Annotated in this window: 52 protein-coding genes and 1 pseudogene (1 of these 53 running past the window's edge); 29 read left to right on the forward strand and 24 right to left on the reverse strand. The window is 70.1% G+C overall.

Annotated elements, in window-relative coordinates:
• Positions 1 to 163: 163 nt before the first annotated feature.
• Positions 164 to 313: a hypothetical protein gene (locus tag IF12_RS25510; RefSeq protein WP_156036815.1), complete on the reverse strand. Its 150-nt coding sequence runs from the start codon at positions 311 to 313 to the stop codon at positions 164 to 166.
• Between the two features lie 314 nt (positions 314 to 627).
• Between IF12_RS25510 and IF12_RS0106370 the strand changes: the two genes are divergently transcribed.
• On the forward strand, positions 628 to 2076 hold the full coding sequence (locus IF12_RS0106370; protein WP_030155880.1) for a sugar porter family MFS transporter: 1449 nt from the start codon (positions 628 to 630) through the stop codon (positions 2074 to 2076).
• 51 nt (positions 2077 to 2127) lie between these two features.
• On the opposite strand, the gene IF12_RS0106375 is transcribed toward IF12_RS0106370, so the two are convergent.
• From IF12_RS0106375 to IF12_RS0106410, 8 genes are all read right to left on the reverse strand, one after another.
• Positions 2128 to 4695 carry an ABC transporter permease gene (locus tag IF12_RS0106375; protein ID WP_030155882.1) on the reverse strand — a complete coding sequence of 856 codons (2568 nt, stop codon included), beginning with the start codon at positions 4693 to 4695 and terminating at the stop codon, positions 2128 to 2130.
• Complete coding sequence (locus IF12_RS0106380) at positions 4692 to 5456, reverse strand: ABC transporter ATP-binding protein (RefSeq protein ID WP_030155884.1); 765 nt, start codon at positions 5454 to 5456, stop codon at positions 4692 to 4694. The genes IF12_RS0106375 and IF12_RS0106380 overlap by 4 nt, the downstream gene beginning before the upstream one ends.
• Positions 5457 to 5741: 285 nt before the next feature.
• Complete coding sequence (locus IF12_RS0106385) at positions 5742 to 8282, reverse strand: ABC transporter permease (RefSeq protein ID WP_030155886.1); 2541 nt, start codon at positions 8280 to 8282, stop codon at positions 5742 to 5744.
• A 2-nt stretch (positions 8283 to 8284) separates the two neighbouring features.
• Positions 8285 to 9061, reverse strand: coding sequence for an ABC transporter ATP-binding protein (locus IF12_RS0106390; RefSeq protein ID WP_051704103.1), 777 nt, complete (start codon positions 9059 to 9061; stop codon positions 8285 to 8287).
• Positions 9062 to 9377: 316 nt separating this feature from the next.
• The gene (locus tag IF12_RS0106395) at positions 9378 to 10064 is read right to left on the reverse strand and encodes a response regulator transcription factor (RefSeq protein ID WP_030155890.1); all 687 of its coding nucleotides are present in this window, start codon (positions 10062 to 10064) and stop codon (positions 9378 to 9380) included.
• Positions 10061 to 11305 carry a sensor histidine kinase gene (locus IF12_RS0106400; RefSeq protein WP_035748566.1) on the reverse strand — a complete coding sequence of 415 codons (1245 nt, stop codon included), beginning with the start codon at positions 11303 to 11305 and terminating at the stop codon, positions 10061 to 10063. The genes IF12_RS0106395 and IF12_RS0106400 overlap by 4 nt, the downstream gene beginning before the upstream one ends.
• Before the next feature lie 65 nt (positions 11306 to 11370).
• Positions 11371 to 12201, reverse strand: a complete 831-nt coding sequence (locus IF12_RS0106405) for a RecB family exonuclease (protein WP_035748568.1) — start codon at positions 12199 to 12201, stop codon at positions 11371 to 11373.
• Positions 12202 to 12251: 50 nt separating this feature from the next.
• Positions 12252 to 13022, reverse strand: coding sequence for a class I SAM-dependent methyltransferase (locus IF12_RS0106410; RefSeq protein ID WP_030155896.1), 771 nt, complete (start codon positions 13020 to 13022; stop codon positions 12252 to 12254).
• A gap of 77 nt (positions 13023 to 13099) precedes the next feature.
• Here IF12_RS0106410 and IF12_RS0106415 point away from each other — a divergent pair, with 77 nt between their 5' ends.
• Complete coding sequence (locus tag IF12_RS0106415) at positions 13100 to 14200, forward strand: site-2 protease family protein (RefSeq protein ID WP_030155898.1); 1101 nt, start codon at positions 13100 to 13102, stop codon at positions 14198 to 14200.
• A 33-nt stretch (positions 14201 to 14233) separates the two neighbouring features.
• Complete coding sequence (locus tag IF12_RS0106420; RefSeq protein WP_051704048.1) at positions 14234 to 15169, forward strand: tRNA (adenine-N1)-methyltransferase; 936 nt, start codon at positions 14234 to 14236, stop codon at positions 15167 to 15169.
• A gap of 96 nt (positions 15170 to 15265) precedes the next feature.
• On the opposite strand, the gene IF12_RS0106425 is transcribed toward IF12_RS0106420, so the two are convergent.
• A complete protein-coding gene (locus IF12_RS0106425; protein ID WP_030155902.1) occupies positions 15266 to 15553 on the reverse strand; it encodes a ferredoxin in 288 nt (95 codons plus the stop codon).
• A gap of 118 nt (positions 15554 to 15671) precedes the next feature.
• Between IF12_RS0106425 and arc the strand changes: the two genes are divergently transcribed.
• The 7 genes from arc (at position 15672) to IF12_RS22745 (ending at position 23211) form a co-directional block, all read left to right on the forward strand.
• The gene (arc, locus tag IF12_RS0106430) at positions 15672 to 17456 is read left to right on the forward strand and encodes a proteasome ATPase (protein WP_030155904.1); all 1785 of its coding nucleotides are present in this window, start codon (positions 15672 to 15674) and stop codon (positions 17454 to 17456) included.
• 247 nt (positions 17457 to 17703) lie between these two features.
• Positions 17704 to 19209, forward strand: a complete 1506-nt coding sequence (dop, locus tag IF12_RS0106435) for a depupylase/deamidase Dop (RefSeq protein ID WP_035748570.1) — start codon at positions 17704 to 17706, stop codon at positions 19207 to 19209.
• Between the two features lie 111 nt (positions 19210 to 19320).
• A complete protein-coding gene (locus IF12_RS0106440) occupies positions 19321 to 19536 on the forward strand; it encodes a ubiquitin-like protein Pup (protein WP_030155908.1) in 216 nt (71 codons plus the stop codon).
• 198 nt (positions 19537 to 19734) lie between these two features.
• Positions 19735 to 20529, forward strand: coding sequence for a proteasome subunit beta (prcB, locus tag IF12_RS0106445; RefSeq protein WP_051704049.1), 795 nt, complete (start codon positions 19735 to 19737; stop codon positions 20527 to 20529).
• A gap of 15 nt (positions 20530 to 20544) precedes the next feature.
• On the forward strand, positions 20545 to 21306 hold the full coding sequence (gene prcA, locus IF12_RS0106450; protein WP_030155912.1) for a proteasome subunit alpha: 762 nt from the start codon (positions 20545 to 20547) through the stop codon (positions 21304 to 21306).
• A gap of 302 nt (positions 21307 to 21608) precedes the next feature.
• Positions 21609 to 22967, forward strand: coding sequence for a Pup--protein ligase (gene pafA / locus IF12_RS0106455; RefSeq protein ID WP_030155914.1), 1359 nt, complete (start codon positions 21609 to 21611; stop codon positions 22965 to 22967).
• A gap of 10 nt (positions 22968 to 22977) precedes the next feature.
• Positions 22978 to 23211: a hypothetical protein gene (locus IF12_RS22745; protein ID WP_035748573.1), complete on the forward strand. Its 234-nt coding sequence runs from the start codon at positions 22978 to 22980 to the stop codon at positions 23209 to 23211.
• A gap of 342 nt (positions 23212 to 23553) precedes the next feature.
• Here IF12_RS22745 and IF12_RS0106465 read toward each other — a convergent pair whose 3' ends face one another.
• A complete protein-coding gene (locus IF12_RS0106465; RefSeq protein WP_030155917.1) occupies positions 23554 to 24645 on the reverse strand; it encodes a DUF3866 family protein in 1092 nt (363 codons plus the stop codon).
• Positions 24646 to 24756: 111 nt separating this feature from the next.
• Between IF12_RS0106465 and IF12_RS0106470 the strand changes: the two genes are divergently transcribed.
• From IF12_RS0106470 to tatC, 5 genes are all read left to right on the forward strand, one after another.
• Positions 24757 to 25734, forward strand: a complete 978-nt coding sequence (locus IF12_RS0106470) for a YafY family protein (RefSeq protein ID WP_030155919.1) — start codon at positions 24757 to 24759, stop codon at positions 25732 to 25734.
• Positions 25735 to 25770: 36 nt separating this feature from the next.
• Positions 25771 to 26703: a YafY family protein gene (locus IF12_RS0106475; RefSeq protein WP_030155921.1), complete on the forward strand. Its 933-nt coding sequence runs from the start codon at positions 25771 to 25773 to the stop codon at positions 26701 to 26703.
• A gap of 32 nt (positions 26704 to 26735) precedes the next feature.
• On the forward strand, positions 26736 to 26945 hold the full coding sequence (locus IF12_RS0106480; RefSeq protein ID WP_030155923.1) for a hypothetical protein: 210 nt from the start codon (positions 26736 to 26738) through the stop codon (positions 26943 to 26945).
• Between the two features lie 226 nt (positions 26946 to 27171).
• Positions 27172 to 27450 carry a Sec-independent protein translocase subunit TatA gene (gene tatA, locus IF12_RS22750; protein WP_035748575.1) on the forward strand — a complete coding sequence of 93 codons (279 nt, stop codon included), beginning with the start codon at positions 27172 to 27174 and terminating at the stop codon, positions 27448 to 27450.
• A gap of 22 nt (positions 27451 to 27472) precedes the next feature.
• Positions 27473 to 28456: a twin-arginine translocase subunit TatC gene (gene tatC / locus IF12_RS0106490; RefSeq protein WP_030155927.1), complete on the forward strand. Its 984-nt coding sequence runs from the start codon at positions 27473 to 27475 to the stop codon at positions 28454 to 28456.
• A gap of 71 nt (positions 28457 to 28527) precedes the next feature.
• Here tatC and IF12_RS0106495 read toward each other — a convergent pair whose 3' ends face one another.
• The gene (locus IF12_RS0106495; protein WP_030155929.1) at positions 28528 to 29265 is read right to left on the reverse strand and encodes an HAD family hydrolase; all 738 of its coding nucleotides are present in this window, start codon (positions 29263 to 29265) and stop codon (positions 28528 to 28530) included.
• A gap of 98 nt (positions 29266 to 29363) precedes the next feature.
• On the opposite strand from IF12_RS0106495, the gene IF12_RS0106500 reads away from it, so the two are divergent.
• The gene (locus IF12_RS0106500) at positions 29364 to 32090 is read left to right on the forward strand and encodes an RNA helicase (protein ID WP_051704050.1); all 2727 of its coding nucleotides are present in this window, start codon (positions 29364 to 29366) and stop codon (positions 32088 to 32090) included.
• Between the two features lie 54 nt (positions 32091 to 32144).
• On the opposite strand, the gene IF12_RS0106505 is transcribed toward IF12_RS0106500, so the two are convergent.
• A complete protein-coding gene (locus IF12_RS0106505; protein ID WP_197034631.1) occupies positions 32145 to 33050 on the reverse strand; it encodes a 5'-3' exonuclease in 906 nt (301 codons plus the stop codon).
• A gap of 200 nt (positions 33051 to 33250) precedes the next feature.
• Here IF12_RS0106505 and IF12_RS0106510 point away from each other — a divergent pair, with 200 nt between their 5' ends.
• From IF12_RS0106510 to IF12_RS0106540, 7 genes are all read left to right on the forward strand, one after another.
• Positions 33251 to 34033: a transporter substrate-binding domain-containing protein gene (locus IF12_RS0106510; RefSeq protein ID WP_030155935.1), complete on the forward strand. Its 783-nt coding sequence runs from the start codon at positions 33251 to 33253 to the stop codon at positions 34031 to 34033.
• Positions 34034 to 34068: 35 nt separating this feature from the next.
• The gene (locus IF12_RS0106515; protein ID WP_051704104.1) at positions 34069 to 34851 is read left to right on the forward strand and encodes an amino acid ABC transporter permease; all 783 of its coding nucleotides are present in this window, start codon (positions 34069 to 34071) and stop codon (positions 34849 to 34851) included.
• A complete protein-coding gene (locus IF12_RS0106520; protein ID WP_051704051.1) occupies positions 34848 to 35633 on the forward strand; it encodes an amino acid ABC transporter ATP-binding protein in 786 nt (261 codons plus the stop codon). The genes IF12_RS0106515 and IF12_RS0106520 overlap by 4 nt, the downstream gene beginning before the upstream one ends.
• A gap of 13 nt (positions 35634 to 35646) precedes the next feature.
• Complete coding sequence (locus IF12_RS0106525) at positions 35647 to 37200, forward strand: amidohydrolase (protein ID WP_035748578.1); 1554 nt, start codon at positions 35647 to 35649, stop codon at positions 37198 to 37200.
• A gap of 577 nt (positions 37201 to 37777) precedes the next feature.
• Positions 37778 to 39484, forward strand: coding sequence for an apolipoprotein N-acyltransferase (gene lnt, locus IF12_RS0106530; protein WP_231492436.1), 1707 nt, complete (start codon positions 37778 to 37780; stop codon positions 39482 to 39484).
• A 12-nt stretch (positions 39485 to 39496) separates the two neighbouring features.
• Complete coding sequence (locus IF12_RS0106535; protein WP_030155944.1) at positions 39497 to 40288, forward strand: polyprenol monophosphomannose synthase; 792 nt, start codon at positions 39497 to 39499, stop codon at positions 40286 to 40288.
• Complete coding sequence (locus tag IF12_RS0106540) at positions 40285 to 40803, forward strand: FxsA family protein (protein WP_051704052.1); 519 nt, start codon at positions 40285 to 40287, stop codon at positions 40801 to 40803. The genes IF12_RS0106535 and IF12_RS0106540 overlap by 4 nt, the downstream gene beginning before the upstream one ends.
• 30 nt (positions 40804 to 40833) lie before the next feature.
• On the opposite strand, the gene IF12_RS0106545 is transcribed toward IF12_RS0106540, so the two are convergent.
• Both IF12_RS0106545 and IF12_RS0106550 read right to left on the reverse strand, forming a co-directional pair.
• Positions 40834 to 41175: an RNA polymerase-binding protein RbpA gene (locus IF12_RS0106545; protein WP_030155948.1), complete on the reverse strand. Its 342-nt coding sequence runs from the start codon at positions 41173 to 41175 to the stop codon at positions 40834 to 40836.
• A 279-nt stretch (positions 41176 to 41454) separates the two neighbouring features.
• The gene (locus IF12_RS0106550; RefSeq protein WP_030155950.1) at positions 41455 to 42804 is read right to left on the reverse strand and encodes an MFS transporter; all 1350 of its coding nucleotides are present in this window, start codon (positions 42802 to 42804) and stop codon (positions 41455 to 41457) included.
• A gap of 198 nt (positions 42805 to 43002) precedes the next feature.
• Here IF12_RS0106550 and IF12_RS0106555 point away from each other — a divergent pair, with 198 nt between their 5' ends.
• A complete protein-coding gene (locus IF12_RS0106555) occupies positions 43003 to 44352 on the forward strand; it encodes an Hsp70 family protein (protein WP_051704053.1) in 1350 nt (449 codons plus the stop codon).
• A 3-nt stretch (positions 44353 to 44355) separates the two neighbouring features.
• On the opposite strand, the gene IF12_RS0106560 is transcribed toward IF12_RS0106555, so the two are convergent.
• The 5 genes from IF12_RS0106560 to IF12_RS0106580 all read right to left on the reverse strand — a co-directional run bounded on the left by IF12_RS0106560 (position 44356) and on the right by IF12_RS0106580 (position 49401).
• The gene (locus IF12_RS0106560; protein ID WP_030155954.1) at positions 44356 to 44919 is read right to left on the reverse strand and encodes a PadR family transcriptional regulator; all 564 of its coding nucleotides are present in this window, start codon (positions 44917 to 44919) and stop codon (positions 44356 to 44358) included.
• 203 nt (positions 44920 to 45122) lie between these two features.
• Positions 45123 to 46226, reverse strand: a complete 1104-nt coding sequence (locus IF12_RS0106565) for a type I restriction endonuclease (RefSeq protein WP_030155957.1) — start codon at positions 46224 to 46226, stop codon at positions 45123 to 45125.
• Between the two features lie 200 nt (positions 46227 to 46426).
• A complete protein-coding gene (locus IF12_RS0106570; protein ID WP_133884290.1) occupies positions 46427 to 46990 on the reverse strand; it encodes a hypothetical protein in 564 nt (187 codons plus the stop codon).
• Between the two features lie 47 nt (positions 46991 to 47037).
• Positions 47038 to 48387, reverse strand: coding sequence for a UDP-N-acetylglucosamine 1-carboxyvinyltransferase (locus IF12_RS0106575; protein ID WP_081913308.1), 1350 nt, complete (start codon positions 48385 to 48387; stop codon positions 47038 to 47040).
• 75 nt (positions 48388 to 48462) lie between these two features.
• Positions 48463 to 49401: a LysR family transcriptional regulator gene (locus tag IF12_RS0106580; RefSeq protein ID WP_051704054.1), complete on the reverse strand. Its 939-nt coding sequence runs from the start codon at positions 49399 to 49401 to the stop codon at positions 48463 to 48465.
• Positions 49402 to 49878: 477 nt separating this feature from the next.
• Here IF12_RS0106580 and IF12_RS0106585 point away from each other — a divergent pair, with 477 nt between their 5' ends.
• From IF12_RS0106585 to IF12_RS0106600, 4 genes are all read left to right on the forward strand, one after another.
• Complete coding sequence (locus tag IF12_RS0106585; protein ID WP_030155965.1) at positions 49879 to 50259, forward strand: hypothetical protein; 381 nt, start codon at positions 49879 to 49881, stop codon at positions 50257 to 50259.
• 49 nt (positions 50260 to 50308) lie between these two features.
• Entirely contained in the window at positions 50309 to 50956 is a 648-nt protein-coding gene (locus tag IF12_RS0106590) for a response regulator transcription factor (protein WP_030155967.1), read from the forward strand.
• Between the two features lie 63 nt (positions 50957 to 51019).
• Positions 51020 to 51571, forward strand: coding sequence for a YigZ family protein (locus IF12_RS0106595; RefSeq protein ID WP_231492405.1), 552 nt, complete (start codon positions 51020 to 51022; stop codon positions 51569 to 51571).
• A 52-nt stretch (positions 51572 to 51623) separates the two neighbouring features.
• Positions 51624 to 52583 (forward strand): family 43 glycosylhydrolase, encoded by a 960-nt coding sequence (locus IF12_RS0106600; protein ID WP_197034633.1) that lies wholly within the window; start codon positions 51624 to 51626, stop codon positions 52581 to 52583.
• 12 nt (positions 52584 to 52595) lie between these two features.
• Here IF12_RS0106600 and arfB read toward each other — a convergent pair.
• The 4 genes and pseudogenes from arfB to IF12_RS0106620 all read right to left on the reverse strand — a co-directional run.
• Positions 52596 to 53000, reverse strand: a pseudogene (arfB, locus tag IF12_RS24775) (alternative ribosome rescue aminoacyl-tRNA hydrolase ArfB); the annotation flags it as partial.
• Positions 53001 to 53024: 24 nt separating this feature from the next.
• On the reverse strand, positions 53025 to 54077 hold the full coding sequence (locus IF12_RS0106610) for a hypothetical protein (protein ID WP_030155977.1): 1053 nt from the start codon (positions 54075 to 54077) through the stop codon (positions 53025 to 53027).
• Positions 54078 to 54155: 78 nt separating this feature from the next.
• Positions 54156 to 56654, reverse strand: a complete 2499-nt coding sequence (locus IF12_RS0106615) for a DEAD/DEAH box helicase (protein ID WP_035748580.1) — start codon at positions 56652 to 56654, stop codon at positions 54156 to 54158.
• 58 nt (positions 56655 to 56712) lie between these two features.
• Positions 56713 to 57543, reverse strand: a complete 831-nt coding sequence (locus IF12_RS0106620) for an exodeoxyribonuclease III (RefSeq protein ID WP_030155987.1) — start codon at positions 57541 to 57543, stop codon at positions 56713 to 56715.
• A gap of 90 nt (positions 57544 to 57633) precedes the next feature.
• On the opposite strand from IF12_RS0106620, the gene IF12_RS0106625 reads away from it, so the two are divergent.
• A protein-coding gene (locus IF12_RS0106625) for a hypothetical protein (RefSeq protein ID WP_133884291.1) crosses the window boundary here: on the forward strand, positions 57634 to 57671 show its start. Its footprint extends 2230 nt past the window's final position; the window shows 38 of its 2268 coding nt (coding positions 1-38); it begins with the start codon at positions 57634 to 57636; the stop codon falls past the right edge of the window.

Below are 57671 nucleotides of genomic sequence, written 5' to 3' on the forward strand. Positions count from 1 at the left end.
CCGGTCGTTACGGCTTCCAGCGCCGATGGTACTGCACCCGAGGGGGTGTGGGAGAGCAGGACACCGCCAAACATGTTCTTGAAGGAAAGGCCCGACACATCGTGTCGGGCCTTTCCTGTACGCGAAGGGGCCCCCGCCTGCCGGCGGGGGCCCCTTCGTATGCCTAGGACGACGTCGAGAGCGCATCCCTGAGCTTGGACACACCGACTCCGATCCCGAAGATCGCGCCTGTCACCAGGAAAGTCAGCAGCGACACGGTCACGAGTACGAACGCGATCCCGATAGCTCCAACGACACTGAAGAATGTGCTCACGTGGCCTCCTCCGTTGCAGGCTCGTTTACTGGGTTATGCCCTCCCAATATTGTTTCACATCGATGGAACGTACGTATCATGCGTCACAGGTTAAGTAAGTCACATTCGATGGACCCGGCTTCGATTTTCAGCTTTCTCTTGCGCCCCTTGGGAGTTCGAGCGGGCCTGCGGAGTACGCCGGGGTGATTTCCGGTTCGCTTCGGCGACTTCGGGGTAGTGCTACGGATTGCGGCGATTCGCGATGATCGCGTCGATTGCGGCTTAGGATTTCCACACGTGTGCTACCGGCGCCGAGTCGCCTACGGGAGTGAGTGATGACTTCAGACAACGATGGTCTGCTGCGGGGCGAGACGCACAAGGGCACTTCCTCGGCAGTGTTCGTGTCGATCGCCGCCGCTCTGGGCGGGTTCCTGTTCGGGTACGACACGGCCGTCATCAACGGGACCGTGGGCGCACTGGAGAACCAGTGGGGGATCAACTCGTTCCAGACCGGCGTGGTGGTGTCCTCGGCCCTGCTCGGCTGCGTCGTCGGCGCCTGGTTCGCCGGTTCGCTCGCCAACCGGATCGGCCGCCCGAAGGTCATGATGATCGCGGCGGTCCTCTTCTTCGTCACCTCACTGGGCAGCGCCCTCGCGACCGGCCCGGTGGACCTGACCGCCTGGCGGGTCAGCGGCGGTCTGGCGATCGGCGCCGCCAGCGTCATCGCCCCCGCCTACATCGCCGAGATCGCGCCGGCGCACCTGCGCGGCCGTCTCGGTTCGTTGCAGCAGTTCGCGATCGTGCTCGGCATCTTCGCGGCACTCGTGGTGAACTACGGGATCCAGGCCGCGGCCGGCGGCGCGAGCGGCGAGGTCCCCTGGGGCGGCACGGCCTGGCGGTGGATGTTCGCCGCAGAGGCTATTCCGGCGTTCGTCTACTTCATGTTCTCGCTGAACATCCCCGAATCGCCCCGCTACCTCGTCGCGAAGAACCAGGTCGACAAGGCCAGGAGCGTGCTGGCGAAGTACGTCGGCGGCGACGTGGACAACCGGATCTCCGAGATCCAGCGGACCCTCAGCAGCGACCACCCGCCGCGGATCTCCGATGTGCGCGGGCCGCGCTTCGGCCTCCTGCCGATCGTCTGGGTCGGCATCTTCCTGTCGATGTTCCAGCAGTTCGTGGGCATCAACGTGATCTTCTACTACTCGACCTCGCTGTGGCAGTCGGTCGGGTTCAGCGAGAACGACGCGTTCTTGACCTCCGTGATCAACTCGGTGGTGAACATCGCCGGTACGATCCTCGCGATCTTCCTCGTCGACCGCGCCGGGCGCAAGAAGCTGCTGCTGTGCGGTTCGGCGATCATGTTCGTCGCCCTCGGGACCATGGCCGCGATCTTCGCCTCCTCGCCCGTCGACGCCGAGAACAACCCGCTGCTCAGCGATGCCGCCGGCGTGATCGCGCTCCTGGCCGCGAACGTGTTCGTGTTCGGGTTCGCCTTCACCTGGGGCCCGGTCGTCTGGGTGCTGCTGGGGGAGATGTTCTCCAACCGCATCCGCGCCTCCGCGCTCGGCGTCGCGGCCGCGGCCCAGTGGACCAGCAACTGGCTCATCACCGTCACGTTCCCGCAGCTGGCCAGCACGGGCCTGTTCCTGGCGTACGGGCTCTACGCCATGTTCGCGCTCATCTCGTTCTTCTTCGTGCTCAAGATGGTCAAGGAGACCAAGGGCGTCGAACTGGAGGACATGGAGAGCCTCAAGAGCGGCAAGCTCGGCACCGCGAGCTGAACGAGCGGAGCGGGGGCGGACCGATACGGTCCGCCCCCGCTCCGCTGCGTGCTACTCGTAGGCGATCGCGGCGAGGATGTCGACCTTCGAGGCGCGCACCGCCGGGGCGATGGCCGCGAGGAGCCCGACGAGGACCGCCGCGCCGAGGTAGCCGGCGATGAGCGCGGTCGGGACGGCGAAGACCTCGATGCCGGTCTCGACCAGGGCGCTCTGGATCGCCCACCCCAGCGCCACGCCCACGGCGATGCCGAGGATCGCTCCGAACAGGGCGATGGTGACGCTCTCGACGGTGACCATCCTGGTGGTCTGGCCCCGGGTCATGCCGATCGCGCGGAGCATCCCGAGCTCCCGGGTGCGCTCCAGGACCGACAGGACCAGCGTGTTGACCACGCCGATGACGGCCACGACCATCGCCAGGCCCAGCAGGAGCTGGATCGCGATGATGGCGAAGTCGTAGAAGACCGTCATCTCCGCGACGAAGTCCTCGTGGTTCTGGACGCTGACTTCTGGTTCGTTGGCGAGGAGGCCGTCGACGGCGGCGGTCACGGCCGCGACGTCGCCGCCGTCGGCCACGTCGATCAGGGCCATGGTCGGCTTGGTCGTGTAGAACTCGTCGGTGTAGGTCGCGGCGACGTACCAGCCGTCGGTGTTCTCGTTGTCGTCCAGGATCGCGGCCACGGTGAACTCGCGGGCCTCGGTGCCGCGGCTGAACGTCGCGGTCACAGTGTCGCCCATGCCGACGCCGAGGTCCTCGGCGGCCCAGGCGTTGACGGCGATCTCGTCGTCGGCCAGGGCGCCGTCGTCGCCTTCGGCGACCGTGCCGCCGAACAGCCCGACGATGCCGGCGAAGTCGGTCGTGGCATTGACGTACTGCTCGGTGCCGTCGATGTCGGCGAGGTCGTAGTACATCTCCACAGCGTGGTCGACGCCTTCGACCTCGCGGATGCCGTCCATGACCGCGGGGTCGAACGACGGGGACACGGCGGCGGTGAGCGGGCCGGTCACGAACAGCTCGGCCTTCACGTTGTCCTGGAAGTAGTCCGTGAGGCTCGCTTTGACGCTGGTCAGCAACGTGGCGGTCGCGGTCACCAGAGTCACGCCGATCATGAGCGCGGCCGCGGTGCCCGCGGTGCGCCTGGGGTTGCGGGCGGCGTTGCGGCGCCCGAGCTTCCCGGCGAAGCTCCACGACCACAGCGCGCCCAGAGCCGCCACGAGCGGCCGGGACAGCCACGCGGTCAGGAGCGTGACGCCGACGAAGACCAGGCCCGCGCCGATCCCCACGCCCGCGAGGTCGGCCCTGTCGCCGAGGCTTCCGGTGAGGCCCAAGGCCATTGCCGCGGCCCCGGCGGCGGTCACGACCGCTCCGGTGACGGTGACGCCCGTGATCGGCTTGTCGGCCTTGACGGCCGCGCGCATCGCCTCGACCGGCGGGGTCTTGGAGGCCCTGAGGGCCGGGACGAGCGCGGACACGACGGTGACGCCGATGCCGACCGCGAGGGCGGCGATCACCGCCGACGGCGGGATCGCGACGCTCACCTGCGCCGAGTCCAGGAGCCTCCCCGCGACCGCCGAGGTCAGGCCGGCGCCGCCGGCGACGCCGACGATCGTGCCGGCGAGCGCGGCCAGCGCGCCGAGGATGAGCGCCTCGGCGAGGACCGAGCGGACGATCTGCCCGCGTCCGGCGCCGATGGCGCGCATCATCGCGATCTCCTTGAGGCGCCCGGCGATGACGATCGAGAACGTGTTGGCGATGAGGAAGACCGACACGAACACCGCGACCAGGCCGAACCCGAGGAGGAAGTTCCCGATGACGCCCGTGATCTCGGCGGTCTCGGCGCTCATCTCGGCGCTGTAGTCCTCGATGGTCACCGTCTCGGCCTCGGCGCCGACCGCCGGCGCGAGCGCGTCGAGCAGCTCGGCGCCGCTCGTGCCGTCCGCGGCGTGCACGGCGACCATCGAGTAGACGTCTCGGCCGTCGAAGACCAGGTACTGGGCCTCCTCGGTCGTGAAAGCGAGTTCGGTGCCGCCCGAGAGCGAGTCGCGCCCGCCCGGATAGCCGTAGACGCCGACGATCGCGTACTCGGTCTTGTCCGAGGTCATCGAGTAGGCGGTGACGGTGTCGCCGAGCCCGAGCCCGGAATCGGTCGCGAACTTGGCCGAGACCGCGACCTCGCCGTCGGTCTCGGGCGCCCGCCCTTCGCGCAGTTCGCGGTCGGTCGACTCGTCGCCCCAGTTGACGGCGCTGGTCGGGGCGAAGCCGCCGACGACCTTGCCGTTGTCGTCGAGCGCGTTGATCATCCACGAGACGGTGGTGGAGACCCGTTCGACGCCGTCGCTCGCCTCGACCGCGGCCAGCGTCTCGGCCGAGACGCCCTCGCGGACGAGCCGCTCGCCGTAGGTCTCGGGTTCGACGGGCCTGACGAGGAGGTCGACGCCCGCGTAGGCGGCGCCGTTGAGGTCGTCGACGGTGGACCGGATGGAGGCGGTCAGGACCAGCGCGGCGGCGATGAACGCCGCGCCGAGGACGACGGCGAGGCCGGTGAGCGCCAGGCGGGCCTTGCGGGCGGCCATGCCCTTCACGGTGGTGCGCAGGAGGCTCTGGGGGCGAAGGCGGGTCATCGGGCGGTCCGCTCGGCGATCGGGGCGCGCTGCTCGAAGCCGCGCATCTTGTCGATGACCGAGTCGGCGGTGGGTCGGCGCAGCTCGTCCACGATCTGGCCGTCGGCGAGGAAGACCACCCGGTCGGCGTAGGCGGCGGCGCTCGGGTCGTGGGTGACCATGACGATGGTCTGTCCGAAGTCGTCAACGGACCTGCGCAGGAACCGCAGCACCTCGGTGCCCGCGCGGGTGTCGAGGTTGCCGGTCGGCTCGTCGGCGAACACCACCTCGGGCCGGGTCGCGAGCGCCCGGGCGCAGGCGACGCGCTGCTGCTGGCCGCCCGACAGCTCGGTCGGCTTGTGCGAGAGCCGGTCGCGCAGGTCGAGCGTGTCGATGACCCGGCGGAGCCAGTCGGGGTCGGTCCTGGCCCCGGCGATCGAGGCCGGCAGCAGGATGTTCTCCTCGGCCGTGAGGGTCGGCAGGAGGTTGAACTGCTGGAAGATGAAGCCGATCTTGTCGCGGCGCAGCCGCGTCAAGGCCTTGTCGCCCAGGCCCGTCAGGACCGTCTCGCCGATGTTCACGGTGCCGCGGTCGGTGGTGTCGAGCCCGGCGAGGCAGTGCATGAGCGTCGACTTGCCCGAGCCCGAGGGGCCCATGATGGCGGTGAACGCACCGGCGGTGAACTGGACCGAGACGTCGCGCAGGGCCACGACCTGGGCCTCGCCGGAGCCGTAGGCCCGCCACAGGCCGGTGGCGGTGACCGCGGCGCGGGTGCGCGTCAGGACGCCGGTGGGAGCGGGGGGATTCGCGAGTGGCACGGGAACGCCTTTCGTTCGAGCTGTTTTCCTGTTGCCGCAACGCTATTGAGAAATACGCCCGCCGGCTTCGGTCCGCGGACCGGACTTGCGGCCCGCGCCTCGGTCGAACGGCCGAGGGCCGCAGCGGCGCGGGTGGGCCTTCAGGACAGTCGCGTTCGCGGCCGCTCACGCAGACGGGAGGGGCGGCGCCTTCGGGCGCCGCCCCTCAACCTGGTTTCCTTTCAGGAGTGAAGTCTTTCAGGAGAAAAGCTATTCGTAGGCGATGGCTCCGAGCACGTTGAGCTTCGCGGCCCGGGCGGCCGGGGCGAGCGCCGCCAGCAGTCCGACGACGACCGACACGAGCAGGTAGGTCACGATCAGGCCCCACGGCAGGGCGAAGTTCGTCAGCCCCTCCGATTCGAGCGCCTGCTGCACCGTCCAGCCCAGGCCGATGCCCACGCCGATGCCGAGCACCGCGCCGAACAGGCAGATGATGATGCTCTCGACGGTGATCATCCGCCAGGCCTGCCCCCGTGTCATGCCGACCGCCCGCAGCAGCCCCAGCTCCCTGGTGCGTTCGAGGACCGACAGGACCAGGGTGTTGACCACGCCGATGATGGCGATGATGATCGCCAGCGCGAGCAGGATCTGCACGGCGTTGACGAGCGTGTCGAGTCCGCTGGTCTGCTGCTCGACGAACTCGGCGTTGTTGGTGACCCCGACCTCGGGCTCGTCGGCGAGGACGTCCTCGACGTCGGCTTGGACCGCGAGGAGGTCGGCGCCGTCGGTGACGGCGATGTAGGCCTGCATCGGTTTGGGGATCGCGAAGTGCTCGATCTGCTCGGGCGAGACCCACCAGCCGTCGGTGAGGTCGTAGCCGTCGAGGATCGCGGTGATCCGCAGCGGCGTCGTGGTGCCGTCGCTGAAGGTCACCTCGACCGTGTCGCCCAGGGCGAGGTCGTTCTTCTCGGCGGTGCCCTCGTCGATGACGACCGAGTCCGCCGCGAGGTCGGTGACCGAGCCTTCGGAGACGGTGCCGCCGAAGACCTTCAGGGTCGCATCCAGGTCCTGGCTGGAGGACAGGATCTCGCCTTCGCCGTCGACCTCGGCGCCCATGAAGTCGACGTAGACGTCGCCGACGCTCTCGACGCCGTCGAGGGCCTTGAGCTCGTCGATCCGCTCGGACGCGAACGTCGGGATGTTCGCGCCGGTCTGGAGGCCGCTGACGATGAGGTCGGAGTCGAGGTTCAGTTCGAGCGCTTCGGCCGTGGTCGCCTTGAGGCTCGAGACGATCGTGGCGATGCCGGTGATGAGGGCGACGGCGATCATCAAGGCCGAGGCGGTGATGGCGGTCCGGCGCGGGTTGCGCCCGGCGTTGAGCTTGCCGAGCTTGCCGGTGAACGACCACGACATCAGCAGGCCGAGGAACGAGACCAGCGGCTTGGAGATGATCGGGGTGAGCAGGGTGATGCCGACGAAGGCGATGCCGACCCCGGACAGGATCCCGAGGAGCTCCTCGCCGCCGAGGTTGTCGCTGAGTCCGAGGGCGATGAGGGCGGTGCCGACGAGCGTCACCACCGCGCCCGCGATGGTGATGGTGCGCAGCGGTTTCGGCGGGTTGGCCGCTTCGCGCATCGCCGCGACCGGCGGCACGCGCGAGGCCCGGACCGCCGGCACGACCGCCGACAGGATCGTGACGCCGATGCCGACGACGAGCGCCCACAGCGTGGTGGCCGGGACGGTGAACTGGACGGCGAGGCCGCTGAACATGAACTCGCCGACCGCGAGCGACAGGCCCCAGCCGAGCAAGAGGCCCAGGCCGAGTCCGAGGATCGAGGCGATGGTGCCGACGATGAGCGCTTCGGCGAGGACCGACCGGACCACCTGGTCGCGTCCGGCGCCCATGGCGCGCAGGACGGCCAGTTCGCGTTGGCGCTGGGCCACGATGATGGTGAAGGTGTTGATGATGAGGAAGACCGACACGAACACGGCGATGAGGCCGAAGCCGAGGAAGATGTAGCCCATGACGCTGGAGATGACCGACAGGCCCTGGGCGAGCTCGTCGCTGGCCTCCTGGCCGGTCTGGACCTTGTACTCGCCGGCGCCGAGGGCCTGGTCGACCTCGTCGGTGGAGAAGTCGCCGTAGAGGTAGACGGCCGAGTAGACGTCCTCGCCCTTGGTCATGAGCTGCTGGGCCGCCGGCGTGGTGAAGGCGATCATGGTCTCGCCGGCCATCGAGTCGCGGTCGCCGGGGAGGTTGAAGACGCCGACGATGGTGAACTCGGCGCGGTCGGCGGTGTAGGAGTACACCGTGACCCGGTCGCCGATGTCGAACCCGGAGTCGGCGAGGAACTTCGTGGAGACGGCGATCTCGTCGTCGGCCGCGGGCTCGGTGCCCTCCTGGAATCCGTAGAACTCCTGGTTGGCGTTCGACTCCCAGTTGAATCCGATGGTGGGCGCGAAGGTGCCGACGAGTTTGCCGTTGGGGCCGATGGCGTTGATCTGGCCTTCGACGGCGCCGTCGGCCGCGTCGACGCCGTCGACGGCGGTGATGGTGTCGAGGGCCTCGGCCGGGATCAGGTTCGAGGCGGAGCCGAAGCCCTCTTCGAACTGGGCGTCGGCCGAGGTGGGCGTCACGACCCCGTCGACGCCCTCGTAGGCGTCGGCGACGAGGCCGCTCAGAGACTTGTCCATGGTGGAGGTGAGCACCATCGCGGCGGCGACGAACATCGTGCCGAGGACGATGGCGAGACTGGTGAGGACGAGGCGGGCCTTGCGGCTGGCCATGCCCTTGAGGGTGGCGCGCAGCATGGCTATGCGGCCTCTTCCTGTGCGGCCGCGACCAGTTCCTCGAAGTGCTTCATCTTGTCGATGACCGAGTCGGCGGTCGGGTCGGCCATGTCCTCGACGATCTGGCCGTCGGCGAGGAAGACGACGCGGTCGGCGTAGGCGGCGGCGGTCGGGTCGTGGGTGACCATGACGATGGTCTGCCCGAAGTCGTCGACGCTGGTGCGCAGGAAGTTGAGGACTTCGGTGCCCGAGCGGGTGTCGAGGTTGCCGGTCGGCTCGTCGGCGAAGACCACGTCGGGCCTGGTGGCGAGGGCCCGGGCGCAGGCGACGCGCTGCTGTTGGCCGCCCGACAGCTCGGTCGGCTTGTGCGAGAGCCGGTCGGTGAGGTCGAGGGTGTGGATGATCCGCTTGACCCAGTCGGGGTCGGCCTTGGTGCCGGCGATGGCCGCCGGGAGGGTGATGTTCTCTTCGGCCGTGAGGGTCGGCAGGAGGTTGAACTGCTGGAAGATGAAGCCGATCTTGTCGCGGCGCAGTTTCGTGAGGGCCTTGTCGCCGAGGCCGGTGACGGTGCTGTCGCCGATGATGACGGTGCCGCGGTCGGTGGTGTCGAGCCCGGCGAGGCAGTGCATGAGGGTGGACTTGCCCGAGCCCGAGGGGCCCATGATGGCGGTGAAGGCGCCGGAGGCGAACTCGACGGAGACGTCGCGCAGGGCCACGACTTGGGCCTCACCCGAGCCGTACGCCTTCCATACGCCTTGGGCCGCTACGGCAGTGGTCTTGACGGGGGATGCGGTGGACACGACGCTCTCGCTTTCGATGAAGGTGTCGGTGTGCCGAGGGTTTCGGTGTTCCGGATTCCGCGGGACGGCGCCCGCGGAACGCTGGTGGTCGGTGTGGTGCACAATCTGACGTCGGGACGCCCGATTGTGACATCATACATGATGTCACATGACGTCGTGGGCCGCAGCACCTTATTCGACGATATTGTCGCCCGAGTCGGGGCGCATCCGCTTGGAGAACGGTCTTCTTCTACGTCCCAAGGCGGAGAAGGCGGTACCGGGGTACTACCTTCTGGTGGATCGGGCCCTACCCGGGCAGGAGTCCCGCACGCCTTCGCTATTGGCCCGCGTCGCCGCCGGGCTTGACCAGGCCGCTCTCGTAGGCCAGGACCACGGCCTGGACCCGGTCGCGCACGCCGAGCTTGGTGAGCAGGTGCCCGACGTGGGTTTTGACGGTGGTCTCGCCGACGGTGAGCGAGTCGGCGATCTCGGCGTTCGTCAGCCCCTTGGCCAGCAGCAGCAGCACTTCGCGCTCGCGGGCGGTGAGGACGTCGAGGATGACCGCTCTGCCCTCGCCGTCGGCGGCGCGGTTGGCCGCGAAGCGCCCCAGTAGGGTCGAGAGGATGTGCGGGGCGACGACCGCGCCGCCGCCGTGGACGGTGCGGATCGCCTCGACCAGGTCGGCGGCTGGCGCGTCCTTGGTGAGGAACCCGGCCGCGCCGGCGCGCAGTGCGCCGACCACGTACTCGTCCAGGTCGAAGGTGGTCAGCACGAGCACCCGGCTCGGCAGCGAGGCGCCGACGATGTCGGCGGTGGCCGCGACGCCGTCGCGGCGGGGCATGCGGATGTCCATGAGGACCACGTCGGGCACGAGGCGGCGGGTGAGTTCGAAGGCCTCGACGCCGTCGCTCGCCTCGCCGACGATGTCGATGTCGGTCTCGGCGCCGAGGACCATCTTGAATCCCGCGCGCAGCAGTTGCTGGTCGTCGGCGAGGAGCAGCCGGATCGGGCGTTCGGTGGTCATCGGTCGACTCCTTGGAGGTGCGCGTTCTTGGGGAAGCGGGCCTCGACGAGGTAGCCGCCGCCGGGCCGCGGCCCGGCCTCGAGTGTGCCGCCGTAGAGCGTCGCGCGCTCGCGCATGCCGATGAGGCCGTGCCCGCCGGAGAACCCGGCGACGATCGGCGCGCCGTGGCCCGAGTCGCCGACGGAGATGCGGAACTCGGTCTCGCCGTAGTCGACCACGACTCCGGCCCTGGCCTGCGGTCCGGCGTGCTTGATGGTGTTCGTCAGCGCCTCCTGGGCGATGCGGAAGACCGCCAGGCTCACGCCCGTCGGCAGCGGGTACTCCTCGCCGCGGACGGTGTAGCGCACCGGCAGCCCGGCGTCCTTGGTCTGCGCCACCAGCGCCCGCAGCGAGTCCACTGTAGGCTGCGGCTCGAGGTCGGCGGCGCCGACGTCGTCGCCGCCGTGGCGCAGCACCGTGAGGATGTCGCGCATCTCCCGCAGCGCGGTGCGCGCGGTCTGGTTCACCGTCGTCAGCGCCTCCTCGGCCGCGTCCGGGTCGGACCGCAGCACCCGCTTGGCGCCCTCGGACATGACCCCGATGACCGAGATGTGGTGGGCGACCACGTCGTGCAGCTCCCGGGCGATGCGCCGCTGCTCGTCGGCGACCGCCTGCGCCGCGAGGGCGTCCTGGCGCTCCTCGGCGAACCGGGCCCGGTCCGACAATTCCTCGACCTTCTCGCGCCGGTTGCGCACGACCCAACCGATCCAGAACACCGTCACCGCCAGGACCAGGTTGAGCATGGCCACCAGCGAGGAGGCCGAATGGTCCACCTCGGTGTCGGTGATCAGCGGGATCAAATACACCGCGATCGTCACCGGGACCCAGATCGCCGTCGCCGCCACGAGCGCCCGCGTCAGCGGCAGGTACGCCGCCGCGGTGTAGGTCAGCACGTAGAAGCCGACGCCGCCGTCGGCGGTCATCGTCTGCACCGGCGGGGTGAAGAGCGCGACGGTGAAGATCGCCAGCCCCAGGACGATGCCGCCCCACAGCAGGACCCGGCGCAGGCAGATGACCGTGTACGGCACCGCCATCAGGCCCACTTCGGACCAGGAGAGGCTGAACTCGGGGATCAGCTGGATCGTCGCGGCGAAGAACCCGACGAAGGCGACCGCCAAAGCGACCGCCAACACGCAGTCGGACTGGAACGGGCGATCATGGAACCAGCGGCGGAGACGCTGGAGCGAAGAGGCGGCTTGCACGCTCTACACCGTAACCGGGGCCCCCACCCGATTCATCGAGCGCGAGAATGATCCGCGCGTCCGCCTCAGGTAGGAGGCATCTCAAGTCCTGGAAGGACCGTCGGCAGCGGATACGCCGGCGGCTCGCCCCCGAACTCCGGGCAGTGCCGCTGATGCGCGCACCAGCCGCACAGCTTCGACTTCTGCGGCCGGAACTCGCCGGTGGCGATCGCCTCGCGCATCGTCGCCCACAGCGCCTTCAGCGTGCGCTCGAAGCCCTCCAGCTCCCGCTCGTCGGGGGAGTAGTCCAGGACCTGGCCGTCGCCGAGGTACATCAGCCGCAGCAGCGTCGGCACCTTCCCGCGGGTGCGCCACCACACCAGGGCGTAGAACTTCATCTGGAACAGCGCCTTGTCGGCGAAGCGGTCCGGCGGGCGCTTCCCGGTCTTGTAGTCCACCAGCCGCACCAGCCCGTCGGCGTTCACGTCGGCGCGGTCGATGAAGCCCTTGAGCTGCGTCCCGTCGTCGAGCGTGGTCGTCACCAGGCACTCGGTGCGGTGCGGCTGGAGGCGCTGGGGGTCCTCCATCGCGAAGTAGGTCTCGACCAGCCGCCGCACCCCCCGCAGCCAGCCCGACTCGTCCTCGAGGTCGTCGAACAGCGACGAGTACTCCTGCGAGGACTGGAGCTTCGTCCACTCCGGCTCGATCAGGGCGAGCGCCTCGGTCGGCGTGCGCCTGCCCGCGTCCAGCTCGTAGAGCCGTTCGAGCACCGAGTGCACCAGCGTGCCCTGCACCTGCGCGCGCGAGGACGGCTCGGGCAGGCGGTCGACCGCCCGGAAGCGGTACAGCAGCGGGCACTGCTTGAAATCCCCCGCGCGCGAAGGGGAGAGCTGGGTCGGACGGGTGGCGTGCGGCATCCCCCGAGCATAGGACGGGGCACCGACAACGGCTCCGGGCCTCCCCGCCCTCAGTCCCGGCGGACCCTGAACGCGTAGGTGTTGTACGGCATCGCGAAGGTCTCCTCGCCGCGCAGGTCGGGATGCGTGTCGACCACGTCGTTGACGACGGCGACGATCTGCGAGCGCCGCGCCTCGTCGGCGGTGAGGTAATAGGAGCGCGACTGCACCAGGCGCACGAGGCGGGCGCGGTCCATGGGCCACGTGTGGCGGAAGACGCGGTGCTCCGCCTCTGCGAACTCGGAGCCGAAGTAGCCCGGCGCGGCTGCGGCGAGCGCGTCCCGCTCGCCCTGGGAGACGCCGATGGCCTCGGTGAGCGCGTGGACCCAGTCCACCGATTCGTCGCGGACGTTCCAGATCGGCGCGAGCACGCCCCCGGGGCGCAGGACGCGGCGGATCTCGGGCAGGGCCCGGCCGCGGTCGAACCAGTGGAAGGCCTGGCCGGCGGTGACCACGTCGGCGCTCGCGTCAGGGAGCGGCAGGGCCTCCGCGGCCCCGACCTGCGATGCGGTGAGACCGGGACTGGAGGCGGTGAGCTTCGCGAGCATCCGCTCGTCGGGTTCGACGGCGGTCACGCGGTGGCCCAGGGCGATGAGCCCGCGGGTGAGCAGTCCGGTGCCGGCGCCGAGGTCGACGACGTCCTTGGCGGCGTCGGCGGCGTCGTCAGCCGGTCCGTCACCGGTCAGCCAGCGCAGGGCCTCGGCCGGATAGGTGGGGCGGATGGAGTCGTAGAGGTCGGCGGCGGGGCCGAAGGAGCGGGCGGCGTTCGCGTCGATGGTCATTCCTAAACAGTACACGCGTTATGTTTGATCGTCACCGCTCGGCCACCGATCCCGGCGGGCGCGTAGCATTGCCGCCGATGTCGACCACAAACGTCCAGGCCTTCCGCCGCAGCGGCTTCACCCTCGCGCGCTTCAAGGGCATCCCCATCACCCTCGGCTACACCTGGCTCCTGCTCGCGGCCGTCGTCGTGGCCGTCTACGCCCCGATCGTGCAGCGCTCGGTCCCCGGCATCGGCGCCGGCGCCTCCCTCGCCGTCGCCGCCCTGTTCGCCCTCACCCTCCTGCTCTCGGTCTTCCTCCACGAACTCGGCCACGCCCTGGTGAGCCTGCGCGCCGGCATCGGCGTCCGCCGCATCAACCTCGACGCCCTCGGCGGCTTCACCGAGATGGACCGCGAGGCCCCCAAACCCGGGACCGCCGCCGCGATCGCGCTCGCGGGACCGGCCGTCTCGGCGGCCCTCGGCGCCCTCGGCCTCGCCGGCCTCTTCGTGACCGACCCCGGCTCCCTGCCCTGGCAGCTGTCCTTCCAGATCTGCGTCGCGAACCTCCTCGTCGCCGTCTACAACCTCCTGCCGGGACTGCCGCTCGACGGCGGCAAGGCCCTCCAGGCGGGCATCTGGGCCGTCACCGGCGACCGGTGGACCGGCTACCGCCTCGCCGGCTGGGCCGGCCGCGCGGTCGCCGTCGCGACCCTCGCCGGCGGCCTGTGGCTGTTCGCCGCCGACTGGTTCTCCCCGTTCGGGCTCATCCTGCTCATCTTCGTCGCGTTCGAACTGTGGCGCGGCGCCACCTCCGCCATCCGCGCCGCCCGCATGGGACCGAAGATCAAGGCCCTCGACGCCGCCGCGCTGGCCCGCCCGTTCGTGTTCGCGCAGCGCACCGAGCGCCTCGGCGAGGCCCTGGCGCGCGCCGAGGGCCGCGAGGTCGTGGTGCGCGAGGAGGACCCGGTCGGTGTGCTCGACCGGGAGGCCGTCGCCGCGGTGCCGCCCGAGCGGATCGAGGCGATGCCGCTGTCGGGGCTCGTGCGCGGCCGGATCGCCCAGATCCCCGCCGACCTCCGCGGGCAGGCGCTCATCGACGCGATCGGCCGCGTCGGCGCCGACTACTTCCTGCTGGGGGACGAGCGCCACCCGACAGGGCTGCTCTACACCGCCGACGTGGTCAAGGCCCTCCGTTAAGATGCTTCGGACCTATCGAAGGAGTGCACCGAAGTGGCATCTGACCTGCTGGAGCCGGGCGATCGCGTCCAGTTGACCGACGCGAAGGGCCGCAAGGCCACCGTCACGCTCGCCGAGGGCGGCGCGTTCCACACGCACCGCGGCAGGCTCTTCCACGACGACCTCATCGGCCGGCCCGACGGCGTCACCGTCACCACCGAGGGCGGCACGGCCTATCTGGCGCTGCGCCCGCTCCTGCCCGACTACGGGCTGTCGATGCGCCGCGGCGCCCAGGTCATCTACCCCAAGGACATCGCGCAGATCCTCACCTTCGGTGACATCTACCCCGGCTCGCGGGTCGTGGAGGCCGGGGCCGGGTCGGGCGCGCTGACGAACTGGCTGCTGCGCGCCACCGGCTCGACCGGGCACGTCCACTCCTGGGAGCTGCGCGAGGACTTCGCCCAGATCGCCCGGGAGAACGTCGCCGGCTACTACGGCGAGGTCCCCGACAACTGGACCCTCACCGTCGGGGACGTGGCCGAGGCCGACCTCGAGCCGGTCGACCGGGTCGTGCTCGACATGCTTTCGCCGTGGGAGGTGCTCGACACCGTCGAGCGGATCCTTCGCCCCGGCGGGGTCTTCATCGGCTACGTCGCCACCACCACGCAGATGTCGGAACTGGTCGAGGCCCTGCGCGAGCGCCGGACCTTCACCGAGCCCGAGGCCTGGGAGTCGCTCATCCGCGGCTGGCACCTGGAGGGCCTGGCGGTGCGTCCCGACCACCGCATGATCGCCCACACCGCGTTCCTCATCACCGCCCGCAAGCTCGCCCCCGGCACGGTGGCGCCGATGCGCAAGCTCAAGCCGTCCAAGGGCCAGCAGGCACTGCGCGAGCGCAAGGAGCGGATCGCCGCCGAAGCGGAGGCGACGGTCGAGGCCCGGCGCGCCGAGGAGGCCGCGTCCACTCCGAACGGCGACGGCGAAGCGTAACAGTTCGGTCACATACTGAGTCGGATTCACGACTTTCCAAGCGCAGAAACGAGACAGGGCGGGGCGCGTCACAGCGCCCCGCCCCGTCTCCTCGCGTCAGTCGTCCGCTCCGGGGCCGGCGACGGGCGCCTTGTCGGCGCGGTCGCGGACGTAGATGCACTCGCCGGGGCAGTCGTGAGCGGCGTTCACAATGTCCAGTCGCAGGTGTGCGGGCACGTTCACTTGCGAACCGGCCGTAGTCAACAGCTCGCCTTCCGTGTCCTTGACGTAGGCAAGACCGTCGATGTCGAACTCGAAAATCGTAGGCGCGTACTGCACGCACAGCCCGTCCCCGGTGCAGGCGTCCTGGTCGATCGACACTTCCAGTTCACGTTCCTCAGCCATGCCCCCCAGATTAATTGCCGCGAAGAAGCTGGCGCAATGTCGGTGTCGAGTCTTACTATTGGCCTCCCCAGCCAGCTACGGTTGGAGTAGGACAACCCTCACTCGGGAGGTGTGACCCGTGGCACGTAGCAACGATGACCGTCGACAGGGTCTGGGCCAGGGCCCAGAAGACGACGAACTGTCAGGACAGGTCGAAGAGCTTCAGGAAGAACTGGCCGCTGCCAGGCGCCGTCTCACCGAAACGCCCCGACACATGCACATTCTGGAAGAGCGGCTCGCCGCCGCCCAATCCCAGGTCGATCGCCTGTCGGAGCAGAACGAGCGGCTCGTGGCCACCTTGAAGGAGGCCCGCGAGCAGATCGTCTCGCTGAAAGAGGAGATCGACCGGCTCGCACAACCGCCGTCCGGATACGGCGTGTTCCTGGGGGCCCGTGAGGACGGCACCGTCGACGTCTTCACCTCTGGTAGGAAGTTCCGCGTCTCGCTCGCGCCGTCCATCGACGCCGAAGAGCTCGAACGCGGTCAGGAGGTCCTGCTCAACGACGCGATGAACGTGGTCGAGGTGCTCGACTACGAGCGCATCGGGGAGGTGGTGACGCTCAAGGAGCTCATCGAGAATCCTCCCGGTGGCGGTCCGCCCGACCGGGCGCTGGTGACCAGCCACGCCGACGAGGAGCGGGTCGTGCTGCTCTCGGACGCGCTCATCAACGGCCCGCTGCGGGCCGGCGACTCGGTCATGATCGAGCCGCGCGCCGGCTACGCCTACGAGCGGATCCAGAAGAGCGAGGTCGAAGAGCTCGTCCTCGAAGAGGTCCCTGACGTCGACTACTACGACATCGGCGGGCTCGACGGCCAGATCGAGATGATCCGCGACGCCGTGGAGCTGCCGTTCCTGCACGCGGACCTCTTCCGCGAGCACGAGCTGCGCCCGCCCAAGGGCATCCTGCTCTACGGCCCTCCCGGCTGCGGCAAGACGCTCATCGCCAAGGCGGTCGCCAACTCGCTGGCCAAGAAGGTCGCCGAGATGCGCGGCGAGGAGGCCTCCGGCCGGAGCTACTTCCTCAACATCAAGGGTCCCGAGCTGCTGAACAAGTACGTCGGCGAGACCGAGCGGCACATCCGCCTGGTCTTCCAGCGGGCCCGTGAGAAGGCCAGCGAGGGCATGCCCGTCATCGTGTTCTTCGACGAGATGGACTCCATCTTCCGCACCCGCGGGTCGGGCGTCTCCTCGGACGTGGAGAACACGATCGTCCCCCAGCTGCTGTCGGAGATCGACGGCGTGGAGGGCCTGGAGAACGTCATCGTCATCGGCGCCTCGAACCGCGAGGACATGATCGACCCGGCGATCCTGCGGCCCGGCCGCCTGGACGTCAAGATCAAGATCGAGCGGCCCGACGCCGAGTCGGCGAAGGACATCTTCTCGAAGTACATCACCACCACGCTGCCGCTGCACGACGACGACCTCCGCGAGCACGACAAGGACCGCGACTCGACCGTGAACTCGATGATCCAGGCGGTCGTCGAGCGCATGTACTCCGAAGTGGACGAGAACCGGTTCCTGGAGGTCACCTACGCCGACGGCGACAAGGAGGTCCTGTACTTCAAGGACTTCAACTCCGGCGCGATGATCGAGAACATCGTCGCCCGGGCGAAGAAGATGGCCATCAAGGACTTCCTGACCCACCAGTCCAAGGGCATCCGGCTGAGCCACCTCATCGACTCCACGGTCGACGAGTTCCGCGAGAACGAGGACCTGCCCAACACCACCAACCCGGACGACTGGGCCCGGATCTCCGGCAAGAAGGGCGAGCGGATCGTCTACATCCGCACGCTCGTCTCCGGCAAGGGCTCCGACTCCGGCCGCAGCATCGACACCGTGTCGAACACCGGCCAGTACCTGTAGCGGAAGGTACCGGAAGCTGAGCCCGTAGCGAAGCTGAAGGCACCGCAAACGCAGCCTGTGGCAATTCGTCGACCGGCCGACGGGGGAGACTTCCCGTCGGCCGGTCCCGTTCCTCCCGGCACGTGTCACCACCGCCCCCGCGGGGTAGCCGGGGCCCATGACGAAACTGCGGACAGTGAGCACGGAAATCCGAACGTCTGCGTTCGGAGGGGGCGGTGCCGCACCTGAAGGGACTAGGCTCGAAACCATGACCGTACGCCGCATCATGGGCACCGAGATCGAATACGGGATCTCCGTGCCCGGCCAGCCGGGGGCCAACCCGATGGTGACCTCCTCGCAGATCGTCAACGCCTACGCCGCCCGCCCCGAGCTCTCCAAGGGCGGCCGCGCCAGGTGGGACTACGAGGAGGAGACCCCCCTTCGCGACGCGCGCGGTTTCACCTACACCGGCGCGCTGTACGACCCCGCCGAGAACCTCGCCGACGAGGACTCCGGGCTCGCCAACGTCATCCTCACCAACGGCGCGCGCCTCTACGTCGACCACGCGCACCCCGAGTACTCCACGCCCGAGGTCACCAACCCGCGCGAGATCGTCCTGTTCGACAAGGCCGGCGAGATGACCATGGCCGAGGCCGCCCTCCGCGCGGCCCACACGCCCGGCATCGGACCGATCAACCTGTACAAGAACAACACCGACAACAAGGGCGCCTCCTACGGCGCGCACGAGAACTACCTCATGTCGCGCCAGACCCCCTTCGCCGACATCGTCGCCCACTTCACGCCGTTCCTGGTCACCCGCCAGGTCTTCGCCGGGGCCGGGCGCATAGGCATCGGCCAGGACGCCTCCGAGCACCGCTTCCAGATCTCCCAGCGCGCCGACTTCTTCGAAGTCGAGGTGGGACTGGAGACCACGCTCAAGCGCCCGATCATCAACACCCGCGACGAGCCGCACGCCGACGCCGAGCGCTACCGGCGCCTGCACGTCATCATCGGCGACGCGAACCTCGCCGAGTACGCCACCTTCCTCAAGGTCGGCACCGCCTCGATCGTGCTCGCCATGATCGAGTCCGGGGCCTTCGACGGCTCCCTGGCCATCGCCGAGCCCGTCGCCGAACTGCGCGCCGTCAGCCACGACCCGACCCTCCAGCACAAGATCGAACTGCGCAACGGCAAGCGCCTCACCGCCGTCGAGCTCCAGCAGTCGATTCTGGAGCAGGCCGAGGCCTACTGCGGCGAGGACGCCGACCCCGACACCCGCGAGGTCCTCGACCAGTGGGCCTACGTGCTCGACGCCCTGGCGCGCGACCCGATGGAGCTGGCCGACATGCTCGACTGGCCCGCGAAGCTCTCGCTGCTGGACCGCTACCGCGAACGCGAGAACCTCGACTGGGGCTCGGCCAAGCTCCAGGCGATCGACCTCCAGTACCACGACGTGCGCCCCGAGAAGGGCCTCTACCACCGCCTGGTCGCCCGCGGCAAGATGAAGCGCCTGCTGACCGACACCGAGATCATCGACGCGATGACCGAGCCGCCGGCCGACACGCGCGCGTTCTTCCGCGGGCGGTGCCTGGCCCGCTACCCCTCCGAGGTCGTCGCGGCCTCGTGGGACTCGGTCATCTTCGACGTCGGCGCCGACTCGCTCGTGCGAGTGCCCATGATGGAGCCCGAGAAGGGCACCAAAGCCCATGTGGGGGAGCTGTTCGAACGCTGCGCCGCGGCCAAGGACCTCCTCGACGTCATCACCGCCGACTAGGCGGACCGATTCGGCCGCGGGAATATTACACAGCGGTACAGCGTCGTATCTGGCGTGCTGTCGTACTCTCGCGGTACGGTTTACGCACGATCGAGGTAGAAGGGAACAGCTATGGCAGCGAAGGACTCCGGCGGGCAGTCGCAGTCACAGCGGTCGCGGCAGGAAGCAGACGCCGAGGCCACCGAGGCCGCTGTAGACCCCGAGATTGCCGAACGCCACGAAGCGATCACCGAAGAAGTAGACGACCTGCTCGACGAGATCGACGAGGTCCTGGAGACCAACTCCGAGGAATTCGTCCGCTCGTTCGTGCAAAAGGGCGGCCAGTAGCGCCTCCCTGCCAGTGACAGGGCCACCTGGTGCGACGCGCAGGCGCATCGGGGGCCTTGCCCCATACGTGGCGCCCCCGCACCCCCACCGAGCGGTGCCAGGGCCCCCAGCGGCGAGCCGCGCTTTCTGAATAGTGAGAAATAGGGAGGTCATGTCGTGACAGGTCAAGGATTCCCAGGCAAACTGCCCAACGCGTATATGACGGCCGGAACCTCCTCATTCTCGGAGTTCCTCACGCAGGTGGCACCGGAACTGGTGCCCGGGCGAAGGCCGCTGCCCCCCGGCGACTTCGCCGAGGTCAGCGCCCACGCCACCACGATCGTGGCCCTGCGCACCGCCGAAGGCGTGGTCATGGCCGGCGACAGGCGCGCCACCATGGGCAACTACATCTCCAGCCGCGACATCGAGAAGGTGTTCCCCGCCGACGGCTACTCGCTCGTCGGCATCGCGGGCACCGCCGGTCTCGGCCTCGAACTGGTCAAGCTCTACCAGCTCGAACTCGAGCACTACGAGAAGATCGAGGGCGCCCCGCTCACCTTGAGCGGCAAGGCCAACCGCCTCGCCACCATGCTGCGCGGCAACCTCGGCATCGCCCTCCAGGGCCTCGCGGTCGTGCCCCTGTTCGCCGGATTCGACCTCGACGCGGCCTCGGTCGCCGAAGCCGGCAAGATCTACAGCTTCGACGTCGTCGGCGGCATCTACGCCGAACGCGACTTCGACTCGATCGGCTCGGGCTCGATCTTCGCCAAGAGCTCGCTCAAGAAGCGCTACCACCGGGACATCGCCACCGACGACGCGGTCAAGATCGCCGTCGAGTCCCTCTACGACGCCGCCGACGACGACTCCGCCACCGGCGGGCCCGACCCGACCCGCGACCTCTACCCGGTGGTCATGACCGCCACGGTGGACGGTGCCAAGCGGATCGACGAGTCCACCGTGGCCGAAGTCGCCCGAGCGGTGATCGCGGCCCGCACCGAGAACCCCTACGGATAAGGAGAGGAGCCGGACATGGCCATGCAGTTCTACACCAGTCCCGAACAGATCATGCGGGACCGGGCCGAGTTCGCACGCAAGAACATCTCCCGGGGCCGCAACGTCGTGGTGCTCTCCTGCGCCGACGGCGTCCTGCTCGTCGCCGAGAACGTCTCCTCGGCCCTCCACAAGGTCTACGAGCTCTACGACCGCATCGGCTTCGCCGCGGTCGGCAAGTACAACGAGTTCGAGAACCTCCGCACCGCCGGGGTCCGGATGGCCGACCTGCGCGGCTACTCCTACGACCGCCGCGACGTCACCGCCGCCAGCCTCGCCAAGGCCTTCGCGCAGACGCTCGGCGCGATCTTCTCGGAGCAGACCAAGCCCTTCGAGGTCGAGATCTGCGTCGCCGGCGTCGGCACCGCGCCCGAGGCCGACGAGCTCTACCGGCTCACCTTCGACGGATCGATCAACGACGAACCGGGCTACCTCGCCATGGGCGGGGCCGCCGACCAGCTCAAAGAGGTCCTCGCCGAGGGCCACGACTTCGAGGCACCGCTCGCCGACGCGTTCGCGCTGGCGCTGCGGGCGCTCTCCTCGGACGGCGGCAACGGCACCCGCAGGGAGCTGACCACCGACGTCTTGGAGGTCGCGGTCCTGGAGCGGGCCCGGCCCGGCCGGGCCTTCAGGCGCATCGAGGGCCTCGCCCTCGACGCGCTCATGCCGGCCGCCGAGACCGAAGAAGCCGAAGCGGACGACGAGGCCGAGGGCGAGACGCCCGAGGCCGACGAGTCCTGACGACCAGTCCGCAGCGGCGGCGCCATCGCCGCCGCTGCGGAACCCGCGGCCCCGCGCCGCGGACGAGCACCGAACCGAACTTCGCCGACCGACGAGAGCGACCGTCCAGCAGATGCGCGGACACCGAAGGCGGCAGCCGGCCGCCGACACCGCGAACGCGCATTCGTACCACGCAAATGGACGGTCACCGGGGCCCCGCGGCCCCGGTGCGAACGCCAAGACATCCACAACGCCCGTAGCGGTACGGAACCGTTCGACCGCGAGGGGTGTTCTCCTCAATCGAATCGGGGTAGGGTTTCGACATGGACAGGCGCATTTTCGGACTGGAGACCGAATACGGGGTCACTTGCACCTTCAGGGGACAGCGCCGCCTGTCTCCGGACGAAGTGGCCCGATACCTCTTCAGGCGAGTGGTCTCCTGGGGCCGCTCCTCCAACGTGTTCCTCCGCAACGGCGCCCGCCTCTACCTCGACGTGGGCTCCCACCCCGAGTACGCCACCCCCGAATGCGACTCGGTCGAGGACCTCGTCAAGCACGACCGGGCCGGTGAGCGCATCCTCGAAGGCCTCATGATCGACGCCGAGAAGCGCCTCCACGACGAGGGCATCGCCGGGGACATCTACCTGTTCAAGAACAACACCGACTCGGCCGGGAACTCCTACGGCTGCCACGAGAACTACCTCGTCAGCCGCCACGGCGAATTCGGGCGCCTCGCCGAGGTCCTCATCCCGTTCCTGGTCACCCGCCAGCTCATCTGCGGGGCCGGCAAGGTCCTCCAGACCCCCCGCGGGGCCCGATTCTGCCTCTCCCAGCGCGCCGAGCACATCTGGGAGGGCGTCTCCTCGGCCACCACCCGCTCGCGCCCGATCATCAACACCCGCGACGAGCCGCACGCCGACGCCGAGCGCTACCGGCGCCTGCACGTCATCGTCGGCGACTCCAACATCAACGAGGTCACCACCATGCTCAAGGTCGGCTCGGCCGACCTGGTGCTGCGGATGATCGAGACCGGCGTGACCATGCGCGACCTGACCCTGGAGAACCCCATCCGGGCCATCCGCGAGATCAGCCACGACACGACCGGCAAGCGCCTGGTGCGCCTGGCGAGCGGCCGCGAAGCCTCCGCATTGGACATCCAGCGCGAATACCTCGAGAAGGCCATCGACTTCGTCGACCAGCGCGGCGCCGACGCGAACACCAAGCGCGTCATCGACCTGTGGGGCCGGGTCCTCCAGGCCGTCGAGTCCGACGACCTCGACTCGGTCTCGCGCGAGATCGACTGGGTCGCCAAGCACAAGCTCATCGAGCGCTACCGCGAGAAGCGCGGCCTGGCGCTGTCGAGCCCGCGCGTCGCCCAGCTCGACCTCGCCTACCACGACATCCGCCGCGGCCGCGGCCTGCACCACCTCATGGAGAAGCGCGGCGAGGCCGAGCGGATCACCCACGACGTCGAGGTCTTCGAGGCCAAGGAGGTCCCGCCGCAGACCACCCGGGCGCGGCTGCGCGGCGAGTTCATCCGCAAGGCCCAGGAGAAGCGCCGCGACTTCACCGTCGACTGGGTCCACCTGAAGCTCAACGACCAGGCCCAGCGCACCGTCCTGTGCAAGGACCCGTTCCGCTCCAGGGACGAGCGCGTCGACAAGCTCATCGCCAGCATGTGAGAATGCGGTGATGACCGAGACGCAGCGCGAACCAGGCGACGAACGGACTCGTGAGGCGCGGACCGCCCGCTCCGGCGGGCTCGGCGCCCTCGACCCGGTCGCGGCCTACGAGCGGCGCACCGCCCGCATCCGCGAGGAGATCGCCCGCAACCGCCGCGGCGAGTACACGGTCCCGACCTGGGTCCTGGCACTCGCGCTGGCGGCCGTGGTCGGCGTCTGGGTCCTGATCCTGTTCGTGCTCTAGCGAACCGCGAGAACACAGCAAGCGACGCCCCGCCCGCGCGAAAGCGCCGGCGGGGCGCTTCGCGTCGGCAATCGTGCGGCAGGGCCGCCGCGAGGCCGCCGGCGTGCCCGGGCAGTGCGTGAACTGGAAGCCTCGAATCCCGCAGGCGCGCCCCGCTTGCGCTGGCAAGTGTGCGGCGGCAGCGCATGTGCAGTGCGCGAACTGGAAGCTTCAAATCTCGCGGGCGCGCCCTGCCCGAGCGACATGACGTCGGGGTCGGACCGCGCCGAACCGTGTCTTGCGCGAAAGGAGGAGTCACCGAATGCGGCCCCTCCGCAGCGTCCGCCTTCCGGCGCGCCCGCTTCAGGCCGCGAGCTTCGCGATCTGCGCCGCGTGGCGGCCCGCTGCCGCCGCGGCCACGAAGTACACCCGGTCGCGATCGAGCCCCCGGCCCATCGTCGACAGCTTCACCGGCAGGGCCTCCATCGCCTCGACCAGGCCCGAACCGTCGACCTCGATCTGCCGGTGCCGCTCGGGCAGGGCCGCGAGCTGCTCGCGGATCTTGCCTTCGAGGTCGGCCGGCAGCTCGTCGGGCACCGGCACGTCCGCCGCCGCCAGAGCGACCTTGCCGTACGCGGTCATCGAGTGGTGCGAGATCCCGCGGTGGCGCTCGCGCGCGTCGCCCTCGGAGATCCGCAGCGACGCCACCGGCCGCCCGCCGAGCACCGAGGCGGCGTTGACCGCCTCGCCCGCGGCCGTCCCCGAGAAGCCCCACACCGTGCCCGTCCCCAGGTTCCCCGGGCCCTGCGCGACGATCGCGATGTCGGCGCCGCCGACCACCCGCGCCGCGATGAGCGCGTTGTGCACGTTCGTGGCCTCCAGGTCCCCGCCGAAGCACTGCCCGGCCGTCACCACCGTGCACAGCCGGTCCGACAACTGGTCGAGCTGGCGCGAGAACCACGACGGCAGCGCCCCGCCGTCGGTCATCACATAGGCGACCTTCGCGCCCGGCGCCGTCGCGTGGATCCCGGCGAGCACCGGCGCCAGCGCCGAGTGCAGGTCTGCCACGACCACCGGCATCCCGCCGAGGTCCTCGCAGGCCTCCACGGCCGCCCGGTGCGGCGAGTCGTCCTCGTCCACGGCCAGGCGCATCGCCTGCATCGGCGTGTAGCGGGCCTTGACGATGTGCCCAGGCCCCTCCACGTCCGCCGGGAGCCGCTCGGGCACCGCCACGACCAGCGCGTACCCGCCCGTGCCCAGGCCCTTCGCGATGGCGTTGCAGTTGAGGAGCACCCGGTCGCCGACTTCGGGGACGCCGACCAGCTCGTCGTAGGCCAGGCCCCGGCACGCGAACGCGTCCTCGCCCTCGCGGGCCTCGACGTCGACCTCGAGCTCGGTGCATCCGCGCCAGCCGCCGCGCACCCCGGTGACGGTCCCGTATCGCCATCTGATCACGCCCGGACAGTATCAAAGCGGCCCACCCGGATCCGTGGACGCCTCGCGAGGACGCGCGCCACGCGGCGGACGTGATGGCGGCCCCCGGGCGACAGGGCATAGGCTGGGCGGGTGTCCAACGATCGCACTGAACGACTGGTGAACCTGGTGCTCTGCCTGCTGTCCACGCGGCGTTTCCAGACCGCCGGGCGGATCGCCCGGATCGTCCCCGGATACGAGCACGACTACGAGGACAAGAAGTCCCACGACGCCTTCCAGCGCAAGTTCGAACGCGACAAGGCCGAACTGCGGCGCATCGGCATCCCGCTCCAGTCCGGCACCGACCTCCTCGGCGACGCCGAGCCGGGCTACCGGATCGCCCGCTCCGACTTCGAGCTGCCGCAGATCGAGTTCACCGACGCCGAGGCCGCCGCCGTGGCAGCCGCCGCGCGCCTGTGGCAGCAGCCCGAACTCCAGTCCGGGTCCGCCGAGGCGCTGCGCAAGCTCCGCGCCGCCGGGATCGACGTCGAGTCCCACGCCGCCGCCTCCCCGGTCAAGGCCCTGCCTGGCGCCGAGTCCGCGCTCGCGCCGTTCCTCGAGGCGGTCGCCTCCCGCCGCGCGGTCGTCTTCGACTACCTCGGCGCCCGCGACGAGTCCCCCCAGCAGCGGCGCCTCCAGCCGTGGGGCTGCGCGGCCTGGCGCGGGCGCTGGTACGTCGCCGGATACGACCTCGACCGCGGCGCCCAACGCTGCTTCCGGCTCTCGCGCATCCCCGGGAAGGTTCGCCTCACCGGACCCGAAGGCGCCTACACGATCCCCGACGGGGTCGACGTGCTCGCCTTCGCCTCCGCCTCCGAGGCCCACCAGCCGCCCTCCCGGGCCCGCATCGTCGTGCGCCCGCGCCGCGCCTGGGGCGTGCGCCGCCGCGTCGACCAGATCGGCCCCCGCACCCCTGAAGGCGACGAGGCCCGCTTCTCCTACACCGACACGACCCAGACCGCCGCCTGGCTCGCCTCCTTCGGACCCGACGTGCTCGTGCTGGAGCCGCCCGAACTGGTCAAGGAGACCGTCGCCTGCCTCCAGGCCCTCGCCGACGAGGAGCGCCCGTGACCGCGGCCCACCCGCACCAGGACCGGAGGCACCGCCGTGACCAGTAGACTCGCCCGCCTGCTCAACCTCGTCCCGTACCTCGTCTCGCGGCCCGAGGGCGTCCCCCTCGCCGAACTCGCGGCCGACTTCGGCGTCTCGGTCGAGCAGATCCAGGACGACCTGACCATGCTGTGGATGTGCGGCCTGCCCGGCTACGGCCCCGGCGACCTCATCGACCTCGCCTTCGACGCCGACACCGTCCGCGTCCTCTTCGCCGCCGGCATGGACCGCCCCGTCCGCCTCGCCGCCCACGAGGCCCTCGCCCTCTCGGTCGCCCTGCGCGTCCTCGCCGACACCCCCGGCGTCGGCGACCGGGCCGCGATCGCCTCCGCGCTCGACAAGCTCGCCGCCGCCGCGGGCGAGGCCCCCGCCGACGTCACCGTCCGCGACTCCGTCGCCGACCCCGGCGCCGAGCGCTACGCCGACCTCGTCGCCTCCGGCCACGCCGCCCGCATCACCTACTACTCCGCCAGCCGCGACACCACCTCCGAACGCGTCGTCGACCCCATCGAGGTCGTCGCCGCCGACGGCCACGCCTACCTGCGCGCCTGGTGCCGCACCGCCGGGGAGATCCGCCAGTTCCGCATCGACCGCATCGACGCCTGCGCCGAACTCGACGAACCCTCCGAACCCCTGCGCCTGACCAACCAGCCCGCGCCGACCGCGTTCCTCGAATCCGAACTGCCCCGCATCGAACTGCTCCTCGGCCCCGGCGCCAAGAGCGTCACCGACTCCTACCCGTGCGAAAGCGTCACCGGCGAACCCGACGGGCGCCGCCGCGTCACCATGCGCGTGCGGGACCTCGACTGGGCCCGCCGGTTCGTCCTCGGCCTCGGCGGCGAAGCCGAAGTCCTCGCCCCCGCCGAACTGCGCGAATCGGTCCGACAGAGCGCCCGCGCCGCGCTGGCGCGCTACGCCGCGGCCGCCTGACCCCAGGGCGCTCGCACCGCTACACTGAAGCGATGATCTGGGCGATATCGGTCGTGCTGGCACTCGCCGGGCTGGTGCTCCTGGCCGTGGCGGCCACAAGGCTCCGCGGCGGCATCGCCACCCTCAAATCCGGGCTCGACCGTGTCCAAGAACGCACCGCCGAGCTTCAGGAACTGCAAGAACGCCTGAACGCGACCCTCGCCGAGGCCCAGAAGAGCGCCGCCGCGCTCGAAAAGCGGTGACGCACCCCGCCCCCGCCGCCACATTCTGATAAAGATCGGCGTTCCCGAAGGCTCCAGTGTTGACGGAAGTGTCGAACGTCGGTCATGCTTGTCCGGCTCGACCAAGTCGTAGCCACGCCTACCGCAGGCGACCTCGGGGTGAATCAGTCCCAGGCTCCGTGGCAGCCGCCTTCGGCACGGCATACGATGGTTAACGTCACCGACATATATCCGGAGGGACCGAACAATGGGTGCATTGAAGCCCTGGCACATCATCGTCCTCGTCATTGTCATCTTGCTGGTGTTCGGCTCCCGGAAGCTTCCGGACATGGCCCGCGGTCTGGGTCGCTCCATGCGCATCCTCAAGTCCGAGACCGAGGCCATGAAGGCCGAGTCGAACAAGCCGGACACCGAGACCGACGCGCACGCCGAACCCAAGCACTCCCGCGAACCGCTCGAACCGCCCACGCCGGTCAACGAGACCGTGATCGACGGCGAATCGGTCGACCACAAGAAGACCCACTGACCCGGACTCGGCCGTTACGCACATGGCTGACAAACCTTCGTGGCGCGCCAGGAAGAAACGCAAGACCAAGTTCCAGCGCGCCGCCGACGGCTCCATGACGCTCATGGAGCACTTGCAGGACCTGCGATCGAGGCTGCTCATCGCCGTGGTCGTGATCCTCGTGGGCACCGCGGTCTCGCTCGTGGTCTCCAAACAGGTCATCGTCTTCCTGACCGAGCCCTACTGCGCCTCGGCGCACGCGGTCACCGAGACCAGCGGCGAACAGGTCGGCTGCAACTTCACGTTGCAGTCGCCGATCTCCCACGTCGGCCTCTACCTGAAGATCTCGCTGTACATGGGACTGGTCGCCACCGCGCCGGTCTGGCTCTACCAGCTGTGGGCCTTCATCGCCCCCGGCCTGCACCGCAGTGAGCGGCGCTACGCCTACATGTTCATCGGGATCGCCGCGCCGCTGTTCCTCGGCGGCGCGACCCTCGCGTACTTCGTGGTCAGCCACGGCCTCGAATTCATCATGCTGCTGCAAGAGGGCACCGGGCTGGACATCGCCCTCGACCTCGAGCAGTACATCAACTTCTACATAGCCGTGATGATGGTCTTCGGGATCGGCTTCGAGTTCCCGCTGATCATGCTCATGCTCAACGTGATGGGCATCGTCTCGGCGAAGCGGATGCGCGGCTGGTGGCGAATCGTGGTCCTCGTCAGCTTCACCTTCACCGCGATCTTCACCCCCACGCCCGACCCGTTCGGCATGACCGCGCTGGCGATCTGCATGCTGCTGCTGTACGGGGTGGCGCTCATCGTCGCCACCCTCAACGACAAGCGGCGCGGCGTCCACGAAACCGACGAATGGGACGACGAGGAGGCCAGCGACATCGGCGCCTCCGACGACGTGGCCACGGCCTCCGCGGTCGCCTCCAGCCGTCTCGAGGACGAGGACTACCCGAGCGAGCCCGAGCGGCGCAACCGCCTCGGCCGCCGCGTCGACGGCTTCGACGACGTGACCTGAGTCCGGCGAACACGCAGTCCATGAGGAAGGGCCCCACCGCAAAGGTGGGGCCCTTTCGCTTTGCCTTCGTGTCAGCAGCCGGCGCGCACCAGCCGCAGCACCGCGTCGAGGCCGACCGAGCGGCCCGCCTCGGCGTGGGGGACCAGGTAGCAGCGGGCGCCCACGCGCGCGGCGCCGGCGTCGGCCATCGTGTCGCCGACCATGAGCACCCGGCTCGGCTCGACGTCGAGCGCGTGGCAGGCGGCGTAGAAGATCTTCTCGTCGGGCTTGGTGTAGCCGACCTCGTAGGACAGGACCCACGCGTCGATGAACCGGTCGATGCCCAGGCTCCGCAGGATCGGGCGCGCGTCGAAACCGATGTTCGACACCAGCGCGATCGGATACCCCTGCGCCTTGAGCGAGACGAGCGTGGCGATGGTGTCGGCGAACGCGACCCAGCCCTCGGGCGAGGCCATGCGGTCGTACAGCGCCTCGGCGAGACCCTCGAACACCCCGTGGGCCTGCGCCGCCAGAGCGGTGAACGCCTCGCGGTGGGCGTCCTCGTCGAGGTCGCGGTCGGCCCAGGCGTCGGCGAAGTCGGGGCGCACCCGCGGCTCCATGCCCGAACCGAGCCAGCCCTGCGCGCCGATGGCGTCGGCCAGGGCCGTCACCGCGAGCGGCGCCAGCGGCCTGCCGCAGGCCTCGGCCGCGAGCGAGACCGACCGGGTCAGCGGTTCGAGCTGCGCCAAGGTGCCGTGGAAGTCGAACAGGACCGCGTCGACCCCTCCGCGTCCCGCATCGTCATCTCCTGGTGAGGAATCCCGGTGCACATCCGGACGATACCCGGCCGTGTAGGCGTCGTCACAGCCGGGTGCGGACGCGTGTAACCGGAGTGCTCTCGTCGGTGGGGCGGACTAGTGTTGGGGCCATGGTCAACACCGACGTGCCTGACGCCGACGACCGCTCCCCGGCCCAACGCCACGCCGCCGCAACGGCGCGTCGGCAATGGCCCCAGTTGGCGGCATTCGCAGGGGACTACCCGTTCGAACTGGACGACTTCCAAGTCCAGGCCTGCCGCATCCTCGAAGGCGGACAAGGCGTGCTCGTGTGCGCGCCCACCGGCGCCGGCAAGACCGTCGTGGGGGAGTTCGCCGTGCACCTGGCCCTGGCCGAGGGCGCGAAGTGCTTCTACACCACCCCGATCAAGGCACTGTCGAACCAGAAGTTCAACGACCTCGCCGCCGCCCACGGCGCCGAGAACGTCGGCCTCCTGACCGGCGACACCGTGATCAACGGCGAGGCCCCGATCGTGGTCATGACCACCGAGGTCCTGCGGAACATGATCTACGCGGGCTCCTCCACCCTCGGCGGCCTGCGCTACGTGGTCATGGACGAGGTCCACTACCTCGCCGACCGCTTCCGCGGCGCGGTGTGGGAGGAGATCATCATCGAACTCCCCCAAGAGGTCCACGTCGTCTCCCTCTCCGCGACCGTCTCCAACGCCGAGGAGTTCGGCGACTGGCTCAAGAGCGTCCGCGGCTCCACCGAGGTCGTGGTCTCCGAGACCCGCCCGGTCCCGCTGTGGCAGCACATGATGATCGGCGGGACCCTCCTCGACCTGTTCGAACCCGACGGCGACTACGTCTCCAAGGAACTGCTCAAAAAGGACGCCCGCGCCCGCGAGCGCGGCGAGAGCCGCGCCGGCGGGCGCCGCCGCGGCAGGCCCTACGTCGACCGCGGCAAGGTCGTCTCCCGCCTCGACCAGGCCGCGCTGCTCCCGGCCATCTACTTCATCTTCTCCCGCGCCGGCTGCGATGCGGCCGTCGACGAATGCGTCCGCGCCGGCCTGCGCCTGACCGGCGGCGCCGAACGCGACCAGATCATCGACTACGCCACCGCCGCCGTCGCCCACATCGACGCCGCCGACCTCGACGCGGTCGGCTTCGAGCGGTGGCTCGCCGGCCTGGCCGCCGGCATCGCCGCCCACCATGCCGGACTCCTTCCGGTGTTCAAGGAGGTCGTCGAGAAGCTCTTCGAACGCGGCCTGCTCAAAGCCGTCTTCGCCACCGAGACCCTCGCGCTCGGCATCAACATGCCCGCCCGCTCGGTCGTCCTCGAACGGCTCATCAAATACGACGGCTCTGACCACGTCATGCTCACCCCCGGCCAGTACACCCAGCTCACCGGCCGGGCCGGGCGGCGCGGCATCGACGTCGAGGGCCACGCGGTCACCGTCTGGGCCGAGGACGTGCGCCCCAAGGAGCTCGCCGGCCTCGCCTCCAAGCGCACCTACCCGCTCAACTCGAGCTTCGCGCCCTCCTACAACATGGCCGTGAACCTCATCGGCGCCGCCGGAGTCGAACGCGCCCAAGAGGTCCTGGCCTCCTCCTTCGCCCAGTTCCAATCCGACTCCGAAGCGGTGCACATCGCCGAGCAGGCCCGCTCGCTCGGCCGCCGCGCCGCCGAGTCGGCCAAGGGCGCCGCCTGCGACAAGGGCGACTTCCTCGCCTACTACGACCTCACCCAGCAACTCGCCCACGCCGAGCGCGGCGCCCAGAAGCGCCGCCGCGGGACCCTGCGCGACGAGGCCCGCACCAACCTGGAGAAGCTGCGCGGCGGCGACGTCATCTGGATCTCCCGCGGCAAACGCACCGGCTGGGCCGTGTTCCTGCGCCCCACCGGCGGCTCGCGCCACCACGACTCGCGCTGGTCGGTGCTCACCGCCGACGGCTGGGCCGGCACGCTGGAGACCAACGCCTTCGACGGCGGCGTCGAGGTCGTCGACCGCATCCGCATGCCCAAGCGCTTCGACCGCCGGGACTCCAAAGCGCGAGGCGACCTCGCCTCGAGCCTGCGCGAGGCGACCCGGAACCGCTCCAGGCCCACCCGCCGCGGCGGCGCCGCCGAGACCCCCGAGATCGCGCGCCTGCGCGAGGAGGTCAAGGCCCACCCGTGCCGGCAGTGCCCCGACGCCGGGCAGCACACCGTGCACGCCTCGCGCTGGTCGCGGCTCAAACGCGAGGAGGAGCTGCTGCGCAGCCGATCCGAGCGCCGCGAGCACTCGCTGGCCCGCCAGTTCACCGCCGTGCGGGAGGTCCTCACCGAGTTCGGCTACCTCGAAGGCGAGACCGTCACCAGCGACGGGCGCCTGCTGCGCAACCTCTTCGTCGAGACCGACCTCCTGGTGGCCCAGTGCCTGCGCGACGGGATCTGGGAGGGCCTGGAGGCGCCCGCGCTGGCGGCGATCGCCTCGACGGTGATCTACGAGTCGCGGTTCGAGGAGGACGAGTTCTTCGTGGCGGTGCCGGGGCAGATCACCGAGGCGGTCGCGAAGACCGGGCGGCGCTGGGAGGCGATCCGGCGCGCGGAGAACCAGCGGGGCCTGTCGCTGATCTCGCGCCCGCAGCAGGGTCTGGCGTGGCCGATCTACCGGTGGACGAACGGCGAGGAGCTGTCGAAGGCGCTCGCGGCGGCCGACGGCCCGTGGCCGATGCCCGGCGGCGACTTCGTGCGGTGGGCTCGGCGCACCGCGGACCTGTTGCACCAGATGGGAACCGCTGCGCGATATCTCGACACCGAGTCATCCCATAAGCTCGCCGACGCCGCCTTCAACGCGGTCGACGCCATTCGCCGAGGCGTCGTCGCCGACGTGTAGACGAACAAGGATTCGCGGCCGGCTTCGCCAGCCGCGAATGCGACTGGGCGTGACTTATGTCGCTTTTGGTGCTATCGCCTCGTGGAAGCGTTGGATCGCCGAGGCCACGCCCCATTCGGTCGCGAGGGCCTCGACCGCCTCGGGGTCCTTCGGTGCCGCCGGCAGCGTCGCGTCCACCACCGGGACCTCCACGTCCGCGACCACCGTCGAGACCTTCACCGCCCGGTCGAGGTAGTCGCCCGCCTCGCCGATCGCCCGCTTCTGGCGCTCGGGCAGATCCGACTCCGCATCCGCCGCCGCGGCCCGCAGCCCCGCGACGCCCCCGTACGTGTTCACCAGCGTCACCGCGGTCTTCGCGCCGATGCCCTTGACCCCGGCCAACCCGTCCGAAGGATCGCCGCGCAGCACCGCGAAATCCACATAGTGCTCCGGACCGACGCCGAACTTCGCCACCACCGCCGCACCGTCGAACAATTCCGCTTTAGATATCCCGCGCGCGAGGTATACGACCTTCCGGTCCCGCTCGTCGTCGACGAGCTGGAACAGGTCCCGGTCGCCGGTGACCACCAGCACCGGCTCGGCCGTGCGCGCCGCGAGCGTCGCGATCACGTCGTCGGCCTCGAACCGCGGGTGCGCCGCCGTCGCGACCCCCAGCGCCGGCAGCAGCGCCTCGATGGCCGCCACCTGCGCCTCCAGGCCCTCCGGAGCGTCCTCCGACCCGTCCGGCAGCGCCCGCGCGCTCTTGTACTGCTCCAGCAGGTCCAAGCGCCACTGCGGGCGCCAGTTCCCCTCCAGGCAGCACACCAGCCCGGTGGGGGAGAAGCGCCGCGCCAGCACCGCCAGGCCGTCGAAGAACCCCCGCACCGCCCCCGCCCGCCTGCCGTCCGGGGCCTTGATCGAGGAGGGCAGACCGTAATACGCGCGGTACCACAGCGAAGCGGCATCGATGAGCATCAGCATGGCGACCACTCTCTCACGCAGCGCCGACAAACGGCCCCCAAGCGCCGCACGCGAAGCCCACGAGTCCGCCCCCGCGCGAGGCGACCGGATTTCACCCGTCCCATAGTGCGAAACCTGCCACATTGACGACCAGGTGCCACAACGATGAGAAGGTCCGACCGGAATGATCGGGCCGTCCGCTACGTACGAGGAGCCCTCAGGTGAACACCAACGTCCGCCGCGCCGTCGCCGCACTGGCCCTGATCGGGATCGGGACGGGCGCCGCAGCATGCTCGTCCGGCGACGACGAGGCCACCCTGACCGTCTGCACCAACATCCCCTTCGAACCCTTCGAGTTCCAGCGCGACGGCGAGTACGTCGGCTTCGACATCGACCTCATGCACCAACTGGCCGAGCGCCTCGACCAGACCGTCGAGGTCGTCGAGATCGACTTCGACTCCATCAGCTCGGGCTCGGCCCTGAACGCCGGCACCTGCGACATCGCCGCGGCCGGCCTCAGCATCACCGAGGAGCGCCAGGCGGCCATGGGCATGTCCCAGGCCTACTACCGCGCCGACCAGGCCCTCGTCGTCGCCGCCGACGCCGACGCCGCCTCCCTCGACGACCTCGACGGCCTGCGCGTGGCCGTCCAGTCCGGCAGCACCGGCGAGTCCTTCGCCAAGGACAACGCCGCCGAGTACGGCTACGAGGTCGTCGCCTTCGAGTCCATGGGCGACATCGCCTCCGCGCTCACCGCCGGGACCGTCGACGCCTCCATCGCCGACCTCGCCACCTGGAGCCACATGGTCGAGTCCGCCACCGACCTCCGGCTCGTGCAGACCATCGAGACCGAGGAGCACTACGGCTTCGCCGTCCAGAAGGACGACACCGAGCTGCTCGACGAGGTCAACGCCATGCTCGACGCCGCGTTCGAGGACGGCACCTACGCCGAACTCTACGAAGAGTGGATCGGCGAGCCCTACACCGGCGAACCCGGCCAGTAGTGGACGCCCCGACCGCCGCCCCGGCGCGGCCCAGGATGACGCCGCGCCGGCGGCGCGGGCTCTCGCGCGCCCTCCAGTACGCCGTCCTCGCCGCCGTCGCGACCGCCCTCGCGGTGGTCGCCGACTGGGGCCGGATCGCCGACTCCTTCTTCCGGTTCGACATCGCCGCCGCGATGTTCCCCGACGTGTGGACCGCCTTCGCGAACACCATCGTCTACACCCTCCTCGCGTTCGCCTTCGGCATGGTCGTCGGCGTCCTCATCGCACTGATGCGTGTCTCCGAGTTCGGCCCCTACCGCTGGTTCGCCACCGCCTACGTCGAGATCTTCCGCGGCCTGCCCGCCCTGCTCGTGCTCTTCCTCGTCGGCTTCGGCGTCCCCCAGGCCTTCCCCGGCATCCAGTACCCCGGCGGCGTCTACGGCCAGGTCGCCCTCGGCCTGGGCCTGACCTCCTCGGCCTACATCGCCGAAAGCGTCCGCGCCGGCATCCAAGCCGTCCCCAAAGGACAGATCGAGGCGGCCCGGTCCCTCGGCATGAGCCCCACCCGCACCATGATCACCGTCGTCCTGCCCCAGGCGCTGCGCATCGTCATCCCCCCGCTCACGAACGAACTGGTCATGCTCACCAAGGACTCCAGCCTCGTGTTCGTCCTCGGCGTCACCACCGCCACCATGGAACTGTCCAAGTTCGCCCGCAACGAGCTCACCTCCACCGCCAACGCCACCCCGCTCCTGCTCGGCGGCCTGCTCTACCTGCTGCTGACCGTGCCGCTCTCGGCGCTGGCCCGCCGCCTCGAACACCGAGGAGAAGCCCGATGACCGAACCCCCGACGACCGAACCGACGCCGCCCGCCGAGGCACCGCCGCTGGTGCGCATCAGGGACCTGCACAAGCGCTTCGGCGACAACGAGGTCCTGCGCGGCATCGACCTCGACATCACCGAAGGCGAGGTCGTGTGCCTCATCGGCCCCTCCGGCTCGGGCAAGTCCACCCTCCTGCGCTGCGTCAACCTCTTGGAGACCCCCACCGAAGGGACCATCACCGCCGCCGGGCACGACATGACCGGCCCCGACGCCGACCTCGACGCCGCCCGCCGCGACATCGGCATGGTCTTCCAGCAGTTCAACCTCTTCAGCCACCTGTCCATCCTCGACAACGTCGCCATCGCCCCGCGCCGCGTCTGCAAGACCCCCAGGGCCGAAGCCGAAGCCGAGGCCCGCAGACGCCTGGCCGAAGTCGGCATCGAAGGCAAGGAACGCGCCCGGCCCGCCCAGCTCTCCGGCGGCCAGCAGCAGCGCGTCGCCATCGCCCGGGCGCTGGCGATGAAACCCCGCCTCATGCTCTTCGACGAACCCACCAGCGCCCTCGACCCCGAACTCGTCGGCGAGGTCCTCGCCGTCATGAAAGGCCTTGCCGCCGAGGGCATGACGATGCTCGTGGTCACCCACGAGATGGGTTTCGCCCGCGAAGTCGCCGACCGGGTCCTCTTCCTCGACGGCGGCGTCATCGTCGAGTCCGGGCCGCCCGCCGAAGTCCTCGCCAACCCCCGGACCGAACGGGCCCGCGAATTCCTCCACCGCGTCCTCCACCCCGCCGACTGACATCATTGGGGGCATGAGCCACCACCAAGAGTCTCCGGGCCCGCGCACACTGTGGCGCGGCGGGCACGTCCTGAGCCCCTCCAGCCCGGCCGCCACCGCCCTGCTCACCGAGGGCGACCGCATCGCCTGGGTCGGCCGCGACGCCGACGCCCCCGCCGCCGACCGGACCGTCGACCTCGGCGGACGCCTCACCACCCCCGCGTTCGTCGACTCCCACCTCCACCTCACCGGCACCGGCACCGCCCTCACCGAACTCGACCTCGCCGGGACGGTCTCCGCGACCGACCTCCTCGACCGCGTCGCCGCCTACGCCGCGACCCTCCCCGACGACGCGGTCGTCCTCGCCGGCGGCTGGGACGAGACCACCTGGCACGACCCGACCCTCCCGACGTTCGACGAGGTCGACCGCGCCGCCGGCGGGCGCCTCGCCTACCTCTCGCGCGCCTGCGGACACGCCGGCATTCCCGGCACCCGGCTCGAACGCGACCACCCCGAGGTCGGCCTCCTCGAACACGGGCTCCACAAGCCCCCCTACCGGCGCATGGCCCACCGCGGCGCCCGCGCCGCTGTCGCCCGCTCCATCCCCGTCCACCTGCGCCTCGACCGGGCCCGCGCCGCCCTCGCCCGCGCCGCCGCACTCGGGATCACCGCCCTGGTCGAGCACTCGATCCCCAACCGGTTCGACGACCGCATCGAACCCGAGTTCCAAGGCCTGATCGCCCTCGGCGACGAACCGGGCAACCCCGCCGTCTTCGGCTGGTGGGGCGAGCTGACCGCCGCCGAGAAGGCCCGCGACCTCGGCGCCCACGGCTGCGGCGGCGACCTCTCCGTCGACGGCTCCCTCGGCTCCCGGACCGCCTACCTGCGCACCCCCTACAAAGGCACCGACGGCACCGGCTCCCAGTACCTCACCGCCGACCAGATCGCCGCCCACCTCCTCGACTGCCACGACCACGGCCTGCCCGCGGCCTTCCACGCCATCGGCGACGGCGCCATCGAAGCCGTCCTCGACGGCCTCGACCTCGTCGAACCCCGCCTGGGCCTCGACGCGATCCGCCACGCCCGCCACCGCATCGAGCACGCCGAACTGCTCGACGCCGCCCTCATCGCCCGCATGGTCCACCACGGCGTCCACGCCTCCGTCCAACCCGCCTTCGACGCCGCCTGGGGCGGGCGCGACCGCATGTACGCCGACCGCCTCGGCCGCGAACGCGCCCTCGCGGCCAACCCCTTCTCGAAACTCGCCGGCGTCGGCGTCCCGCTCGCCTTCGGCTCCGACGCCCCGGTCACCCCGATCGACCCCTGGGGCGGCGTCAGAGCCGCCGTGGCGCACCGCAACCCCTTCTCCAGCCTCTCGACGGCCGCCGCCTTCTCGGCGGCCACCAGAGGCGGCTGGAGGGCCCTGGGCATCGACGACGCCGGCGCGCTCGCCCCCGGCCACCGCGCCGACTTCACCGTGTGGGACCTCACCGCCCCCGGGCTCCCCGACCTGAGTGATCCCCGCACACCCGATCCGAAGGCCGCCATGACCATCGCCCGCGGACACCGCATCTACGAAGCCCCCTGACCAGGCACGCCGCCCGAGCCCGCGCCCGAAGCGGCCCTGACGCGAGAAAAATTGCTGGGCCAAAATTCCGACCCGGTCGACACCCCCGCCGCTGATTGGCTTACGGTGGTCTGGTCCTCGGCGGACGACCGGAAACGGAAGACCGCCGAACGTCGGGGGCGACTCGACTTGCTTTGCTCCCACGCAGACTGGACAAGGTGGCGGCGCGGCCGCACCGCTACCGGCGGCCAGGTCCAGATCGCGGGGGTCGGCGGAGGAAGGCGAGCCGGTCGCCGGTGGTGGACCCGCGGCGGACGCCAGTGATCCCTAGACAACAACTCGTAGTCGCTCAGCCAGACGGGTGCGAGTTGGTCCGAAGATCACCAGCGGACGCGGCAGGGGACACCGGCCGTACAGGGACTGGGAGAAACCCGTGCGAGGGGCGTAGCCGGACACAGCTACGCCCCTTTGCCGTACCCCGCAGTACGCTAGAGCCCCACCCGCGACGGCGAGCCGCACTCGCCCCGGGAGGCACCTCGGCGGGATCGCACCCCGAGCGTGCACCGCGTACCAGCGAGGAGCACCCTTCTTGAGCACCGTGACCGACGACGGCGCAATGACCGACGGCACCGCACCGATCGACGACGCGATCGACGACACGGCGACCGAGACCCCGCCCGCCCGCCGCGGCCTCCTCGTCCCCGGCCCCCTCGGCCGCCGACTCAGCCTGCCCGCCGCGCTCCTCCTCGCCGCCGCCTCCGGCCTCCTCGCCGTCCTCGCCTTCCCGCCCTACGGCATCTGGCCCCTCGCCGCCGTCTCCGTCGCCGGACTCGGCGCCGCCGTCCACCGCCGCCGCCCCCGCGGCGGCCTGGGCATCGGCTTCGTCTACGGCGCCGCGTTCTTCCTGCCGCTCCTCGCCTGGTCCTCCACCCAGGTCGGCCAATGGCCCTGGCTGTTCCTGTGCGCCCTCGAAGCCCTCGCCACCGGCCTCCTCGGCGCCGCCCTCGCCGCCTCCTCCCGCCTCATCGACGCCCACCGCTGGACCTGGGCCCCCCTCACCGCCCTCGCCTGGGTCGCCCAAGAAGCCCTGCGCTCACGCCAGCCCTTCGGCGGCTTCCCCTGGGGCCGCCTCGCCTTCAGCCAGGCCGACGCCCCCACCGCCGCCGCCGCCTGGCTCGGCGGCGCCCCCCTCGTCAGCTTCCTCGTCGCCCTCACCGGCGGCCTCCTCCTCGCCGCCGCAGCGCACCTTCGCGGCCCGCGGACGCCGCCGACGGGCACCCCCGCCACCCCCAAGACCGCGAGCCTGCGCAAGGCCGCCGCCCTCACCGCCGCGGCCGCTCTCTGCGCCCTCGCCCCGCTCGCCGTCCCCCTCGGCGCCACCGCGCCCGCCGGCGCCACCGTCAACGTCGCCGTCGTCCAAGGCAACGTCCCCCGCCTCGGCCTCGACTTCAACGAGCAGCGCCGCGCCGTCCTCGACAACCACGTCCAGGCCACCCTCGACCTCGCCGACGCCGTCGCCGCCGGCCAAGCCGAACGACCCGACCTCGTCGTCTGGCCCGAGAACGCCTCCGACATCGACCCCATCCAGAACCAGGACGCCTACGACCGCATCACCCTCGCCGCCGACGCCATCGGCGCCCCCATCGTCCTCGGCGGCATCGTCCGAGGCGACGACGGCACCGTCGCCAACATGAGCATCGTCTGGGAACCGCACACCGGACCGGTCCACATGTACTCCAAGCGCCACCCCGTGCCCTTCGCCGAATACGTCCCCTACAAGGACTTCTTCCGCACCGTCGCCGGATGGATCGACCCGCGCATGGCCGAGGGCATCGACAACGTCGCCGGATTCGAATTCGGCACCGGCCCCGGCGTCGTCCCCGTCGGCGACATCGAGATCACCGGCCTCATCTGCTTCGAGATCGCCTTCGACGCCGAGACCGCCGCCTCCGTCCGCGACGGCGCCCAGCTCATGGCCGTCCAGACCAACAACGCCACCTTCGACGTCAACGAAGCCGAGCAGCAGCTCGCCATGGTCAGGATCCGCTCCATCGAGCACGGCCGCGACGGCCTCATGGCCTCCACCGTCGGCGTCTCCGCCTTCACCGACCACACCGGAGCGGTCTCCCAGGCCACCGAGTTCAACACCGCCGCCGTCATCCAGACCGACCTGACACTCTCGGACCGCTCGACTCCCGCGACCGCAGTGGGTATCCTGCCTGAAGCGGTCCTCACCGGCGCGGCACTGGTGGCCCTGGCCTGCGCGATCAGTCTGAATATCCGGCACCGCCGCAGCCAGACCTAGAAAGCCGAACCCATGAGCCCAACCCCGGACCGGCCCGCAACCGGCAGCGAAACGAGTCCGGCCATAGTGGCCATACCCACCTACAACGAACGCGACAACATCGAGGACACCGTCGCCGCCGCCCTGCGCGGCTGCGAGCACATCGACCTCCTCATCGTCGACGACACCTCGCCCGACGGCACCGGCGACCTCGCCGACGCCCTCGCCGAAGCCCACGACCGCGTCCACGTCCTCCACCGACCCGAGAAGCAAGGCCTCGGCGCCGCCTACCTCGCCGCCTTCGCCTGGGCCGCCGAACGCGGCTACCGCACCGTCGTCGAAATGGACGCCGACGGCTCCCACGACCCCGCCGACCTGCCCCGCCTCATCGAAGCCCTCGAAGACGGCGCCGACCTCGCCATCGGCTCCCGATACATCCCCGGCGGCTCGGTCCGCAACTGGCCACTCCACCGCCTCGCCCTCTCCCGAGGCGCCGGCACCTACACCCGCGCCCTCCTCGGCCTCGGCGTCCAGGACGTCACCGCCGGCTACCGCGCCTACCGCCTCGACGCGCTCCAGAAACTCCAGCTCGACACCGTCAACTCCGTCGGCTACTGTTTCCAGATCGACCTCACCTGGCGCGCGGTCAAAGCCGGACTCGACATCCGCGAAGTCCCCATCGTCTTCACCGAGCGCCGCGCCGGCGCCTCCAAGATGAACGGCGCCATCACCGTCGAGGCACTGCGGAACGTGACCAGATGGGGCGTATCCCACCGCCTGCGCCAACTGCGCCGGGCCTTCAAGCGTGGCAGAATCGAACGGTGACCTACCAGCAACCGCCCACGGCCCCCAAACGGGCGCCGTTCGCCCTCCGGCTCGCGCTGGCGGTGTGGGTCGTCAGTGAGGCCGCCGCCTTCTTCGGGCTCGTCTACCTCATCGGCCTGTTCTACACGGTCCTCGTGTTCGTCGGCACGACCGTCCTGGGCGTCCTGCTCGTGCGGTACGTGGGCGCCAAGTCCTTCCGGGCCGCGCGCGACTACCTCAACTCCGGCGGCGACCCCTCGCGGGAGCTGCCGAACGGCTACGCCCTCGCCGGGGCCGCCTGCCTCATCGCCCCGGGGTTCGTGACCGACCTCGTCGGCCTGTTGCTGCTGTTCCCGCCCACCCGGTTCGTCTTCCGGGGCCTGGGCCGGTGGCTCGCCGCGCGGGTGCCCCCGGTCCGCTTCGGCGGCTCGGGCGTCATCGACGGCGAGGTCATCGACGAGCGCGACGCGGACGCGCCCGGGCGCGACGGCTCCGGGAACGGCGACGGACCCCGGTCGATCGACCAGGGTCCGTGAGTTCGTGCCGCTAGCGGCGTCGGTGCGCCGTCAGCGTTCGCCGCGGCGGGCGCGCATCTCCTGAAGGCGCTCGTCGAGGATCTCCTCGAGCTCCTCCATCGAGCGGCGCTCCAGCAGCATGTCCCAGTGGGTGCGCGGCGGCTTGACCTTCTTGGTCTCGGGCTCCTCGCCGTCCACCAGCTTGGCCGTCGTGCCGTCGAGACGGCACTCCCAGGTCAGCGGGATCTCCGCTTCGACCGCGAAGGGCACCTCGAAACGGTGCCCCTGCGGGCACACGTAATCACGGGTCTGGCGGGGGGCCAGCTCCGTGTTGCGGTCCGATTCATAGCTGACGGCGCCGAGACGCGAACCCCTCAGCATTCTGTCGCTCATGTTCCCCTGCACTTCCTTTGAGCACTTGCCCTGAACCACGCCGCCGACCGGGTCAGCCCTGAGGCCGGCCGCGTGCATCCCCAGCCGATCACGCCGATTTCCTGGGTTTCGCTTCGTACAACGCCGGGGCGGGACCGGAACCTTCCCGGCACGTCCGAACCGACGCGGACCCCCAAGTGTGGCCCGGCGCGGTCGCCGCGGCCCACGGACGTCCCCTTGAAGTGTGACACAACACCGGACCCGATCCGCTCCGGCGAGCACGTGAGATGCCGCTCGGACTCACAGCCGGCGCGCGGGGGTGTTCCCCGCGGCCGCGATCGCCGCCCGGACCGGCACCATGGCGAGCACGGCGAACCCGGCGGCGAAGAAGGCCATCAGGCCCAGCACGCCCAGGCGCATCGACCCGGTGAACTGCACGACCAGGGCGAACATGAGCGGTCCCATCCAGGAGGTGCCGCGGTCGGCGATCTGGTAGATCCCGAAGTACGCCGCCTCCTTGCCCTCGGGGATCATCTGGCTGAACAGCGACCGCGAGAGCGCCTGCGTGCCGCCCAGGACCAGGCCCAGCGCCGCCCCGAGGCCCAGGAACGCCGCGAAGTTCTCCTTCGGCATCCAATAGGCGGCCAGGACGACGCCGCCCCAGCCGGCGACCCCGGCCAGGATCGTCTTGTAGGCGCCGATGCGCGCGGCCAGGGCCCGCATGGCGTAGACCCCGGCGACGTTCACGAACTGGACCAGCAGGATCGCCAGCACCAGCTGGCTCGAGGCGAGCCCCAGCTCCTGGTCGGCGTAGGTGCCGACCATCGCCAGGACCGTGGAGATCCCGTCGGAGTAGAGCAGGAACGCCGCCAGGAACAGCAGGGTCTTGGGGTAGCGGCGCAGCTCGGCGAAGGTCGAGGCGAGCTGGCGCAGCAGCGGCACTGACACGTCGGCCTCGGGCTCGCGGTCGGGCAGGCGCGCGAGGACGAACAGGGTCCAGCCCGCCCACCACAGCCCTGTGGCCGCGATGCCCCACTGCACGGCCGTCAACTCGCCGATGCCCAGCGGCCCGGCGAGGCTGATCGAGGCGAGGTTCAGCGCCAGGAACACCGCCCCGGCCAGGTACGCCAGGGCCCAGCCGGTCGAGGACATGCCGTCGCGCTCGTCGGGTGCGGCCAGTTGCGGCAGGAACGAGTCGTAGACCACGATGGAGCATCCGAAGCAGACGTTCGCGCCGAGCACCAGGAGCGCGGCGGTGAGGTACGGTCCCGATGCGGCGCTGAGGAACACGAGGGCGAACACGAGCGCCGCGCCGGTGTAGGCGAAACCGCCGAGGATCCACCGCTTGCGGGCCGAGCGGTCGGCCCAGGCGCCCACGACCGGCATGAGCGCCACGTTGAGCAGGACCGACGCCGAGGTCGTGTAGCCCCACAGGGAGCCGATCGGGACCGTGGCGCCGAAGACCTCCACGCGGACGTCCGAGCAGTTCTCGGCGCACCCGGCGGCGGTCGAGGCGAGCTGAGTGAGGAAGACGGTGCCCAGCACCGTCATGACGGTGGTCACGAACGGCTGGCTGGCCCAGTCGTAGGCGTACCAGCCGAGGCGTTCGCGCCGCGTCGAGCGCGGCGGGGCGTCCAGGGTCACGGACATGGGGGCACTCGCTTTCGGGACACGCTGCGGGGCAGGGGAGGAGGGGCGCTGCGGTCAGCCTGGCAGTGCGGGGCGAACGTTGCGTGAGCGACGGGTGAACACCGATCGGGTCGCACGCTGCCGGGGCGAGCCCAGTAAGGTGTGGAACGGACTCGGCACTTTTACGACTCGCAAGCTTCGCCGAGAGGGAGTACTCACATGCACGTGCTTGGAATCGACTTCGGAACCTCGAACACCGTCGCCGTGCTGCGTTCGGCCGACGGACGCGTACGGCCGCTGCTGTTCGACGGTGCTCCGATCCTGCCCTCGGCGGTCTACTACAACTCCGACGGGCGGATGCTCGTCGGCCGCGACGCCGAGCGCAACGCCCGCATGGACCCCGCCCGGTTCGAGCCGAACCCCAAGCGCCGCATCGACGACGGGTCGCTGTTCCTGGGCACCTCCGAGATCCCCGTCCCGCAGGTGTTCGCGTACGTGCTCCAGCAGGTGGCCCTGGAGGCGCAGCGCCAGGCGGGCCAGATGCCGAGCCAGGTGCGGTTGACGCACCCGGCGCGCTGGGGCGAGCGGCGCCGCTCGATCCTGGTCGATTCCGCCCGCCTCGCCGGGCTCCCGGCCCCGCAGCTCATCCCCGAGCCGGTGGCCGCGGCCTCCTACTTCACCTCCGTCCTCGGCACCGCCGTGCCGCCGGGGCGCTCCCTCGCGATCTACGACCTCGGCGGCGGCACCTTCGACGCCACGGTCGTGCGCCGCACGCAGACCGGGTTCGAGGTGCTCGCCGAGGAGGGCATAGGCGACATCGGCGGCCTCGACTTCGACCACGGCATCGTCGAGCACCTCGGCAAGACCTACGGGGCCTCCCACCCCGAGGACTGGCGCCGCCTGCTCAACCCCACCGACGACCGCGACCGCCGCTACCGGCGGATGCTCTACGAGGACGTGCGCGGCGCCAAGGAGACGCTCTCGCGGACCGCGAGCGCCGACATCCACCTGCCGGCCCTGGAGGTCGACGCCCACCTGACCCGCGCCGAGTTCGAGGAGATCGCACGACCGCCCTTGGAGCGCACGGTCGACTGCCTTCAGCGGGCGATCGGTTCGGCGCGCATGAACCCGGCCGACCTGGTGGGGATCTTCCTCGTCGGCGGCTCTTCGCGCATCCCGGCGATCTCGCAGCTCATCCACTCCAAGCTCGGGGTGCCGCCGCAGACGTTCGAGCAGCCCGAGACCGTCGTGGTCGAGGGCGCGGTGCGGGCCGCTTCGGGCCCGGCGCCCGCGGACGCGCCGCAGACGCGCCCGACCTCGGGCGGGCCCGTCTCGCCTTCGGGGGCGATGTCGGGGCCGCGCCCGCCGGTGTCGGCGCCGGCCGCTCCGCAGATGCTGCCGCCGCAGACGAACTACCAGGCCGCTCCGGCCCCGCAGCCGTCCTACCAGGCGAGCCCGGTCGCGAAGCGGCCGCTGCACCAGGAGCCGGCGGTGCTGGTGACCGGCGCGGCCGTGATCATCCTGTGCGTCGTCTTCGTCGTGCTGCTGGTGACGATCCTCAACAGCTGAGGTTCAGCCCCCGCTGCGCTGCTGGACGGTGAACCCGGCGCGGCGGTTGAGCTCGGCGGTCTCGCGGTCGAGCCAGTCGATCTCGGTGAGATTGGTCGACCGGTGGATCTGCATGAGGCCCTTGCGGAACGGTGATTCGAGCCGTTCGGGCGGGATCGGTGCGCCGTGCTCGTCGAAGAACAGCTGCGCCGGCTTGTCGAGGAACTCGCGCCTCCTGGCGAGCACGAGCGCCTGCTCGCGCGGGTTCTCCAGGTGGTGGAGGAACGCCAGGAGCACGTACCACTTGTTGTCGTCGGTGATGAAGCCCGGTTCGGGGTCCCTGAGCCACCGCCGCAACTGGTCGGTGCCGGTCTGGGTGATCTCGAGCATGTGCCGCGGGGCGGCGACCGAGCCGGGCGCGGTGCGCCGCGTGAGGCATTGGGCGTCTTCGAGTTTCCTGATCGTCGGGTAGAGGGTGCCGTCGGCGACGGGCCGGACGTGGCCGGCGAGGCTCGCGACCCGGTTCTTGAGGTCGTAGCCGTGCAGCGGGAAGTCCCGCAGGAATCCGAGTATGGCCATCTTCAACATGCGTCCATTATGGCAGCATATTCAAGATATATCGCCCCCGAGGTAAAGAACCTCCTTGTCAGTCAACAAATCCGGCCCCCTCAAAGCACGAGCACGGGCTCCGCCCGCGCACTCACCTAAAGAGAAAGCCCTGGTGAATGAACACGAGAAGTGTGTCCTCACCAGGGCTTTCGGTCCGAATCGGAGTCTCGGTCGAGCCGAACTCAGTCGTCGTTCTCGGCGTACCCGCGGACGACGTCGCGGATGGCGTCGGCGTGCAGGTAGATGTCGTCGAGCGAGCCGAGGAGGTGTCGGGTCTCGGTCTTCGTCGAGTCGAAGGTCCCAAGGTACTTCTTGGACTTGCCGTTGAAGTGCAGCCGTGCGATCGGCTTGCGGTTGTTGTCGTCGAGGAGGATCGCGAAGTAGCTCTTGGCGTCCCGCTGGACGATCCGGTGCGGTTTGATCTCACTGCACGCGATGGCCTTGACGATCTGGTAGCCGCCGATCTCCTCCAAGGTGGTCTCGACCTCGGACCTGCGGTCGGTGTCGGGTTCGGGCTCCGATTGTTCGACCGCGGACTCCACGGGATCCGATTCGGCGGGTGCGGGGAAACTCGAGCCCAATGCGGATTGGAGCCGGCTGTTGACCTGGTCGTTGAGGAACTGCGCCGCGGCCTTGGCGACCAATGGCGTGAACTGATCGCGCACGCGTTGGGTGAAGGAGCCCTCGTAGACGCGCATGGTGAGGAATTTGGTCCATTCGGGTTCGGGTTCTTTGAACAGCGCCGTGAGCGCGCGTTTGATCTGCCCGATGTACTTCAGCTCTTCGGCCGCGCTGATGATCGAGTCGAGGTCGAAGGACTCCTTGGTCAGTTTGCGCAATTCCGGCAGGAGCGTCTCGTCGAGATCGTCGAAGTCGAGCACCAGGAACGGCTTCGCGTCCATGCGGTTCGGGGCGTCGAGGTCGGTGAAGAACTGATAGGCGACGCCGTTGGTCAGGACGGCGATGCGGGCGTTGGTGACCGCGAAGTACCGGTAGAGCTGGGAAGCGTGCTCGACGGAGAGGGCGTCCTGCGGGCGCTTGCATTCGATGAGGATCTGGACCTCGCCGCCGTGCATGATCGCGTAGTCGATCTTCTCGCCCTTCTTCAGCCCCACGTCGGCGGTGAACTCGGGGACGACCTCGCGCGGGTCGAAGACGTCGTATCCGAGCACCGTGGAAATGAAGGGCATGATGAAGGCGTTCTTGGCGGCCTCTTCGGTCTGGATGAGATCGCGTTGATTTCGGACTTTTGTAATGAGGGCTGCGACCTGCTGATTGAAGTCCATGTCCCGCTCCTTTGCAAAGTCATGGTGAGGGGAGGGCGTGATCGAGACGCCTTGTGTGGCGAGCGTATCGACCGGAATGCGGGCAGGCAATACCGCGGGGGTCCTCCGAACAGGTGACAGCGCGATCGCGCCATTCTTCGAATGGGGTGAATGGATATGCAATGCGCCGTTCTGAAATGCTTTCGCGCGATTGCGGGATTTCAGATGAGGTTGAAGTACCAGAGGGCCAGGTAGGCGAGGCCTCCTAGGAAGGCTATGAGGATGAGCAGGACCAGCCAGCCCGCGGCGGCTTCGACGATGCTCGGGCGGCCGGTGTCCCCTGTGGCTGCGGCGACCGACTCCCAGGCGGTGTCGTCGAGGATGCGCATCGGGGCGATCGCCTTCGCCGGCGGGTACCACGCCCGCGACTGGGCCGCCGCCGCGGTGCGGTTCACCGGCTGGAGCCGCCCCCTGCGGTTGTAGGCGAACACGGCCACTTCGGACTCGTCCGCGAGCGCGGCGACCTCGGGCGCGACGGGCATCGAGGTGTACAGGCGCCTTCTGCGGTCGGGGGAGCCGGTCCCGACGATCATCGGCACGTCCGCGGCCGTGACCTCCAGTCCGGGCGCCTTGACGGCCGCGACGGTCCTGGACGACTCCACGGTCGCCTCCCACTGCGGGCTCGGCAGCGCCTGGCCCTCGACCTTGTCGAGGTGCTTGAGGTGCGCCTGGAGGAGGCTGAGGAGCGCGTAGGCCTGCGGGGGCACGTCCGAGGGCAAGTTCATGAACTGAAGTGTCACATACGGTCGCCTGTCGCGCCCGTCTCCATGGGTCAGAAGGGTTCGATCTCGGCGCCGAGGAGTTGGAGGCGTTCGGCGAGCTGCTCGTAGCCGCGGTGGATGACGTTGATGTGGCGCAGTTCCGAGGTGCCGGGGGCGCGGAGCATGGCGAGCAGGAGCACCACGGCCGGGCGCAGCGCGGGCGGGCAGACCACTTCGGCGCCGCTCCATTTGACCGGTCCCTCCACGCCGATGCGGTGGGGGTCGAGCAGGCGGACGCGGGCACCGAGCCGGTTGAGTTCGGTGAGGTAGATCGCGCGGTTCTCGTAGACCCAGTCGTGGATCATGGTCGTCCCCTCGGCGCAGGAGGCGATGAGGGCGAAGAACGGCAGGTTGTCGATGTTGAGGCCGGGGAAGGGCATCGGGTGGATCTTGTCGAGGGGCGCGCGCAGCGGCGAGGGGTGGACGGTGAGGTCCAGCAGGCGGGTGCGGCCGTTGGCGGCGAGGTATTCGTCGCTGCGGCAGTAGACCAGGCCCATCTCCTCGGTGAGGGCCAGTTCGATCTCGACGAACTCGATGGGGACGCGGCGGACGGTGATCTCGGATTCGGTGACGATGGCGGCCGAGACGAGGCTCCAGGCCTCGATGGGGTCCTCGGAGGGGGCGTAGTCGACGGGCACGTCGATGTCCTCGCGGCCGTGGACGGTGAGGGTGGTGGTGCCGACGCCGTCGATGCGGACGCCGAGGCGTTCGAGGAAGAAGCACAGGTCCTGGACCATGTAGTTGCAGGAGGCGTTGCGGATGACGGTGGGGGCGGGGTAGCGGGCGGCGGCCATGACGGCGTTCTCGGTGACGGTGTCGCCGCGTTCGGTCAGGACGATGGTGCCGGGCGGGTCGACCTGGTCTTTGACGGTGGCGCGGTAGGCGCTGCGGGAGGATTCGACGGAGAGTCCGAAGCGGCGCAGGGCGACCATGTGGGGTTCGACGGTGCGGTCGCCGAGTTCGCAGCCGCCGGCGAAGGGCAGTTCGAATTCGGCGTAGTCGTGCAGGAGCGGGCCGAGGAACATGATGATCGAGCGGGTGCGGCGGGCGGCGTCGGCGTCGATGCGGGTGAGGTCGAGGCGTTCGGGCGGGGTCAGGCGCAGGTCGCCGTCGTCGCCGATCCATTCGTAGTCGACGCCCATGGAGCCGAGGACGCGCAGGATCCGGTTGACCTCTTCGATGCGGGCGACGCGGCGCAGTGTGGTGGTGCCGCGGTTGAGCAGGCTCGCGCACAGGAGTGCGACGCCGGCGTTCTTGGAGGTCTTGACGTCGATCGACCCCGAGAGCACGGTGCCGCCGCGCACCCGCAGGTGCCTGGGTTCCGAGGCCGGGACGCCGGTCTCGCCGCCGTAATCGAACATGCGGTCAGCGTAACGGAGTTCATTGTCCTGTTGGGGCAATCGCGTTCAACGGTCCGCGCAGCTCAGCGGTCGGGCTCAGGGCAGGGTCTCGGCGATGGGGCCGATGCCTTCGGCGGCGTGGACCTGCTCGTCGAGCAGCGCCATGACGGCCGCGACGGCGGGCCGGCGGGCCCCGCCGCGGAGGGTGACGGCCTGGAAGTGGCGGAACGGGGTGAAGGGGCCGCTGACGGGCACGCGGACGAGGTCGAGGTGGTGGGGCAGGTCGACCAGGCGGGGGATGAGCGCTACGCCCATCCGGTGGGCGACCATGACGGCGATGACGAGCCATTCGCGGGCCTCGCCGGTGACGGTGGGCCGGAAGCCGGCGTTGGAGCAGGCGGTGAGGACGTGGCGGCGGTGCATCGATCCGGGGACGCCGAGGACCCACGGTTCGCGTTCGAGGTCGCGCAGGTCGACCTGTTCGGCGTCGGCGAAGCGGTGGCCGCCGGGCACGACGAGGTCGAACGGGTCGTTGAAGACCGTCTGGGCGTCGAAGCGGATGTCCTCGGGCGGCGGGTTGTCGGGGGTGGCCTCGACGAGGGCGAGGTCGGCGTCGCCGGCGAACAGCAGGTCGAAGCTCTCGGTGGCCTCGGCCTCGCGCAGGCGCAGTTCGAGCGCGGGGTGGCGTTCGCGGGCGGCCTCGACGAGGGGGGCGAGGAGGGTGGCGATGGCGGTGGGGAAGCCGCACAGGCGCAGCATGCCGGAGGGTTCGCCTTCGGTGGCCTGGATCTCGGCCTCGGCGAGGCGCCACATGGCCTCGATGGCGTCGATGTGGGCGATGAGGACCTGCGCGGCCGAGGAGAGCCGCACGCCGCGCCCGACCGGTTCGAGGAGGGGGACGCCGAGGTCCTTGGCGAGCAGACGGATCTGCTGGGAGGCCGCGGAGGTGGACATGTGCAGGGCTTTCGCGGCGCCGGAGACGGTGCCGTGGTGGGCGATCGCCCGCAGGACGTGCAGGCGTCTGAGGTCGATCAACCGTGTGTCCCCAATCGCTTTAGTGATTGCTTCACGATGAGTTTCGCAAACTAGCGTCACCGGGGTGTTGTAGCCCGCGCGAATGGGACCTTAACCTCGATCGTGAGCGTGAAGAAGTGCTCGAGTTTCGCCTGGAGCGAAATCGGCGGGCGCTCGTCCCTATGGTTCCCGATGCCCTCGTGAGGAGGACGCGTTATGCGATGCTGCCCGTACTGCGGTTGGCCCGACGATGATCCTGTGACGACCGTGTCCGCACACCGGAGCGCGTCGGGTGCGACGGTGTGGACCCGGTGCATCTGCGGCTCGCTCCAGACGCGGGTGCGCCGCGGGGCGGTCCTGGAGGTCTGCGCGCGGAGCAGACCGGCCGGCCATCCGGCCACCACCGTGTAACCCGCACTCCCCTCCTCCCTTTTCCGACCGCGCGCAGCGGCGCGCGGCCGTTTCCTGCCTGCCTTCTTGACCTTCCGAGGATTCACCATGCACGACTTCGACGTCCGCATCATGCTCCAGCTGTGCGGGGCGGTCCTGTACATCACCAACTACCTGCTCATCCAGACCCACCGCATCCACGCGACGAAGCCGGCGTCGCTGGGTCTGGTCATCTCGGCGTGCGCGATCCTGCTGTCGGCGGCGATCATCGGCCACGACTGGGGCCTGATCCTCCTGGAGGGCACCTGGCTGATCATGGTGTCGGTGACGATGGCCATCCGCCAGCGCGCCGCGTCCCGTCGCGCGGTCTTGGAGCGGGAGGCGCTGGTCTCGGCGGTCGCCTCGACCCGTACCGCGGCCCCTGCTCCGGTCGCCGCGGTGCGTGAGCCGGTCGTTCGTGAGCGTGAGTTGGCGGGTGCGGCGGCGTAGGCGTCGGTGGGTCGCGGGGGCGGCCGAGTGGGCCGGTTAGGCTCGGGGCGTGGCTATCCGAGTGCTCATCGCAGACGACCAGGAGATGGTGCGGGCCGGTTTCCGGGCGATCATCGACGCGCAGGCGGACATGGAGGTGGTGGCGGACGCTCCTGACGGGGTGGTGGCGGTGGCGCAGGCGCGTCGGTTGAAGCCGGACGTGTGTCTGTTCGACATTCGGATGCCGCGGTTGGACGGTTTGGAGGCGACGCGGACGCTGTTGGCGGGTGCGAACGGTGCTGGTCCGCGGATCGTGGTGGTGACGACGTTCGACACCGATGAGTACGTGTACGGGGCGTTGCGTTCGGGTGCGACGGGTTTTCTGTTGAAGGATTCGGGTCCTGCGTTGTTGGTGGAGGCGGTGCGGGCGGCGGCGAGTGGTGAGTCGCTGGTGTCGCCTTCGGTGACGGTGCGCCTGTTGGAGCGGTTGACCGATCCGGTGGCGGAGGCTCCGAGGGCGGTGAAGGTGTTGACCGAGCGGGAGTTGGATGTGGTCGAGCTCGTGGCGCGGGGGCGGACGAATGCGGAGATCGCTGAGGCGTTGTTCGTGTCGGTGTCGACGGTGAAGACGCATTTGGAGGCGGTTCGGGCGAAGTTGCCGGCGCGCAATCGGGTGGAGATCGCGGCGTGGGCGTGGGAGCACGGGGTGGTGGGCTGACCGGTGCGGACGATCGCGGTCGCGCAGTCGCGGACTGCGACTGAGGTGAGTCGGTCGCGGTTCGTGTGCACGTTGTACCGGGTTGGTTCTGATGGTGAGGCGAGGGAGCGGATCAATGCGCATCGTAAGGCGCATTGGGAGGCGACGCACAATTGCACGGCGTATGTGCTCGATGACGGGCAGTCGGGGCGTTCGAGTGACGATGGGGAGCCGGCGGGTACGGCGGGGGTGCCGATGCTGGAGGTGTTGCGGGGTCGGGGCTTGACGGATGTGCTGGCGGTCGTGACGCGTTATTTCGGCGGTGTCAAGCTGGGCGCTGGTGGTCTGGTGCGTGCGTACGGTGCTGCGGTGTCGGCGGCGGTGGATGCGGCGGGGACGGTGGAGTTGGCGTATTGGCCGCGGTTGCTTGTGCGGGTCGATTACGGTGCGGCGGGGAGTCTGGAGGGGTTGTTGCGGCTTCGTGAGGATGTGCGTCTGATCGGCGTGGATTTCGGTGCTGAGGTGGCGTTCGAGTTGGCGTGTACGGATGCGGAGATCCTGGTGGCGTGGTTGGCGTCGCAGACGGCGGGTGGGGCTGAGGTCGAACCGGCCGGGGTGTTGCGGGTGGAGTTGTAGAGTTCGTGCTGTTCCCCGATCGGAGAGAGGCACGGCGATGACCCAGCATATTGTGAGCGATAACAAGCGTTTTGCGAACCCGTTCATCCTTGAGCGGGCCGACCCGCAGATCCTCCGGCATACCGACGGGCGCTACTACTTCACCGCGACCGTGCCCGCCTACGACCGGATCGTCCTGCGCGGGGCGGACACGCTCGCCGGGTTGCGCGAGGCCGAGGAGACCACCGTGTGGGTCCGCCACGCCGAAGGCGCCATGGGCTCGCACATCTGGGCCCCGGAACTGCACTGGATCGACGGCGCCTGGTACCTCTACTTCGCCGCCGGCGAGGCCGCCTCGGCCACCGCCGACGTCTGGCGCATCCGCATGTACGTCTTGGAGAACCGCGGCCCCGACCCCCTCGAAGGCACTTGGACTGAGAAGGGGCAGATCCGCACGCCGGTCGACTCCTTCGCCCTCGACGCGACCACGTTCGCCCACCGCGGGCGCCGCTACCTGTGCTGGGCCCAGCACAACCCCGACCTGCCGGCGACCAACACCAGCCTCTACCTCGCCGCTCTCGCCGACCCCTGGACCATCGAGGGCGAGCCGGTCGAGATCGCCCGTCCCGAACACGACTGGGAGACCGTCGGCTTCGCCGTCAACGAAGGCCCCTACGCGCTCGTGCGCAACGGCAAGGTCTTCCTCACCTACTCCGCCTCGGCCACCGGCGCCGAGTACTGCGTCGGGCTCCTCAGCGCCGACGACGACGCCGACCTCCTCGACGCCGCCTCCTGGACCAAGCACCCCGAGCCGGTCTTCACCACCGACGCCGAGGCGGGCGTGTACGGGCCCGGGCACAACGCCTTCACCGTCGACGAGGACGGCAACGACCTCCTGGTCTTCCACGCCCGCTCCTACGAGCGGATCGAAGGCGATCCCCTGGACAACCCCGACCGGCACTGCCGCGTCCAGCCCTTCGGCTGGCACGAGGACGGCATCCCCGACCTCGGGCGGCCCCTGCCCGAACGGTAAGTCCCCGGTGGACCGGCGTCCGCGCTTGACCTCGGAGCGGCGGCGCTTGTCCTCCAGGCGCCGCCGCTTCGCGCCCTTGGACGGCTTGGTGGCCCGCCGCTTGGGCGGGGGCGCGGCGATCGCCCGCCGCAGCAGCTCGCCGAGCCGCTCGGCGGCCGCCTCCCGGTTGCGCAGTTGCGAACGGAACTCCGAGGCGGCCACGACCACCGTCCCCTCCACGACCCGCTCGCCCAGGCGCGCCAGGGCCCGGTCCACCAGCGCCTGCGGCAGCACTTTCGTGCCTGCGAGGTCGAAGACCAGTTCCACGCGCGAGTCGGTGGTGTTGACGCCTTGGCCGCCGGGCCCGGAGGAGCGCGAGAACCGCCAGTGCAGTTCGGCGTCGGGGACGGTGTAGTCGGCGGTGATCGTGACTGGCATGGCGGGCTCTTCTCGCAGGCGGTGTCAGGTGTCGAGGGCCGATCGCGCCCAGCGGACGAGCATCGCGAAGATCGGTCGGCGCCGCTGGAGGACGGCGATGTCGGCGGCTTCGCCGTCGGCGTCGTAGTTCGCGCTGGCGATGGGTCGGCCTTGGGCGAGGCCGGTGAGCATCGCGGGGGCGAGCCAACAGTACTTGGCGGCGCCGGTGGCGGCGATGGCTCGTCGGGTGGTGTCGGTGTCGCGGTGGCCGGCTTCGGCGAGGCCTTCGAGGTAGGCGTCGGTGAGGAGGGTCTCGGTCTCGGCGAGGCGGTCGACGTTGTGGAGGCCGTCGAAGAAGGTGTCGGCGATGAGGTTGGCGAGGTCCTCGCCGAGGGCGCCGCGGCCGGTGAAGGACCAGTCGATGAGGACCGGCTCGCCGTCGCGTTCGGTGAGGTTGTGGGGCCAGACGTCGAGGTGGCAGAGGGTCTGGGGGAGGGCTTCGGCGAGGTCGAACAGGTCGGTGCGCCGTTCCCAGATCATGCGCAGGCCCGCTCTGAGGTCTTCGTCCCAGTGGGCGGCGGCGGTGGGCTGGTCCCATGGGGTGCCCGAGAAGTCGCGGCGTCCGGCGTATCGGCGCAGGAACCGGTGGGAGTGCCAGGGCTGTTCGGCCGTGGCGGTGTGGCGGGCCTGGGCGTTGCCGAGGCGGCGGGCGAAGCCGGCGAGGTCGGGGGTGGTCCAGTGGCCGCCGGTGGTGCCGTGGAGGTGTTCGAGCCACAGTTCGAGGCTGCCGTCGGGTCGGGGTCCGGCGGCGAGGAGTGCGGGGGCGCCGATGCCGGCGTCGCGGCCGTAGTCGGCGGCGAAGCCGGTGGTGTAGGCGAGGTATTCGCGCCTCCAGTGGTTCCAGTGGCGCGGCTCGTCGGAGGCGGCCCAGTGGGCCGATCCGCCGCCTGCGGGGGTGAGGTGTTTGAGGATCGCTTCGCCGCCGGGCCCGGTGAGGCTCCAGATGCCGCCGGTGGCCTGGTTGCCGGTGTTGTGGCGCAACTCCTCGACTGTGCGCAGCGGGCTCCCGATGGGGGAGTGGCGCGGGTCGGTGAGCATCGGCCGATTGTGCCATCCGGGCCCGGCGCGGGCGAGCCGTTAAGCGGCGAGCGGCGACGCGCACCGCCCGGCTGTGTCTCAGCGCTGGTCGGAGAAGTCCTGCACGGCCATGACCACCGTGCCGGTCTCGTCGGAGGCGTCGAGGTCGACGGTGAAGCGGATCGACCAGTCCTTGTCGCCGGCCGGGTCGTCGACGGTCTGGCGCACCGTCCAGGTGCGGCCCTCCTTGGCGATGTCGAGGAACGCCGCGCCGCGGGCCGGCCCGGCGGTCCCGATGTCGTCGTGGACGGCGAAATAGGCCTCCAACGCGGCGTCCCAACGGGAGGCCGTCCAGCCGGTGTCCAGCGCCGCGAGGGCCTCGACGCGGTCGGCCGCGGCGAGCTCGACGTGCCGGAACGCGGCGTTGCGCACCGCGATCGTGAACGCCCGCTCGTTGTCGGTGAAGGCCCGCGCCGGGCGGCCGGTGTCGATGTCCTCCTCCTCGCCGGGGTTGGTCAACTGCTCCCACTCGTTGATGAGCGAGGAGTCGGTCTGGCGGATCGTCTCGCCCAGCCACGCGGTGAGGTCGTCGAGCTCCTCGCCGCCGGTGTCCTCCGGCAGCGTCTGGATCAGCGCCTTGTACGCGCTCGAGAGGTACCGCAGCAGCAGGCCCTCGGCCCTAGGGAGGCTGTAGAGGCCGATGTACTCCCCGAAGGTCATGCGCCCCTCCCAGATCTCGCGGAGGATCGACTTGGGCTCCAGGCCGTAGTCGGCGGCCCACGGGTGACTGGTCCTGTAGGCCTCGAAGGCCTCCTCCAGCAGCTCGGCCAGCGGCTTGGGATAGTCCACTTCGGTGTCGTCGAGCTGGTTCATCCGGTCGTAGTAGTCCAGGCCCTCGGCCTTCATCGCCTCGATGGCCGCGCCCTTGGCCTTCGAGCGCTGCGCCGCGAGGATCTGCCCCGGCCCCTCCAGGGTCGACTCCACGATCGAGACCACGTCCATCGGGTACGTCTCCGAGTCCGGATCCAGCAACTCCAACGCCGCCAGCGCGAACGGGGCGAGGGGCTGGTTGAGGGCGAAGTGGTCGGGCATGTCGACGGTGAGGCGGACGGTGTCGCCTTCGAAGACGATGATGCCGGCATCGCGGAGGGTGCGGGCGATGGTGAGGGCGGTGCGGGCCATCTTCAGTTGCGTGGCGCGGTCGGCGTGCGAGTCTTCGATGAGGGTGCGGACGTGGTCGAAGGTGTTGCCGGGCCGGGCGAGGAGGTTGATGAGCATCGCGTGGGTCATGCGCATGCGCGAGTGCAGGGCCTCAGGTGCGGCTTCGGACAGGCCGGTGAAGGTCTCCTCGGACCAGCCGACGAAGCCTTCGGGGGGTTTCTTCTTGGCCATCTTCTTGCGTTTTTTCGGGTCGAGCCCGAATTTGGCCATGGCCTTCTCGTTCTCGATGACGTGTTCGGGGGCTTGGCAGACGACGAAGCCCTCGACGTCGAATCCGGCTCTGCCGGCGCGGCCGGCGATCTGGTGGAATTCGCGGGCGCGCAGGCGGCGGGTGCGGCGGCCGTCGTATTTGGTCAGGCCGGTGAAGACGACGGTGCGGATGGGGACGTTGATGCCGACGCCGAGGGTGTCGGTGCCGCAGATGATCTTGAGCAGGCCCTGCTGGGCGAGGCGTTCGACCAGGCGGCGGTATTTGGGGAGCATGCCGGCGTGGTGGACGCCGATGCCCGAGCGGACGAGCCGGGCGAGGGTCTGGCCGAACTTGGTGGTGAAGCGAAAGCCCCCCAGGGCGGCGCTGATGGCGGTCTTCGCGTCTTTGTTGACCAGGTTGAGGCTCGCGAGGGCCTGCGCGGTCTCCAGGGCGGCGGCCTGGGTGAAGTGGACGATGTACGCCGGTGCCCGGTCGGCTTTGACGAGGGTTTCGACCGTCTCGTGCAGCGGGGTCTTGCGGTATTCGTAGTGGAGGGGCACGGGGCGGGTGGCCGAGGCGATGAGGGCGGTTTCGCGGCCGGTGCGGCGGGTGAGGTCGGCTTCGAAGAAGGCGGTGTCGCCGAGGGTGGCGGACATGAGGGTGAACTGGGCGCGGTGGAGTTCAAGGAGGGGCACCTGCCAGGCCCAGCCGCGGTCGGGTTCGGTGTAGAAGTGGAACTCGTCGGCGACGACGGAGTCGCAGTCGAGGTCGGCGCCTTCGCGGAGGGCGAGGTTGGCGAGGATCTCTGCGGTGCAGCAGATGAGGGGGGCGTCGGGGTTGACGGCGGCGTCGCCGGTGAGCATGCCGACGTTCTCGTGGCCGAACTGGGCGCACAGTTCGAAGAACTTCTCGGAGACGAGGGCTTTGATGGGGGCGGTGTAGAAGGAGGTGCGCTGGTTGGCGAGGGCATTGAAGTGCGCGGCGGCGGCGATGAGCGACTTGCCCGACCCGGTGGGGGTGGCGACGATGGTGTTCTGTCCGGTGCAGATGGCCAGGAGCGCCTCCTCCTGGTGGTCGTACAGGACGATGCCGGAGTCCTCGGCCCATTGGGCGAAGGCGGTGTAGACGTCGTCCGGTTCGGGTGCTTCGGTGTCGGGCAGGTAGTCGATGAGGCTCACGAGGTTCAATGGTGCCCGCTCGGTGGGGCGGTCGGCCAGCGGGGGCCCGGATCGCCGGAATGGTCCGCTAGTGGTCGTAGGTGACCTGGACGGGGGCGTGGTCGGACCAGCGGGTGTCGTGGGTGGCGGCGCGGTCGACCCAGGCCTTGACGGCTTTGGCGGCGAGTGCGGGGGTGGCGACGTGGAGGTCGATCCGCCAGCCGGCGTCGTTGTCGAAGGCGCGGCCGCGGTAGGACCACCAGGAGTAGGGGCCCTCGACGCCGGGGTGGAGGGCGCGGACGACGTCGACGAAGCCGCGGTTGTCGTACAGGTCGGTGAGCCAGGCGCGTTCGCCCGGGAGGAACCCGGCGGTCTTCTTGTTGGCCTTCCAGTTCTTGAGGTCGGCTTCGGCGTGGGCGATGTTCCAGTCGCCGCACACGACCAGTTCGCGTCCGGTCGCGGCCGAGCGGGCCGCGGCGGCCTCGAGGTAGTCGGCGAAGGCGGCCATGAACCGCTCCTTCTCGACCTGGCGGGGCGTGTCGGTCTCCCCTGAGGGCAGGTAGAGGCTGGCGACGGTGAGGCCGGGGAGGTCGACTTCGGCGTAGCGGCCGGCGGTGTCGAATTCGGCGGCGCCGTCGATGACGCGCTCGTCGATGGGGGCGCTGAAGCCGATGCGGACGGCTTCTGGCGGGGTGCGGGTGAGGACGGCGACGCCGGCGCGGCCCTTGGCGGCGAGGGAGGGGGCGACGGTCCAATGCCAGTCGCCGGCCTCGCGGGCCTCGGCGGGGATCTGGTCTTCGGCGGCGCGGACCTCTTGGAGGAGCACCACGTCGGCGGTGGTGTTGGCGAGCCAGGGGACCAGGCCCTTCTTGGCGGCGGCCCGGATCCCGTTGACGTTGACGGTGGCGATGGTGCGCATCGGCCCACCCTAACGCGGCATGGGGACGGTGGGGCGCAGCGGCGCGGGAGCGACCGTGGCCGAAAGGCCCGACCCCATACACTACGGGGCATGACATCGGTGGCGGACGAGCGAGCGGCCTGGGGCCG

It is taken from the genome of Glycomyces sp. NRRL B-16210, from assembly GCF_000719515.1.
In the GTDB taxonomy this organism is placed as follows: Bacteria; Actinomycetota; Actinomycetes; order Mycobacteriales; family Micromonosporaceae; genus Glycomyces.

Bases quoted from the DNA above. Each gene is read 5' to 3' on its own strand.
- IF12_RS0106370 (WP_030155880.1), top strand. From the start codon at position 628: ATGACTTCAGACAACGATGGTCTGCTGCGGGGCGAGACGCACAAGGGC.
- IF12_RS0106375 (WP_030155882.1), bottom strand. From the start codon at position 4,695: ATGACCCGCCTTCGCCCCCAGAGCCTCCTGCGCACCACCGTGAAGGGC.
- IF12_RS0106385 (WP_030155886.1), bottom strand. From the start codon at position 8,282: ATGCTGCGCGCCACCCTCAAGGGCATGGCCAGCCGCAAGGCCCGCCTC.
- IF12_RS0106395 (WP_030155890.1), bottom strand. From the start codon at position 10,064: ATGACCACCGAACGCCCGATCCGGCTGCTCCTCGCCGACGACCAGCAA.
- IF12_RS0106405 (WP_035748568.1), bottom strand. From the start codon at position 12,201: ATGCCGCACGCCACCCGTCCGACCCAGCTCTCCCCTTCGCGCGCGGGG.
- IF12_RS0106410 (WP_030155896.1), bottom strand. From the start codon at position 13,022: ATGACCATCGACGCGAACGCCGCCCGCTCCTTCGGCCCCGCCGCCGAC.
- IF12_RS0106415 (WP_030155898.1), top strand. From the start codon at position 13,100: ATGTCGACCACAAACGTCCAGGCCTTCCGCCGCAGCGGCTTCACCCTC.
- IF12_RS0106425 (WP_030155902.1), bottom strand. From the start codon at position 15,553: ATGGCTGAGGAACGTGAACTGGAAGTGTCGATCGACCAGGACGCCTGC.
- dop (WP_035748570.1), top strand. From the start codon at position 17,704: ATGACCGTACGCCGCATCATGGGCACCGAGATCGAATACGGGATCTCC.
- IF12_RS0106440 (WP_030155908.1), top strand. From the start codon at position 19,321: ATGGCAGCGAAGGACTCCGGCGGGCAGTCGCAGTCACAGCGGTCGCGG.
- prcB (WP_051704049.1), top strand. From the start codon at position 19,735: ATGACGGCCGGAACCTCCTCATTCTCGGAGTTCCTCACGCAGGTGGCA.
- prcA (WP_030155912.1), top strand. From the start codon at position 20,545: ATGGCCATGCAGTTCTACACCAGTCCCGAACAGATCATGCGGGACCGG.
- pafA (WP_030155914.1), top strand. From the start codon at position 21,609: ATGGACAGGCGCATTTTCGGACTGGAGACCGAATACGGGGTCACTTGC.
- IF12_RS22745 (WP_035748573.1), top strand. From the start codon at position 22,978: ATGACCGAGACGCAGCGCGAACCAGGCGACGAACGGACTCGTGAGGCG.
- IF12_RS0106480 (WP_030155923.1), top strand. From the start codon at position 26,736: ATGATCTGGGCGATATCGGTCGTGCTGGCACTCGCCGGGCTGGTGCTC.
- tatA (WP_035748575.1), top strand. From the start codon at position 27,172: ATGGGTGCATTGAAGCCCTGGCACATCATCGTCCTCGTCATTGTCATC.
- tatC (WP_030155927.1), top strand. From the start codon at position 27,473: ATGGCTGACAAACCTTCGTGGCGCGCCAGGAAGAAACGCAAGACCAAG.
- IF12_RS0106500 (WP_051704050.1), top strand. From the start codon at position 29,364: ATGGTCAACACCGACGTGCCTGACGCCGACGACCGCTCCCCGGCCCAA.
- IF12_RS0106505 (WP_197034631.1), bottom strand. From the start codon at position 33,050: ATGCTGATGCTCATCGATGCCGCTTCGCTGTGGTACCGCGCGTATTAC.
- IF12_RS0106515 (WP_051704104.1), top strand. From the start codon at position 34,069: ATGACGCCGCGCCGGCGGCGCGGGCTCTCGCGCGCCCTCCAGTACGCC.
- IF12_RS0106520 (WP_051704051.1), top strand. From the start codon at position 34,848: ATGACCGAACCCCCGACGACCGAACCGACGCCGCCCGCCGAGGCACCG.
- IF12_RS0106525 (WP_035748578.1), top strand. From the start codon at position 35,647: ATGAGCCACCACCAAGAGTCTCCGGGCCCGCGCACACTGTGGCGCGGC.
- IF12_RS0106535 (WP_030155944.1), top strand. From the start codon at position 39,497: ATGAGCCCAACCCCGGACCGGCCCGCAACCGGCAGCGAAACGAGTCCG.
- IF12_RS0106545 (WP_030155948.1), bottom strand. From the start codon at position 41,175: ATGAGCGACAGAATGCTGAGGGGTTCGCGTCTCGGCGCCGTCAGCTAT.
- IF12_RS0106550 (WP_030155950.1), bottom strand. From the start codon at position 42,804: ATGTCCGTGACCCTGGACGCCCCGCCGCGCTCGACGCGGCGCGAACGC.
- IF12_RS0106555 (WP_051704053.1), top strand. From the start codon at position 43,003: ATGCACGTGCTTGGAATCGACTTCGGAACCTCGAACACCGTCGCCGTG.
- IF12_RS0106560 (WP_030155954.1), bottom strand. From the start codon at position 44,919: ATGTTGAAGATGGCCATACTCGGATTCCTGCGGGACTTCCCGCTGCAC.
- IF12_RS0106565 (WP_030155957.1), bottom strand. From the start codon at position 46,226: ATGGACTTCAATCAGCAGGTCGCAGCCCTCATTACAAAAGTCCGAAAT.
- IF12_RS0106570 (WP_133884290.1), bottom strand. From the start codon at position 46,990: ATGAACTTGCCCTCGGACGTGCCCCCGCAGGCCTACGCGCTCCTCAGC.
- IF12_RS0106575 (WP_081913308.1), bottom strand. From the start codon at position 48,387: ATGTTCGATTACGGCGGCGAGACCGGCGTCCCGGCCTCGGAACCCAGG.
- IF12_RS0106585 (WP_030155965.1), top strand. From the start codon at position 49,879: ATGCACGACTTCGACGTCCGCATCATGCTCCAGCTGTGCGGGGCGGTC.
- IF12_RS0106610 (WP_030155977.1), bottom strand. From the start codon at position 54,077: ATGCTCACCGACCCGCGCCACTCCCCCATCGGGAGCCCGCTGCGCACA.
- IF12_RS0106620 (WP_030155987.1), bottom strand. From the start codon at position 57,543: ATGCGCACCATCGCCACCGTCAACGTCAACGGGATCCGGGCCGCCGCC.